Genomic DNA, 57,671 nt, shown 5'->3' with positions numbered 1-57,671 from the left:
GGCTGACCGAGAACGCGGCCAATCGCACCATGGACCTTGTCGAGGAAAGCACGCCGTTGATGAGCGCTCTTAGCTCGGAAGCGAGTGCGCTGAGTACCGATTGGGCGCGTTTCATGCGCCGTGAAGTCGGTGCCGAAGAGTTTCGTGAGCTGGCCCGACGCGTAGAAGGTTTTTTGACGCGTACCGAAACAGACACCCGTAAAGTGACGGCTCACCTCAATGACATTCTGCTCGCCCAGGATTTCCAGGACCTCACCGGTCAGGTGATCAAGCGCGTGACGCAATTGGTCACTGAAGTTGAAAGTAATTTGCTCAAACTGGTGTTGATGGCCAGTCAGGTCGATCGTTTTGCCGGGATCGAACATGACCCGCAACCGAGCCAGACAGAAAAAGATCAAGAAAAACATCTGTCCCAGGGTGAAGGTCCGCAGATTCATGCCGATAAGCGTGAAGACGTTGTATCCGGTCAGGATGATGTTGACGATCTGCTATCCAGCCTGGGCTTCTAGGTCGGTCGACGGTTAATTTTAGGGAGCACCCCAATGAGCTTCGGCGCCGATGAAGAAATCCTTCAGGATTTTCTGGTAGAGGCCGGCGAGATTCTCGAGCAATTGTCCGAGCAGCTGGTTGAGCTGGAAAGCCGACCTGATGATGCGGAATTGCTCAACGCAATTTTTCGCGGTTTTCACACTGTAAAAGGGGGCGCCGGCTTCCTCCAGCTCCATGAGCTGGTGGAGTGCTGCCACATCGCCGAGAACGTTTTCGACATCCTGCGCAAGGGTGAGCGTCGCGTCGACTCGGAATTGATGGACGTGGTTCTTGAGGCACTGGATGCCGTTAACGCGATGTTCACCCAGGTGCGTGAACGTACCGACGTGACAGCGGCCACACCGGAGTTGCTCGCCGCCCTGGCGCGTCTGGCTGAGCCCGCGTCCGCTGACGACAGTGCAGCGGCCGCAGCGACCAGCGTCGAAGCGGCGCCTGTCGAAGCCTCGGCTGACATTACCGACAACGAATTCGAACTGCTGCTGGACTCGCTCAACGCGGTCAAGGCGCAAGCGGCAGCCTCTGCCGCAGCGCCGGTGAGTACCGCGCCGGTTACGGCCTACGGTTCGAGCACCAGCGACGAAATCAGCGATGCCGAATTTGATTCGCTACTTGATCAGTTACACGGCAAAGGCAAGTTCGCTGCTGGCGCCGCTCCGGTGGCTGCGGTTGCCCCGGTGGCCAAACTAACAGCGCCTGCCAGCAATGAAATTACCGATGACGAATTCGAGGCGTTGCTTGACCAGTTGCACGGTAAAGGATCCTTCGCCGTTGACGCGCTGGAAGCTGTTGCACCGGCAGCCCCGGTAGCACCCGCAGCACCCGCAGCACCCGCTGCTGTCGCTGCACCTAAGCCCGCAGCCGGTGGCGATCAGATTTCCGATAACGAATTCGAAGACTTGCTCGACCAGTTACACGGTAAAGGCAAGTTCGAACCGGATGCGATAGCGGTTAGTGCTCCACCCGTGCCCGCGCCTGCCGCTGTTGCCGTGGTGAAAAAACCCGAGCCGGTTAAAGCCGTTGTAGCGCCCGCTGCCCCTGCAGCAGCTCCAGTTGCTGCCCCAGCCAAAGCTCAAGCCGAAAAACCGGCTGCGTCGGAAGCTGAAACCACCGTGCGGGTTGATACCGCACGCCTCGACGAAATCATGAACATGGTCGGCGAGTTGGTGCTGGTGCGTAACCGTCTGGTTCGCCTGGGTCTCAATAGCGGCGACGAAGCCATGTCCAAGGCGGTGTCGAACCTTGATGTGGTCACCGCTGACCTGCAGACCGCGGTAATGAAAACCCGCATGCAACCGATCAAAAAGGTCTTCGGGCGCTTCCCGCGTCTGGTTCGTGACCTTGCGCGTCAGTTGAAAAAAGAGATCAACCTGGAACTGGTGGGCGAAGAGACCGACCTGGATAAAAACCTGGTCGAGGCGCTTGCCGATCCGCTGGTCCACTTGGTGCGCAACGCGGTTGACCACGGTATCGAATCACCGGAAGAGCGCGAGGCGTCGGGCAAATCCCGTGGCGGCCGCGTGATTCTTTCGGCCGAACAGGAAGGCGATCACATCCTGCTGTCGATTTCCGATGACGGCAAAGGCATGGACCCGAACGTTTTGCGGGCCATCGCCGTGAAACGTGGCGTGATGGACAAGGACGCCGCCGACCGTTTGAGCGATACCGACTGCTACAACCTGATATTCGCCCCAGGATTCTCGACCAAAACCGAGATATCCGACGTGTCGGGACGTGGCGTGGGCATGGACGTGGTGAAAACCAAAATTGCGCAGCTTAATGGCTCGATCAATATTTACTCGACAAAAGGCCAAGGTTCGAAAATCGTCATCAAGGTGCCGTTGACCTTGGCGATCATGCCGACCCTGATGGTGATGCTGGGCAACCAGGCGTTTGCCTTCCCGCTGGTCAACGTCAACGAGATCTTCCACCTCGACCTGTCGCGAACCAACGTCGTCGACGGTCAGGAAGTGGTTATCGTGCGTGAAAAAGCCTTGCCGCTGTTCTACCTCAAGCGTTGGCTGGTGGCTTCCGCCAAGCATGAAGAGCAACGTGAAGGCCATGTGGTGATTCTGTCTGTAGGCACTCAGCGCATCGGCTTTGTCGTCGATCAGCTGGTGGGCCAGGAAGAAGTGGTTATCAAGCCGCTGGGCAAAATGCTGCAGGGAACGCCAGGTATGTCCGGCGCCACCATTACTGGTGACGGTCGAATTGCCTTGATTCTCGATGTACCGAGCATGCTCAAGCGCTACGCCGCACGGCGTATTTGATTCTGGGGTTGCGGGCCGCGCAAGTGGTCCGCGATACCCTATGGAGTGTTTATGGTAGTTAAAGTCCTGGTGGTGGACGATTCTGGTTTCTTCCGCCGCCGTGTCTCCGAAATTCTTTCCACGGACCCGAATATTCAGGTTGTCGGTACGGCCACTAATGGCAAGGAAGCAATCGAGCAAGCGTTGGCGCTCAAGCCTGACGTGATTACCATGGACTACGAGATGCCGATGATGGATGGCATCACGGCAGTGCGGCACATCATGCAGCGCATTCCGACGCCGGTGCTGATGTTCTCGTCGCTGACCCACGAAGGCGCCCGCGTCACCCTGGACGCGCTGGATGCCGGTGCGGTGGATTTCCTGCCGAAAAATTTTGAAGACATCTCGCGCAATCCCGAGAAGGTCAAGCAGATGCTGTGCGAAAAAATCCATTCGATTTCGCGCAGCAACAGTCGGTTTAGCGGCTATAGCTCTCCGGCCCCGCAGGCCACGGCTTCGGCTTCGGCTGCCGCGTCAACGACGCGCTCATCGTCTACGGCCAGCAGCGTCAGCAGTTCAGCGACTGTTGCCCGTGGCCTGCCGCCCCGGCCCGTAGCCGCTCACGCCGCTGCAACCCATCATTCGCCAGCACCCAAGCGCAAATCCTACAAACTGGTGGCCATCGGTACATCCACCGGCGGCCCGGTGGCGTTGCAGCGAGTACTCACGCAACTGCCCGCGAACTTCCCGGCACCGATTGTGTTGATTCAGCACATGCCGGCAGCGTTTACCAAAGCGTTTGCCGAGCGGTTGGACAAGCTGTGCCAGATCAGCGTCAAAGAAGCCGAGGACGGCGATATCCTGCGTCCGGGCCTGGCTTTACTGGCGCCCGGTGGCAAGCAAATGATGGTCGACGGTCGCGGTGCAGTGAAAATTCTGCCCGGTGACGAGCGCCTGAACTACAAGCCGTGTGTCGATATCACGTTCGGCTCTGCGGCCAAGTCTTATGGTGACAAGGTTTTGGCGGTGGTACTTACCGGCATGGGCGCTGACGGTCGTGAAGGCGCCCGTCTGCTCAAGCAGGGCGGTAGCCATATCTGGGCTCAGGACGAGGCGAGTTGCGTGATTTACGGCATGCCGATGGCCATCGTCAAAGCTGACCTGGCGGATGCGGTGTACAGCCTGGATGACATCGGCCGGCACCTGGTCGAGGCCTGCCTCTAATGGATGTATTGAGCCTTATCGGCATCATCCTCGCGTTTGTCGCCATCATTGGTGGCAACTTTCTCGAAGGCGGCAACCTGTCCGCGCTGCTCAATGGCCCCGCGGCGCTGATCGTAGTGGGCGGCACGCTGGCGGCATCGCTGTTGCAAGCGCCAATGAGTGCGTTCATGCGCGCCATTCAAATCGTCGGCTGGATCTTCTTTCCGCCACGCATCGATTTGCCTGGCGGTATTGACAGGGTCGTCAACTGGAGCCTGACCGCGCGCAAGGAGGGCTTGCTCGGGCTGGAGTCCATCGCCGACGCGGAGGTTGATAAGTACGCGCGCAAAGGCCTGCAACTGTTGGTCGATGGCGCCGAGCCGGAAGCGATCCGGAGCATTCTGGAAGTGGACTTCATTACCCAGGAAACCCGTGATATTCAAGCAGCAAAAGTGTTTGAAAGCATGGGCGGTTATGCGCCGACAATTGGCATCATCGGGGCAGTGATGGGACTGATCCATGTCATGGGTAACCTGGCTGATCCGAGCCAGTTAGGTAGCGGAATCGCGGTGGCGTTCGTTGCGACTATTTACGGTGTGGCTTCGGCCAACCTGATTTTGTTGCCAGTCGCCAACAAGCTGAAAGCTGTCGCTATTCGCCAATCGCGATACCGCGAAATGCTCCTTGAAGGCATTTTGTCTATCGCCGAGGGCGAAAATCCGCGTTCCATCGAGTTGAAGCTGCAAGGCTTCATGGAGTGAGGCACTAGCCATGGCCCGTCGTCGTCGAGTTGAAGAGCACGAAAATCATGAACGTTGGCTGGTGTCCTACGCGGACTTCATCACCTTGTTATTCGCATTTTTTGTGGTGATGTACTCGATTTCTTCGCTGAACGAGGGCAAATACAAAGTCCTTTCCCAGGCGTTGATAGGTGCGTTCAACGAGCCAGATCGCAGCCTCAAGCCAATCCCCATCGGCGATGAAAAGCCGCTGACGATCATGCCGTCGGAACCGTTGATCAAAGACAGTGAAGAGGTCGATGCGGGACTTGCCCAGTCCTCGATCACGCCGTTACAGGCCATTGCCAACCAAGTGAGCGATGCCTTCGGCGACTTGATCAAGTCCAACCAAATGACGGTTCGTGGTAACGAGCTGTGGATAGAAATCGAGCTTAACTCGAGCTTGTTGTTTGGCAGCGGCGATGCCATGCCCAGTGACGTGGCGTTTAATCTCATCGAAAAAGTCGCGAAGATCCTGAGCCCCTTCGATAACCCGGTGCATGTGGAAGGGTTCACCGATGATCAGCCGATCCGCACGGCGCAATACCCAACCAACTGGGAATTGTCCTCGGCGCGGGCGGCGAGCATCGTACGTATGCTGGCGATTGACGGGATTAACCCGGCGCGTATGGCGTCGGTGGGCTACGGCGAGTTTCAACCGGTATCGCCTAACACTACTGCCGAAGGTCGCGCCCATAACCGTCGCGTAGTGCTGGTGATTTCCCGAAACCTGGAAGTTCGACGTAGCCTCACCGGTTCGGGCCGTGCCAATGCCCAACCGGATGCGGCGTTGAGGCGTGCTGGCACACAAACTGCACCGACCCCTTTAACAAAGCCGGTGCGCACAAGCGCCGTCAATTCTCCGTCACCCGCCCTATAGCCAATCTCGGCAGTTCAACGCAATGCCGGGAGGAAAAAAGCACCATGAGAGTATGGGCAGTAGCCAATCAAAAAGGTGGCGTCGGTAAAACCACTTCTTCTATCGCTTTAGCCGGTTTACTGGCAGAGGCGGGCAAGCGTGTGGTTGTTGTTGACCTTGACCCCCATGGCTCCATGACCAGCTATTTTGGCCACAACCCCGACACCCTCGAGCACAGTGCTTACGATTTGTTTTTGCACAAGGGCGTGGTGCCTGAAGGCCTGCCGGGACAATTGCTGCTGCCAACCAGTGATCGACGAATTTCCTTGATGCCGTCGAGTACTGCGTTGGCGGTGCTGGAACGTCAGTCGCCCGGGCAGAGTGGCCTCGGCCTGGTGATCGCCAAAAGCCTGGCACAGCTGTGGCAGGATTTTGATTATGCGATCATCGACAGCCCGCCATTGCTGGGGGTGTTGATGGTGAATGCGTTGGCCGCCAGTCAGCAATTGGTGATCCCGGTGCAGACCGAGTTTCTCGCCGTCAAAGGCTTGGAGCGGATGGTCAACACGTTGGCGATGATCAATCGTTCGCGCAAAGTGGCACTGCCTTACACCATCGTTCCGACCTTGTTTGACCGCCGTACGCAGGCGTCCATGGGCACGTTGAAAGTCTTGCGCGACAGCTATCCGGAACATATCTGGAAAGCCTATGTGCCCATCGACACGCGGTTGCGTGACGCCAGCCGTGCGGGTGTGACGCCCTCTCAGTTCGACAACAAAAGCCGGGCAGTGCTGGCGTACCGCGCGCTGCTCAAAGACTTGCTGTCGCAACAACTTGTCGCGCAGGTCGCTTGAGGTGGTTATGGGCCAATGGTGGACAGATTCAAGTCGGGTGCCAGCGCAGCCGATAACCAGTAAAGGCAATATTTTCGGATTTGAGTCATGAATCGCCCCGTTGATATCGCAACACGGCCACAGATGGCGTTGCAGTCATATCTGGATGCGTTGCTGCAAGACGCCACGGAAGAACTGACGCTGGTTTCCAGCCTGGATGAGTTCCAGGCTGCGGTTCTGGAAGAGCAGGCGCGCGATGCGATAGTGCGCGTGCCGTTGGCAGTGGTGCCTGTGGCGGCGCCGGTTGTGGTTGTCGCTGAAGTGGCAATGCCCGCGCCGTTAGCGCTGGTGCCTAAGGTCATCGAAGCTGAACCTGTCGTCGAGCGCGCCGTAGCGTTGGTTGAACCCGTGGCCGAGGTGCACCTTCCCTCAGGACGTGGCACGCAACCACCGTTGGGCAAGGATGGACGACCTGCCTGGGCCGCGGAGCCATTCGAATGCCTGTTGTTCGATGTTGCCGGTTTGACCTTGGCGGTGCCGTTGGTGTGCCTGGGCTCTATCTATTCATTGGCCGGCACTGAGCTGACTCCGTTGTTTGGTCAACCTGACTGGTTTTTGGGCATCCTGCCAAGCCAGGCAGGCAACCTGAAAGTGCTCGACACGGCGCGCTGGGTCATGCCGGACCGTTACCGCGATGATTTCCGTCAGGGCTTGCAATACGTAATTTCGGTTCAAGGCTATGAGTGGGGGCTGGCTGTGCATCAGGTCAGCCGCTCGTTGCGCCTGGACCCCAACGAAATAAAATGGCGCAGCCAGCGCGGCCAGCGTCCCTGGTTAGCGGGCACAGTGATCGAACATATGTGCGCCTTGCTGGATGTTTCCGAGTTGGCCGAGCTGATAGCCAGTGGCGCGGTCAAGCAGATGAGCGTTATCAAATAATCATAAGGCGGCGCTCAGTGCCGTCTGTACAGCACACACTTGAGGGGTTAGGGGTATGAATAAGTCGTCAGCGCAAGGTTCCGAAGATCCTATCCTGCAGTGGGTTACCTTCAAACTGGACAACGAGTCGTACGGCATCAACGTGATGCAGGTTCAGGAAGTGCTGCGTTACACCGAAATCGCACCGGTACCGGGTGCGCCAAGCTATGTGCTGGGGATCATCAACCTGCGCGGTAACGTTGTGACGGTGATCGACACCCGCCAGCGTTTCGGCCTGAGCCCGGTTGAAGTCAGCGACAATACCCGCGTGGTGATCATCGAAGCCGATAAGCAGGTGGTCGGGATTTTGGTCGACAGCGTGGCTGAGGTGGTTTACCTGCGTCAGTCCGAAGTCGAAACCGCACCGAACGTGGGCAATGACGAGTCGGCCAAGTTTATCCAGGGCGTGTGCAACAAGAACGGCGAGCTGCTGATCCTTGTTGAGCTGGATAAAATGATGTCGGAAGAAGAATGGTCGGATCTGGAGAACATCTGATTGATTTTTGAGGCTGCGGTAATCTTTTTGAGCATCCTCTGGGTGCTCTCGTTGACTCTGTTTCTTTCGTATGCGAAGCGCCAGCGGCTGTTGCAGTCGCAGCAGGCCGAAGGCGATACGTTACGCGATCAGCGTATTCGTGAGTTGGCGAAACGATTGGATAACTACCAGAACGGCACGGTTCGTATGGGTGAAGACCTGCACGAACTTCGCGCGGTCGTCGCGCCGTTGCCGGATAAGTTGAGCCAACTGGAACAGCGCGATCCTTCGACGCTGTCTTTTGCACAAGCGGCTCGACTGGTGGGTATGGGGGCTAGCGTTGATGAACTGACCCAATCCTGTGGGTTGACCCAGGCGGAAGCGCAACTGATGAGCAAAATGCATGAGTCGCCGCGGCGGGGGTAGTGGAGGCCCTGCGGCCCTGCCGCAATCTGTAGGAACCAACTTGTTGGCGATTTCCATAGCACCGCAGTTGTTCCGAAGTACCGCATTGCCGGCCTCGCCAACAGGTTGGCCCCTACAGGTTCTCTGGGCATTTCGTTAGGCAAACCGCGCCGCCTGCTTCCCGAATGAATTCGGTACCACGGCTGGTACGCTCCCGAAATGCCTTTACGCGGTCGGCGTGATATCCCGCTCCACCGGCTCAGCATCGGGATCTTGTCCCACCGGGAATTTTCCTTTCAGGTGCCAGGCAAATGCGATGATTTCTGCGATTGTCTGGTACAGCGCCGCCGGAATGCTGTCGCCTAACTCCATGCGTGCCAGCAGTTTCACCAGCTCGGCGTTTTCATAGATGGGGACTTCATATTCCCGAGCAATGGCCAAGATCGCTTCGGCCAGTTGATCGTCGCCTTTGGCGGTGAGTGTCGGGGCGTGCTGGCCGTCGTAAGTCAGGGCGATGGCCTGGCGGGGTTGATGTGCAGGTTCAGTCATCAGGCGGTCTCGTCGATCCAACGTTGTTCCAAGGCGGTGCGCTGGCCTTGGGGTGGTGTGCCTCGATGGCAGGCGAGTTCGCTGACGTTAATTCCCGACGCCACCAGACGTTCACGTAAGTAACCCAGTTCGTTGGCGATCAACTCAGCGCTTTGCGGGCGCTCTGCCCACAGCTGGCTGGACAAGCTGCCGTGAAGCAACTGCGCCTGGACCTGCAAAGGCCCCAGCGGCTCCAGGTCGAACGCTAACTCCACCCGCCATAGCCTTTCTTTCGCCGGTTTGCTGGGGTTGTCGTGTTTGTCGGCGGTCTCGTTCTTATCCGGGGTGTCTTCACGCTGTACCTTGACCTGCAACGGCACAATGTCCTGCAGGTTGCGCATGGGGATTTCCAGTTGCCAGGTCGTCAACACGCCGCCGTCTGCGGTACTGCGTGTTTGCTCAAGTCCAGATAATTGGTGGCTTTGCAGGCGGGAAATCGCCGCAGCGGCGAGCTTTAATACGGTTTCCAGATCGTCAGCGTTTTCCGAGCCCAGGTGCCGCGACGGCAGCGGGAAGCTACTCGGATGAGTGCGTGCGGCTACCAACCCTAAGGTGCCAAGGGCATTGCGGATAATGCTCGGCATGACCCGTGCCATGGTATTGGCGATGGCAGCGCTGTCGTAATCGGTGTCGCCCGGGAGCTGCGGAAGAATCTGCGCGATCAGGCGTAATAAATTGGCCTTCAAATCCGGAGTTGAGGCGACGCTCTGACCGCCAAGCAGGTTGGCTTCAAGGAACGCGCCGCTACCACCCATGGCTTGGGCGAGCAATTTAGGGTCACTCAATTGCCGAAGGTCCGGCAGGTCTGCCAATAACTTATCGATACTTGCTTGTATAGCCGGTGGCAGATTTGGGTTTTGCTGCACGTTTTGCAACACCTTGAACAGCCCGTCCAAAGACCCTTGGCGACTTTGTTGGATGCTGAGTTGTTGCGCAACCGCCATTTGATCCAGTCGGGTGCTCACTTGCACCAGATTCAACGATTGTGGCCCTTGCACCTGGGCGTTCAGCTGACTGCCTACGGCAAGCGGTTCCGGGCTGTCCACTGTCAGGCTGGTGCCCGCCAGCACGGTGTTAAGCAGCGTGATGATGTTGCGAAACAGTGCGGGCTGACCCGGGGTTTGAGGCAGTGCCTGGCTGCTCAGCACCGTGGCTTGCAGTAAGGTGCCGACCGGCACTTGTTTGGTGTCGATGCTTAGCAGGCTGGCAACGGCGGCACTCAAGCTTTGTTGCACGGTAATGGCGAGACTGGTTGGCGTCGTTTGCGATACCAGTAAACTGGCACCCACCGGCAATGGCTGTTGAGCCGTGGCCTGGATCAGGGTTTGGCCGCCGCTGCCAAGGTTTAGCCGCAACAGCAACTGAAAAGCCTGATCGATCTGTTTTGTTGTGACCACTTCGGCCGTCACGGTTTCGCCCGCGGCCAATAATCCGGCGGCTGGTTGCAGTAACTTCAGGACGTCGCTCGGCGAAACGCCGGCCTTGAGCAGCGCGGCGACGGGGGGGAGCGATGGAACGCTGCTGATGTCGCCAGTCATGGGGGTTACAACCTGTCGAAATTGCCCTCTTGGAAGTAGGACATGACATGTATAATGCCGCCCCGTCTATGAGGGCGCGGATAAATGTTCGTGGCCCATCCTTTCGAGTGGGTTGTGGTGTCAAGTGTCATCAGTATAACGGCCGTTGTTTTGCCGACTTGAACCGCTTAGCGCTTGATTTTGAAGCGCTTGAGTCAGCTCTTCATTGTGATCTTCACCCCAAAGACAAGGCCAACCATGCCCAGTCCTCTTCTAGAAGCCGTGGCGCTTGCTTGCGAGCGTGACTGGCGGATGCTCTTTGAAAACCTTGAACTGCGTCTGTCCCCCGGTGACATGCTGCAAATCAGCGGCCCGAACGGCAGTGGCAAAACCAGCCTGCTGCGTTTGTTGGCCGGTCTGATGCAACCGACTGCCGGAGAAGTGAGGCTCAACGGCCTGCCCCTGGCCACGCAACGGGCCGAGCTGGGGCGTACGCTGCTGTGGATTGGCCACGCGGCCGGGATCAAAGACCTGCTGACCGCCGAGGAAAACCTGACCTGGCTTTGCGCCTTGCACCGTCCTGCCGAGCGCGCCGACATTTGGCGTGCATTGGAGTCGGTGGGTCTGCGCGGTTTCGAAGACGTACCGTGCCACACGTTGTCTGCCGGCCAGCAACGGCGCGTTGCCCTGGCACGGCTTTACCTCGACAGCCCACCGCTGTGGATTCTCGACGAGCCATTTACCGCGCTGGACAAACAAGGCGTCGCGCAACTCGAACAGCACTTGGCCGCCCATTGCGAGGGCGGCGGGATGATCGTCCTGACCACTCACCACGCGTTGGGCCACCTGCCTGGCGGTTATCGAGACATTGACCTGGGGCAATGGGCGGTATGAGTCATGTGTTTACCCTGATGGTGGCCCGAGAAGCGCGTTTGTTATTTCGTCGTCCGGCGGAATTGGCCAACCCACTGGTTTTTTTCGCGATCGTGATCGCTTTGTTCCCGCTGGCCGTCGGCCCGGAGACTCAATTGTTGCAAACCTTGTCTCCGGGATTAGTCTGGGTGGCGGCGCTATTGTCCGTGCTGCTCTCGCTGGACGGGCTGTTTCGCAGTGATTTTGAGGACGGCTCGCTGGAACAGTGGGTCCTTTCGTCGCACCCCCTGGCTCTTCTTGTTTCGGCCAAGGTGCTGGCACACTGGATGTTTTCTGGACTGGCATTAGTATTACTGGCGCCGTTGCTTGCGCTGATGCTGGGTTTGCCCAGCGCGTGCTTGCCGGTATTGTTGCTATCGCTGCTGTTGGGCACACCGGTGTTAAGCCTGCTGGGGGCGGTGGGGGCGGCGTTGACCGTGGGCTTGAAACGCGGTGGGTTGTTGTTGGCATTGTTGATTCTGCCGTTGTACATCCCGGTCTTGATCCTTGGCAGCGGCGCGTTACAGGCGGCGCTGCAAGGCATGCCCGCTACCGGTTACTTGCTGTGGCTTGGCAGCCTGACCGCTTTGGCGGTAACCCTGACACCTTTTGCGATAGCGGCTGGCCTGAAAATAAGTGTCGGCGAATAATTGAGGTTGGATCATCGCGACCTGAAGGGCGATGATCGATAAAGACCCTGAAAGTATTGTGATGAAAGGCAGCGTGATGAAAAGCAGTATCAGTTGGACCTGGTTTCATAAGCTGGGCTCACCTAAATGGTTTTACAGTATCAGCGGGCGCATGCTGCCCTGGCTGAGCATCGCCGCCGTGTTGTTGATCGGCATAGGTCTGGTATGGGGGCTGGCCTTCGCGCCGCCGGATTACCAGCAGGGCAACAGCTTCCGGATCATTTACATCCATGTTCCGGCGGCCATGGTCGCGCAGTCCTGCTACGTCATGTTGGCGGTGGCAGGGGTGGTGGGTTTGGTCTGGAAAATGAAAATAGCCGATATCGCGTTGCAATGCGCGGCGCCAGTCGGTGCATGGATGACCGCCTTGGCGCTGGTCACCGGCGCTATTTGGGGTAAGCCGACCTGGGGTTCATGGTGGGTCTGGGATGCGCGCCTGACCTCGATGCTTATTCTGCTGTTTCTCTACTTCGGCCTGATTGCCCTGGGCCACGCCATTACTAATCGTGACAGTGCCGCGAAAGCCTGTGCGGTACTGGCCATCGTCGGCGTGGTCAACATTCCGATCATCAAGTATTCAGTGGAGTGGTGGAGCACTCTGCACCAGGGCGCGACCTTCAGCCTCACGAAAAAACCGGACATGCCTGCCGAGATGTGGCTGCCTCTGCTGTTTACGGTAGTGGGCTTTTACTGTTTCTTCGGTGCTGTGGCGTTACTGCGCATGCGCCTTGAAGTGCTCAAGCGCGAAGCCCGTAGTAGCTGGGTCAAGGACGAAGTGCTAAAAAGCCTGAATCCGGTATCAGAGAAAGGGGTCGTACAGTGAGTTTCGACTCGTTCAGCGATTTTCTGGCCATGGGGCATCACGCCCTGTACGTCTGGTCGGCGTACGGCATTTGCCTGTCGGTCCTGGCGCTTAACGTGGCGCTGCCATTAATGGCCCGTCGACGTTACCTGCAACAAGAGGCGCGACGTTTGCGCTGGGAGAATCAGAAGTGAATCCGCTGCGTAAAAAGCGTCTGTTGGTCATCGTTGGAATACTGGCGGGGGTCGGCATCGCCGTGACCCTGGCCTTGAGCGCCTTGCGGGAGAACATAAACCTGTTCTATACGCCGACTCAGATCGCTAACGGCGAAGCCCCGGTCGACGCGCGTATTCGCGCCGGCGGCATGGTCGAGAAGGGGTCGTTGCAGCGGTCCGGCGATTCTCTGGACGTCAGGTTCATCGTCACCGATTTCAACAAGTCAGTCACCATCACTTATCGCGGCATTCTTCCGGACCTGTTCCGCGAAGGGCAGGGCATCGTTGCCCTGGGCAAGTTGAATGCTGACGGTGTGGTGGTCGCCGATGAAGTGCTGGCCAAGCATGATGAAAAATACATGCCGCCTGAAGTCAAAAAAGCGCTGCAGGACAGCGGCCAATCGGCACCCGTGTCGGCGTCGACGAACTCCATTCCATCCAAACAGGGCTGACCCATGATTCCCGAACTCGGCCATCTGGCCATGATTCTGGCGCTGTGCTTTGCCGTCGTGCAGGCCAGCGTGCCCTTGATCGGCGCCTGGCGCGGGGACCGCTTGTGGATGAGCCTGGCCCAGCCGGCTGCATGGGGACAATTTGCCTTTCTGGTGTTTTCCTTTGGATGCCTGACTTACTCGTTCATGGCCGATGACTTTTCGGTGGGGTACGTCGCTAATAACTCCAACAGCGCCTTGCCGTGGTACTTCAAATTCAGTGCTGTGTGGGGCGCGCACGAAGGATCATTGCTGCTGTGGGCATTGATTCTCGGCGGCTGGACGTTCGCGGTGTCGATCTTCTCGCGACAACTGCCGCAGGTGATGTTGGCGCGTGTATTGGCGGTCATGGGCATGATCAGCGTCGGCTTCCTGCTGTTCCTGATCCTTACCTCCAACCCGTTTTCGCGGCTCCTGCCGCAAATCCCGGCAGACGGTCACGACCTCAACCCGTTGTTGCAGGACATTGGCCTGATCGTGCATCCGCCGATGTTGTACATGGGCTATGTCGGATTTTCAGTAGCCTTCGCGTTTGCCATTGCGGCGTTGCTCGGCGGACGTCTGGATGCGGCATGGGCGCGCTGGTCGCGGCCATGGACGATTATTGCCTGGGCGTTCCTGGGTGTCGGTATCACGCTAGGCTCCTGGTGGGCTTACTACGAACTGGGCTGGGGCGGCTGGTGGTTCTGGGACCCGGTGGAAAATGCCTCGTTCATGCCATGGTTGGTGGGCACCGCGTTAATTCACTCGCTGGCGGTCACGGAAAAACGCGGTGTGTTCAAAAGCTGGACGGTGTTGTTGGCGATTGCCGCCTTCTCGCTGAGCTTGTTGGGCACTTTTCTGGTTCGTTCCGGGGTGCTCACCTCGGTGCACGCGTTCGCATCTGACCCCGCCCGTGGCGTGTTTATTCTGATTTTCCTGCTGATCGTGGTCGGTGGATCACTGACCTTGTTCGCCTTCCGCGCGCCAGTGGTCAAAAGCCATGTAGGGTTCTCATTGTGGTCGCGTGAAACGTTACTGCTGGGTAATAACCTGATCCTGGTGGTCGCCGCGTCGATGATTCTGCTGGGCACCTTGTACCCGCTGGCAGTGGACGCATTGAGCGGGGCGAAGATGTCGGTGGGCCCGCCGTACTTCAACGCGTTGTTCGTACCGTTGATGGGGTTGCTGATGGCGGTGATGGCCATCGGCGTATTGGTCCGCTGGAAAGACACCCCGGTGAAATGGCTGGCGGGCATGTTGGCGCCGGTATTGGTCGGCAGCGCGGTAATGGCGGGACTCGCTGCTTTCGTGCTGCACGATACGCAATGGGGTTCGCTGGCGGTCTTCATGCTGGCTGCGTGGGTCTTGCTGGCCGGTGTGCGTGACATCCTGGACAAGACTCGTCACAAAGGTTTGATCAAAGGCGTACGTGGCTTGACCCACAGTTACTGGGGCATGCAAGTCGCCCACGTTGGCATCGCGGTGTGCGCGTTAGGCGTGGTGCTTTCCAGTTCAAACAGCGCGCAGCGGGATTTACGGATGGCGCCGGGTGACGAGTTGTACTTGGGCGGTTATGTGTTCCAGTTCGAGGGCGCCAAACATATTCAAGGGCCGAACTTCACAGCTGACCAAGGCACTATTCGGGTGCTGGAAGGCGGTAAACAAGTGGCGCTGCTGCATCCGGAAAAACGCTTGTATACCGTGCAGCAATCAATGATGACCGAAGCGGGTATCGATGCCGGTTTTGGCCGTGACCTGTACGTCGCCCTTGGCGAACCGCTGGAAAACGGCGCATGGGCTGTACGCCTGCACGTCAAGCCGTTTGTGCGCTGGATCTGGTTCGGCGGGTTATTCACCGGGTTGGGTGGTGTGCTGGCTGCCACGGATCGTCGTTACCGAGTCAAAGTCAAAAGCAAAGTGCGTGAAGCGCTGGGATTGGGAGCCACGGCATGAAGCGTTGGATTCTGTTAGTGCCGTTGCTGTTGTTTCTGGGAATGGCGGGTTTTCTCTATCGCGGCCTGTACCTTGACCCTGCGGAGCTGCCATCGGCAATGATCGGCAAGCAATTCCCGGCATTCTCCTTGCCGTCGGTGCAAGGCGGCAAACCGCTTACCCAGGCCGATTTGCTGGGTAAACCGGCCTTGGTCAATGTATGGGGCACCTGGTGCATCTCTTGCCGGGTTGAGCATCCGGTGTTGACCAGGCTGGCGCAGCAAGGCGTGGTGATCTATGGCATCAACTACAAGGACGTCAACGTCGATGCGCTGAAATGGCTGAAGGACTTTCAGAACCCTTATCAAATCAACATCAACGATGAAGCGGGTGGTCTCGGTCTGAACCTGGGCGTGTACGGTGCGCCGGAAACCTTCCTGATCGACAGCAAAGGCGTGATTCGTTACAAGCACGTCGGAGTGATCGATGACGTGGTATGGCGCGAGCAACTGGCCGGCTTGTATCAAGGTCTGGTGGATGAGGCCAAGCCATGAAGCGTTGGTTCGTGGCTGCGGTTTTAAGTGTGGGCCTGGCCGGGGTCGCGCAGGCCGCCATTGATTCTTACGAGTTCCGGGACGAGGCCGAGCGGGCACGCTACGCCGAGCTGACCCGGGAGCTGCGTTGCCCGAAATGTCAGAACCAGGACATCGCCGATTCCAACGCGCCAATTGCGGCCGACCTGCGCAAAGAGATCTATCGGATGTTGGGCGAAGGCCAGAGCAATCAGCAAATCATCGATTTCATGGTCGATCGCTATGGTGATTTTGTGCGGTATAAGCCGGCACTCAACTCCGGTACATGGTTGCTGTGGTTCGGCCCTGCTGGCTTGCTGCTAGGCGGCGTGTTGGTGATTGGCATCATGGTTACACGCCGACGCGGCCAGCGTGCCGAGAATGCAGACGTTCTTTCCGACGAGGAGCGTCAGCGCCTCGCCCACCTGTTGGATAAACCCCACGAATGATTGATTTCTGGCTAGCTGCCGGCCTGCTGTTGCTGGTGGCCCTGAGTTTCTTGTTAATCCCTGTTTTGCGTGGTCGCCGCGCTCAAAGCGAAGAGGACCGTACCGCACTCAACGTTGCCCTGTATCAGGAGCGTGTGGCCGAGCTGGAGGGTCAGCAGGAAGAGGGTGTGCTCTCTGCAGCCCAGATGAATTCCGGCCGTGCCGAAGCAGCGCGTGAGCTGCTGGCTGACACGGAAGGCGCCGATGTGCCACGCACTGCGCGTCTGGGCAAGTCGTGGCCACTCTTGGCAGCGGTGATGGTGCCGGTGCTGGGCATGGCGATGTATCTGCATTACGGCGCCAGCGATAAGGTCGAACTGAGCCGTGAATTCGCTCAGGCTCCTACGTCGTTGGATGAAATATCCAAACGTCTTGAACGTGCGGTGAAAGCCCAGCCGGATTCGGCGGAAGGTTTGTACTTCCTGGCCCGCGCTTACATGGCCCAGGACCGGCCAGCAGATGCGGCGAGTATGTTTGAGCGCTCGGTTGCGTTGGCCGGTCGTCAGCCAGAATTGCTTGGACAATGGGCCCAGGCGCTGTATTTCGCGGGTAACAAGCAGTTTTCACCGCAGGTTCAGGCGTTGACCAGCGAGGCACTTCTTGCCGACCCTAAAGAAGTCACCAGCCTCGGTCTGCTGGGCATTGCTGCCTTCGAAAGCGAGCGCTATCAACAAGCCATGGATTACTGGAACCGCTTGCTGGCGGTGTTGCCGGCCGATGACCCATCCCGCTCGGCATTGGAAGGCGGAATTGCCCGTGCTGCCGACAAGCTGGGCAGTGGCGCTCAACTAGCGGCCGCACCCGTGGCCCCGATCAAAGCAGCAGAAAAGCCCGCAGTTGAGAGCAAGCTGCCGGCACTGCTCAAGGTTCGGGTGGACCTCGCGGCAGCGCTCAAGGCTAACGTCCAGCCTGGCGACAGCGTATTCATTTTCGCCCGCGCCACATCCGGTCCGCCGATGCCGCTGGCGGTCAAGCGCCTGACCGTGGCTGATCTGCCCGCTGAGGTCGAGCTGGCCGACGCCGATGCGATGATGCCACAACTGAAACTGTCGAACTTTCCTGAAGTCCAACTGGTTGCGCGCATATCCCGCGCCGGCCAAGCCACGACGGGTGAATGGATTGGCCGTAGCGCACCGCTGGCCAGCAGCACCACCGCCATGCAAGCGCTGACGATCGATAGCCCTGACCACTAGATAGCCGGACCCTTAAAAAGAGAAGACCATGAGCGCCGTCGCACGCATTACCTTGTTGAGTCTGGTGTTGGTCTTGAGTGCTTGTGCGGTGCAACCACCGGCGCCGCAAAGCAGCGAACCGATTCCACCGCAGCCGGGCACGTCTACACCGAGTAAACCGTACAAAGCGCCGCAGCCAACGCCGCAACATCCGGCACCGGCCGGGCCACAGACCTCTGCACACTTCGCCCCGCCACCGGGTGGCAACTGCCACTGGGATTCGAAGCTTGGGGTGTACGTGCTGGAAGACCAAACCGACACCTTCTACCGCCAGCGCACTTATTACCGCTGGAGCGATGGCTGGAGTTGGTCAACAGCGCGTAATGGGCCATGGCAAGGTACAGACGCGACTGGCGTGCCGCCAGGGTTGAGTCGGCAGTTTGGGCAGTAGGACCACATAAATACGGCGACCCAAGGTCGCCGTTTTTATTCTTACATGATTATCAGATGTTTCCTACGCGGTCTTTGCTTTACTTACTTATTTACACAGTTCAAATTCCAGCTTCTGTTTTTCGTGTCGACAAATGTCGATCATTAAATGTGTGGAGGATGTGCATGAAACAATGGGCGTTGATGGGTTTTCTAATGGTTTTTGCTTGTTATGCTGCGGCTGAAACATGTGACTATACAGCGCCAGCCCTTGTTAATATTCAATATCAAGAAGGCCCCTTCACTCCCGTTTATTTTTCAAACTATCAGTTTAACTTGCCCGCTAAGCCAGAAGCACTGTTGAGTGGGGAAGGCTTTGTCGCCAGTTTTGGGAGGCATGGATACATAGGCCTGCACCCTTTAGCAGCGCGGCCGTGGGGTGATCAGACGGGCAGGTTTGAATCCTTATCCTCTGTGGCCGACGACTATCGCTTGATATATGGCTTGTTGTCTAGCAAAGGCCTCAATGGCGAAGAGCAGAAGGAGTTGCGGCGCCAACGTTCGCTTTTGAAAATGGACTGCACTTCTGTGGTTAAACATTACTTGATAAACGGATCGGTTGAAGTGGTTTGGCAAGCAAGTAAATCAGAAGGCGAATTCGATTCGATATTTATATTAGGTGCCAAGAATGCCGAGCTTATAACCGTGCGCCTACCCGTAGAGGAAGTTCGGCGTGTGATTTTCAGTATCAAAAGGAGGAGATAGTTTCAATATTGATAACGTGGTATGGACCGCAAGCGCAACAGTGGTCAATGAATGAGGCGTTATTGAAGGTTGTGGTGAAGATGGTCGATGAAATGCATGTGTGTACGAGCGCGATGCATTTCGTGCCTCGCCCACTGGGGCGGTCCGGGACTCTTTCTCAGTTAGCCAAGTCCTACGTCAAAACACAGCTTCTGCAGTGAAAGATAATTGAAAGGTATATCTTAGTTGCGCCAGAACCACGATTCTTAGCTATAACACGGAAGTATTTTTGGCATCTCAAGGGCTATAGTTCTTTAGGTGGATGGCGACCGGGATGGTTGGTCGCCATGGTTCCGTATTGCCAAGCCTACTTACCCGAATAAATCTGGTCGAATATCCCACCGTCACCAAAGTGGGTCTTCTGCACGGTACGCCAGTCACCAAACGTCTTCTCTACCGATAGAAACTCTACTTTAGGGAAGCGATCAGCATATTTCGCCAGCACGGCTGGATCACGCGGGCGCAGGTAGTTGGCGGCGGCGATTTCCTGGCCTTCGGGAGACCACAGGTATTTCAGGTATTCCTCGGCGGCGGCGCGGGTGCCTTTCTTGTCGACGACTTTATCCACCACGCTCACCGGCGGCTCGGCTTCGGCGGACACGCTTGGGTAGATCACTTCGAACTGATCGCGGCCGAACTCCTTGGCTATCATTTCTGCTTCGTTTTCGAAGGTTACCAATACATCGCCAATCTGGTTGGTCATGAACGTTGTGGTAGCGCCGCGACCGCCCGTATCGAGTACCGGGACATTGGCAAACAATTTGCCGACGAATTGTTTAGCAGCGGCTTCGTCGCCGCCGTTTTCCAAGCTATAGCCCCATGCCGATAGGTAGGTATAGCGGCCATTGCCTGATGTTTTCGGGTTAGGCACGATCACCTGCACGCCATCCTTGACCAGATCGTTCCAATCCTTCAACGCCTTGGGGTTGCCCTTGCGCACAATGAACACTGTTGCCGAGGTAAACGGCGCGCTGTGGTTGGGCAAGCGGGTGACCCAGTTCTCCGGGATCAGCTTGCCATTGTCGGCCAAGGCGTTGATGTCAGTGGCCATGTTCATGGTGATTACGTCGGCCGGCAGGCCATCGATCACTGAGCGTGCCTGTTTGCTTGAGCCACCGAAGGACATCTGCAAGGTGATGTTCTCGTTGTGCTCGGCTTGCCAGTGTTTCTGGAAGGCGCTGTTGTAATCTTTATAGAAGTCACGCATCACGTCATAGGAGACATTGAGCAGGGCGGGGGCAGCCTGGGCCGCGCTGGCGAAGGCCAGGCCGACGGCCAATAGTGAGGCGCCAAAGAGTGTCTTCACGATGAATTCCTTGTTCGAATTGAGGTAAGGCTTAGTTAATGTGCCCGGCGGCATGCCCAACCGACAGTAGCGCGCGACTATAGCCGGGTGCAGCGGGGCATTTAAATACTTAAAAGGGATTTGCTTATGCCTGTTCCTCCGTTTTAGAGAACAGCGCGTTACCGCAACGGGCGCAGAACGACGCCTCGTTTTCATGGTTTGTCTTGGCGCACACCGGGCACTCATGTTCGAGCTGTCCTGCGCGCATGGCATTGGCCAGCTCTGCGGTAAAAATACCGGTAGGCACAGCGATGATTGAATAACCCATGATCATCAACAGTGAGGCCAGCATTTGTCCCACTGGCGTCTTCGGCACGATGTCACCAAAGCCCACGGTGGTCAGCGTAACGATGGCCCAATAGATGCCCACCGGGATGCTGGTATAACCATTTTCGGGTCCTTCAATCACATACATCACCGTGCCGAACACGATCACCAGGGTGGAGACGGTGGCGAGAAACACGATGATTTTTTGCTTGCTGCCGCGCAGTGCTGATAGTAGGAAATTGGCTTGCTTGAGGTAGGGAATGAGCTTGAGCACTCGGAATATTCGCAGCATCCGGATTATCCGGATGATCATCAAATATTGTGCATCAGAGTAATACAGAGCAAGAATTCCCGGCACAATCGCCAGCAGGTCCACCAGTCCGTAAAAGCTGAAGGCGTAGCGCATCGGTTTTGGCGAACAGTACAAGCGCAGGGCATACTCGACAGCAAATACGATGGTGAAGCCCCATTCGATGTAAGCGAACAAGTCCGTGTAGTGGCGGTGAATGGTGTCGATACTGTCGATAATTACAATGAAAAGGCTGGCCAGGATGATCAATAACAGAGCGGTGTCGAAGCGCCGGCCTGCTACGGTATCAGTCTGGAAAATGATGATGCGCAGCTGTTCCCGCCAGCCAGTGTTGCTGTCCATGAGTGCTATCCGAAGTAAATTTCCAGAGAGCGTGGAGCTTTCAGCTCACCAGCGCAACCCGTGATCGAGCGTTGACTGGCGCAACAGGCGGGCGCTGGCCTGCACTAGCCAGCACGCGAGCACAAACGGAGCGGTCAGCGGCGGCAGGCCGAACCCGGAAAATCCGGGTTGCAACACAATTGCCAGAGCGATGGCGAACAACGGCAGCCAAGGTTTTTTACGCTGCTGACTGAATGCCAGGCCGGCCAACGCCGGGTTGTAACTGGCAAGCCCGAACAGCGCGCTGGACGGTTCGTTTTGTAATAGGGCGACCAGAATTCCACTGGCGCAACCGATAAAAGCCCAGCACGCAGCCCGGCGATCCGCGATCAGCAGACCGGCACCTATCAGCAACCCGGCCAAGGGTTGATCGAGCAAAAAGACTTGTCCCAACCCTTGAGGCAAGGCGTGCAGCAATGGGCTGCTTAACCTTTCAGGAGCGATGTTGTGTGGCGCAGCGAACGCCAGCAGTAGCCAACTGAGCAGTATGAACGGCGCGGTGTAGGCTTTCAGGCACTGCGGGTTTGGTGTGCACCTGAGCCAGCGGTGGGTGAGCATCGCACTCAAGCCGCCACTGGCAATGATCAGCGGCGGCAACAATGGCGACCACGGAAGTTGATGGCTCAGCAGCACGCCCAGCAGCACACCGTTGTAACTGTAGAGTCCGGCCTGACGCTCGGCTTTGTCATAGCCCCGCTGTTGAGCTGTTAGCAAACCCGCCAAAGCCCCCAACAACGCACCGCCGAGCAACCCGGGAGCGGTCAGTAAAATCGCCAGCAGGCACAGCAGGCCGCAAAAAGGGTGGCGCTGTAGCAACACTTGGCTGAAACCGTTGAGGATGGCTTCGGCCCAATCCGGACAAGAGGTTTGATTCATAGGGTTTGTGCCCAATTATTTTTATAGTTGTATACAATCTTAGATTAAAGTGAAGTCTATTCAAGCCGGGAGGTGTCGGTCAAATTATTTTTAGAACAGTTTTGAAGAGGACACATGCATTTGCAATCCTCAGTCGGAGCTAACGTGTTGGCGAGGCAGGCAATGCGGTTCGTCCAAGTGATCTGTGGTGCTGCTGATATCGCCCACGAGTTGGCTCCTACAGATCCAGCTCACACCCTTTAAGCACCAACCGAATAATGGTTTGCGCAGCGGCTTCGTAGTCGCTGTCTTCGAGCTTGGCTTTGCCCGTTACTGTCGAGATTTGCCAGTCGAAATCGGCGTAGGTCTGGGTTGCGGCCCAGATGGTGAACATCAGATGGTGCGGGTCGAGAGGGGCGATTTGGCCGCTGTCGATCCAGGCCTGGACACAGTCGATGTTGTGCTTCGCCTGCTGGTTAAGCTGGCCGACTTGCTCCAGAGTCAAGTGCGGGGCACCGTGCATGATCTCGCTGGCAAACACCTTCGAGGCGAACGGAAGGTCCCGGGAGATGCGAATTTTCGAGCGAATGTAACCGCTCAATACTTCAGCCGGCACGCCGTCGCGATTGAACGGCGTCGAAGCCTGCAAAATCGGCTCGATAATGCTTTCGAGCACCTCGCGGTAGAGGTTCGCTTTGGACTTGAAGTAGTAATAGACATTCGGCTTGGGCAGCCCGGCCTTGGCCGCGATGTCGCTGGTTTTGCTGGCTGCGAAGCCCTTGTCGGCAAACTCTTCACTGGCTGCGCTAAGGATCAGTGCTTTGTTTCGCTCGCGGATGCTGCTCATAAACCAGAGAATTCCTTGCCAATGCTGGCGGTTGCTCATGGTAGCACCCGCTTTGCGGCAGGCTCAAGAATGCCCTGCACAGCCCGGCATTCATGATGCGCAACGCTTGAGCTGTCACCCAGCTGAACAATATCAACACTTCATCCTCGGCATCGAGCGACGCTGCTAGAGTTCTACGTAGTGATTGGGCCATTGGCCATTCCCGATGTCCGCGCAGCCTGGGGTTTGTACTACGCTGCGGGATCCGCTGTTGATCTGGTGTGGGTGAGAACGCATTGATAGAAAGCAGGCGGCATAAATTCGGTCTGATAGTCGGTGTGGTCGTGTTGCTGCTGGTGGCCATCGGGGTGTGGTTTTTTCTGTTTTCTTCCAAACCCAAGCCAAAACCTCCGGCCGCGGGCGAGCCGGTAACGGCGGTTGCGGTCAAGCTGCAGGATGTACCGGTGTACATCGACGCCCTGGGCACAGTGACCCCCACCTTTAGCGTTACCGTGGTTTCCCAAGTCAACGGCATTCTCAGTACCGTGGAGTTCAAGGAAGGCCAGCATGTCAGTCGTGGCCAAGTCATCGCGCGCATTGACGACCGCACGCTCAAGGCGCAGTTGGCTCAAGCCAAGGGCGTGCTGGTCCACGATCAGGCGGTCTTGAGCAACGCTCAGCGCGACCTGGCGCGTTATCGGGATCTTATCAAAATCGGTTCCACCAGCCAGCAAACGCTGGATACCCAAGCGTCCCTGGTCCAACAGCAGCAGGGCACAGTCGCCTCCGACCTCGGCAGTGTGCAGAACCTTGAAGTGCAGGTGAGTTACTGCACCATCACCTCGCCCATCAACGGAATAGTCGGTTTGCGCCTGGTCGATCCCGGCAACTACGTGATCGGCGGCAGCACCACCGGGATCGCCGTGATCACCCAAATGAACCCTGCAACCGTGGTGTTTTCGGTTCCCGAAGATGATCTCGGCGTTATCAATCAGTCCCTGAGTCGCGGCGCGGTCACGGTGCTGGCGTACGACCGTAACAAGAATGCATTACTGGCCACCGGCTCGGTATTGGCGCTGGATAACCAAGTGGATGTCAGCACCGGCACAATCAAGCTCAAAGCGCAGTTCGATGACTCCGGTAACAAGCTGTTCCCCAACCAATTCGTCAACGCTCGGCTTCAAGCCGATACCCTGACCCAGACGCCGGTGGTGCCGACCATGGCGATTCAGCACGGCGGTAAAGGTGACTTTGTGTTGGTGGTCGCGGGCAATAAAGCCAGCTTGCGCACAATCAAAGCCGGCCCGAGCATGGGCGATGTCACCGCGATTCTGGATAACGGGCTGAAAAGCGGAGAGCAAGTCATCACTGAAGGCGCGGATAAACTGGACGATGGTTCGCCAGTAAAAGTCGTGGCTCAGTGAGGCGCGCCCAGCCATGAATATTTCCCGGCCCTTTATTGAACGTCCGGTGGCCACCACCCTGATCATGGTTGCAGTGTTGCTGGTGGGTTTGTTGGGCTATCACCTACTGTCTGTGTCGGCGTTGCCCGAGGTGGATTACCCGACGATTCAGGTGTTCACCCAATACCCCGGCGCCAGTCCGGAAGTGATCAGTTCATCCATCACGGCGCCACTGGAACGCCAACTGGGTGAAATGCCGGGGCTAAAATCGATGAACTCGACCAGCTCCGATGGCGCGTCAGTCGTCACCCTGCAATTCGACCTGTCGCTTTCCCTGGACGTCGCCGAGCAGGAAGTGCAGGCCGCGATCAATGCGGCGGGTACGTTCCTGCCGGCCAATCTGCCGTACCCTCCGGTGTATAGCAAAGTTAACCCGGCTGACGCGCCGGTATTGACCTTGTCCTTGACCTCGGATGTCTTGCCGCTGACCAAGATCGAAGACTTGGCCGACACCCGGCTTGCGCAGAAAATCTCGCAAATCACCGGGGTCGGGCTGGTGACCATCAGCGGCGGCCAGCGGCCTGCGGTGCGGATCGAAACCAATACCTCGGCGTTGAATAATCTCGGCTTGTCCCTGGACGATTTACGTACCGTGTTGGGCAACGCTAACGTCAATCAGGCCAAGGGCAATATCGACGGTAAATTCCAGGCGTACTCCATTGGCAGTAACGATCAATTGCAGTCCGCCGATGACTACCGCGACCTGGTGATTGGCTACAAAAACGGCGCGCCCATTCGCCTGGCACAGATCGCCAAATCGATTCAAGGCGCGGAGAACCCGCGTCAGGCGGCCTGGACCAATACCACGCCCTCGATTTTGCTGAACATCCAGCGCCAGCCCGGCGCCAACGTCATCGACGTGGTTGACCGGGTGCAACAACTGCTGCCGAAATTGCGTGCCAGCCTGCCCGCCACGCTCAAGGTCGCCGTACTGACCGACCGCACCCAGACCATTCGCGCCTCGGTCACCGATGTTCAATACGAGTTGGGCGTGGCGGTGTTGCTGGTGGTGTTGGTGATCTTCCTGTTCCTGCGCAATGTGCCTGCCACGATTATTCCCGCGTTAACCGTGCCGCTAACCCTGATCGGGACCTTGGCCGTGGCCTACGCGCTGGGCTTTTCCCTGAACAACCTGACCTTGATGGCGCTGACCATCGCCATCGGTTTTGTCGTCGACGACGCCATCGTCATGATCGAAAACATTACCCGCTACATCGAGGCCGGCGACACGCCCCTCGACGCTGCGTTGAAAGGTTCCGAGCAAATCGGCTTCACGATTATTTCGCTGTCGATTGCACTGATTGCAGTGATGATTCCGCTGTTATTCATGGGCGATGTGGTGGGTCGGCTGTTCCGCGAGTTCGCCATGACCGTGGCGGTAACCATTGTCATTTCAGCACTGATTTCCCTGACGCTGACGCCCATGCTCTGTGCGCGGATGCTCAAGGCGCATAAGGGTGAGCGGCGCGTCGACTTTTTTGACCGAATCAACGGCTACTACGTGCGCGGCCTGGATTGGGTGTTGACCCATCGCACGCTGACCCTGATTTCCATTGTGCTGACCGCGCTGTTGACCGTGCTGATTATCGTGATCATGCCCAAGGGCTTTTTCCCCGAACAGGACACGGGGTTGATTCAGGGCATATCACAGACGTCGCCGACCATTTCCTTTCAGCAGATGGTGATCGAACAGCAGCACTTGGCAGAGCGGGTATTGAAGGATCCGGCGGTCGCCAGTCTGTCGTCGTTTGTCGGTATCGATCAGACTAATCCGACCATCAACCAGGGGAATTTTCTGATCAACCTCAAGGACCGAGGTCAGCGCGACAGTAGCGCAGCGGTCATTCGTCGGTTGTCGGATGCGAATGCCGATGACTCCGGCATTCGTTTGTACCTGCATGCGGTGCAGGATTTAACCCTGGATGCCACGGTTTCCACCACCAGCTACCGCCTCGGCCTGCAAGCGACGGATCCGAATGTGCTGGAATTGTGGACGGGCAAACTGCTGGCGGCAATCAAGCAAGACCCAATCTTTACCGACGTGCAAAGCCAGGCCATGCAGTTTGGCAACCAGATTCAGTTGAACTTCGACCGCGCCACCGCTTCACGCCTGGGCGTGACCCCGCAGGCCATCGACGACGTACTGTACGACGCGTTTGGTCAACGTCAGGTGTCGACTATTTACACCCAGCTCAACCAATATCATGTGGTTATGGCCACCGACCATCCGCCGCGTAATCTGGCCGATCTGCTGACCGGTTTATACGTGACTACCGCCAGTGGCGGCGTCGCGCCGCTGTCGAGCATGGCCACGCAAAAGGTCCTGCGCACACCAATCACCATTAACCGTCAGGGACAATTCCCATACGCCGACGTCTCGTTCAACCTGGCGCCGGGCCAGACCCTGGGCACGGCGCTGACCCGGCTTAAGGCCATCGAAGCGCAGGTCGGCCTGCCGCTGAATGTGCAGGCCTCACTGGAAGGCGCGGCGGCCACTTTTGAATCGTCATTGTCGAATCAGGTGTATCTGGTGGCGGCGGCGATTATCGTGGTGTACCTGATGTTGGGCATTCTTTACGAAAGTTTCGTGCACCCGGTGACGATTCTTTCGACGCTATTGTCAGCGGCGCTGGGTGCGCTGCTGGCGTTGCTGATAACCGGCACGCAGTTCGACATCATCGGACTGATCGGCATTGTCTTGCTGATCGGCATCGTGATGAAGAACGGCATCATGATGGTCGACTTTGCCCTTGAACTGGAGCGCGAGGGCGGGTTAGGACCGGTGCAAGCCATTCGGCAGGCCGCCGAGCTGCGGTTCCGGCCGATTTTAATGACCAGCATGGCCTCGCTGTTCGGCGCGGTGCCGCTGGCGTTGGGCAGTGGCATCGGCTCTGAACTGCGCCACCCATTGGGTATCGCGATCATTGGCGGGCTGTTGCTGAGCCAGTTGCTGACATTGTTTTCGACACCGGTGATCTTTCTCGCCATGCACGGATTGGAGCGTCGTTTCAGCAAGCGGCGCGACCCTGGCGACCAGCCCGGTCATGATGTGCCGGCCAGCGCAAAATGAACCTCAGCGCGCCGTTTATCCACAGGCCGATTGCGACCACCTTGCTGGCGACAGGCGTGGCGCTTTTCGGCCTGTTGGCCTTCATGTTGTTGCCGGTGGCGCCGTTGCCGGAGGTGGATTTCCCCTCGATCAGCGTGCGTGCTTCATTGCCCGGTGCCGACCCTGCCACCGTGGCAAGTTCCGTGGCGACGCCATTGGAACGCGAGTTCGGGCAAATCGCCGGGGTCACGCAGATGACCTCCATCAGCACCCTTGGCTCCACGCGCATCACCTTGCAGTTCGATCTGAATCGCAATATCGACGGTGCCGCGCGGGATGTTCAGGCGGCAATCAACGCCGCGCGCACCAACCTGCCCAGTGATCTGGCAGGCAATCCGACGTACCGCAAGGTGAATCCGGCCGATGCGCCGATTCTGATCATCAGCCTGACCTCTGAAACCGCCACGCCGGGGCAAATGTACGACGCGGCTTCTACGTTGCTGGAGCAGAAACTGCTGCAAACCACCGGCATCGGCGACGTCACGGTGGGCGGTGGCGCGCTGCCGGCCGTGCGCATCGAACTCAACCCGGATCGGCTCAATCATTACGGCGTCAGCCTTGAACAAGTGCGCGCAGTAATTGCCGCGTCCAACGCTAACCAACCCAAGGGTTCGGTGGCGGTGGCCAATCAATCGTTTGGTATCAATGCCAACGACATGCTTTACGACATGCGCGAATACGAGCCGCTGGTGGTCAAGCAAAGTAACGGCGATCTGGTGCACATTTCCGATCTCGGCTATGTGCGCGAAGACGTGGAAGACTTGCGCAATTTCGGCCTGTCCAACGGCAAACCGGCGGTGTTATTGGTGGTGTTCAAGCAGCCAGGCGCCAACGTGATCGATGCGGTGGACGCGGTAAAAGCCGAGCTGCCCTTTCTGCAAAATTCGATTCCGGCGACCATCAAGCTGAACCTGCTGATGGACCGCACCACGACCATTCGTGCGTCATTGCACGACGTCGAGCTGTCGTTGCTGGCGTCGATACTGCTGGTCACCTTGGTCACGTTTGCGTTCTTTCGTGACTGGCGCAGCACCGTGATCCCGGCGGTGGTGGTGCCGCTGTCGCTGCTGGGCACCTTTGGCGCGATGTATTTCCTCGGCTACAGCCTGAACAACCTGTCGTTGATGGCGCTGACCATCTCCACCGGTTTTGTGGTCGACGATGCCATTGTTGTGGTCGAGAACATCATGCGTCATTTGGAGAAGGGCGAAACGCGCATCCAGGCAGCGTTGTCCGGGGCGCGGGAAGTCGGCTTCACGGTGCTGACCATCAGCGTGTCGCTGGTGGCGGTGTTTATCCCGCTGTTGCTGATGGGCGGTATCGTAGGGCGTTTGTTTCGTGAGTTTTCCATCTCGCTGTCCATTGCTATCGTGATTTCGATGCTGGTGTCGCTGACCGTTACCCCGATGCTGGCCAGCGTGTTGCTGAAGCCGTCATTGGAAAACAAGAGCCACAGCGAGCATCCCGATTCCTGGTTTCACCGCTTCTATGACCGCACCCTGGGCTGGGTCATCGAGCATTCGCTGCTGATGGGCATGCTGACAATCGTGGTAATTGTTCTTGCGGGCGTGCTGTACGTGCTGGTGCCCAAGGGCTTTTTTCCCCAGGAAGATACCGGGCGCCTGCAGGGCAGCATTGTTGCACCGCAAAGTATTTCGTACGCGGCCATGCAAAAAGCCTTTAGCGAGATCAACGAGAAAGTGACCCACAACCCGAACGTCGCCACGGTGGGTGGTTTTGTCGGTGGCGGTGGCGGTGGTGGCGGGGCGATCAACAGCGCGCAAATGTTCATTACCCTTAAGCCGCTGGGCGAGCGCAAGGACGGTGCGGATCAGGTTATTGCGCAGGTTCGCCGCACGTTGGGCAGCATGCCTGGCACCCGGCTGTATTTGCAGTCGGCGCAAGACATCACGGTCGGTGGCCGACAGAGCGGCGCGCAGTACCAGTACACGCTGACGGCGGACGACCAAGACACGCTGGACGTCTGGGTGCCGAAAGTGGTGGCGGCGCTGCACACCTTGCCGCAGCTCACGGACCTCACTACTGATCAACAGGACAACAGCCTGCTGGCCAATCTGAAGATCAATCGCGACGCGGCGTCCCGGCTCGGGGTCAGTATTTCGGCGGTGGATCAAACCCTGTACGACGCCTTTGGTCAGCGTCAGGTCTCGACCATTTACCGCGCGGCCAATCAGTATCACGTGGTGATGGAAGTCGCGCCGCCGTACTGGGACAACCCTGACGCGCTGAAATCGATTTATGTGCCGGTGGGCACTGTTGCTGCCAGCAAAGGCAAGGGCACAAGCCCGCTGCCAGTATTGTCGGCGGCCGCCACGCCACCGTTGGTGCAACTGTCAGCGATTGCCGGTTACAGTACGGAGCGCACGGCCATTTCCATCAGCCACCAAGGCACGTTTCCGGCGGTGACCGCCTCGTTCAACCTCGCGCCGGGGGTGTCCATCGGTCAGGCCACGGCCTTGGTGGACGACGCTGTGGCTCAGTTGCGCATGCCCGCCAGCGTGGTCGGCCAGTTCGCGGGCACCGCTCAGGTGTTTCAAAGTTCAGTGGCCAGCGAGCCGTTGTTGATCGTTGCGGCCCTGCTGTCGGTGTACATCGTGCTGGGGATCCTCTACGAAAACGCCATGCACCCGCTGACCATCCTATCGACCTTGCCTTCGGCCGGGGTCGGTGCGTTGATCGCGTTATTGCTGACCGGCACCGAGTTGTCGATCATTGCACTGGTGGGGGTGATTCTGTTGATCGGAATTGTGAAGAAAAACGCGATCATGATGGTCGACTTTGCAATCACTGACAGAAAAGAACACGGCAGCAGCGCCCAGGACGCGATTCGTCGCGCCTGCCTGATTCGTTTCAGGCCGATCATGATGACCACCATGGCGGCGATTCTTGGGGCGTTGCCGCTGGTACTGGGCAGCGGTTATGGCTCGGAGTTGCGGCGGCCGCTGGGTATTTCAATCATTGGTGGGTTGCTCTTCAGCCAGGTGCTGACGCTGTACACCACACCGGTTATTTATCTGTGGCTCGATCGGGCGTCACAGCGCCTGGGTCGGGGCAAACAGGAGGCATAAATGCTTGTCTTCATCTGTCGTTTTGCACTGCCGTTGTCGCTGGCGATCAGCGTGACGCTCAGCGGTTGTATGGTCGGGCCGGATTATCAGAAACCTGCCATGGAACTGCCGACCTCGTTCAAGGAAGGCGCGCAGTGGCAACGCGCTGCGGCCAATCCGCAAGGCGCACTGGACAGCCAATGGTGGCTGCAATACCACGATCCCGTGTTGAATGATTTGATGGTGCGTTCGGCCAAGGCTAACCAGTCGATCATTGCCGCTGACGCTGCTTATCGGCAGGCCCAAGGGCAAGTCGCATCAAGCCGCGCCGGGTTGTGGCCGACCTTGACTGCCGGCTTGTCGGGGTCTCGGGGTGCTTCAGGTGGTTCCGGCAATGGCTCGGTTTCCGATTCTTCAGGCACTGGCTCCACGACCAGTTCTGGCAGTGTTTCACAGAGCGTCAGTGCGACGTTGACCGCGAGTTGGGAACCAGATTTATGGGGCGAGGTGCGCCGTGGAATCGAGTCGAGCAGAGCCTTGGCGCAATCCTCGGATGCGCTGTTGGCGGGCGTGCGGTTGTCCATTGGTGCCAGCATCGCCAGCGATTATTTTGGACTGCGACAGCTCGACATCGACGTCGGACTTCTGCGTCAGCAGCAGGATATCAACCAACGCTTGTTGGACATGATTCAGGCCGATTACGTGCAGGGGACCGCAACCAACGATCAGTTGCTGGTCGCCCAGGACCAGCTGACTACAGTGGTTGCGGCGTTGCAGACTTCACTGCGGTCGCGAGAGCAGTTCGAGCACGCTCTGGCGGTGTTGGTGGGTGCCGCACCGGCTGATTTTGGTATCGCGCCGCTGGCGGATTTCAATTTCGTGCTGCCAGAGCCACCGCTGGTTGTGCCGTCGAGCTTGTTGCAGCGACGCCCGGATGTGGTGTCCGCTGAACGTTCTGCGGCGGCCGCGAATGCGCGGATTGGCTTGGCCGAGGCGGCGTTCTATCCCAATATCGATCTGAGCGCCGAAGTAGGCTACCGCAGCAGCGCGTTGGGCGGATTGTTCTCAGTGCCCAACCGCATCTGGACCCTCGGCCCGTCGCTGGCGCAAACCCTGTTTGACGCGGGCGCACGGGAGGCGGCGGTGAACATCGCGCAAGCCAACTACGACCAGGTCGCGGCTAACTACAAAGGCACGGTGCTCAGCGCATTGCAAAACGTCGAGGACAACCTATCGGCGATCAATCACCTGCAGCAACAAGCCACGGCCTATCAGCAGATTTACCAACGCAACCAACAACTGTTCGGCAGCCAGGAGGCGCAACGGCGGGCGGGCGTGGTGAGCCAACAGGCGGTGCTGACTCAGCAGGTGCTGCTGCTGCAAGCCGAACAGAGCTTGCGTGACACCCAGGGATTGTTGAGCCAAAGCGGCGTGGCGCTGGTGCAAAGCCTGGGAGGCGGGTGGCAGGAGTCGGTTGCGTCGGCGAAGTCCCTGTAGCCAACGTGCCGGCGCTGAATATGGATCAATCCAGCGATCCACTACTCAGAAAGGGCGCTGTATCGACTTCGTAGGACGTTCCGCCACGTCTCCGACGCCGCGCTGTCGCGCAGCAAACACAGAAGAAGGCTGCGATAGGCCGGGGTCGCGGGCGACCGGCACCCCTTCAGCGGTATCACAAAGGCGACCGGTCCCCGGTCGAATCGCAGCCTTCGGCAGCTCCTACAGATTATCTTTTAAGTAAGCATTGTTTGATAAGAGCCAACGTGTTGGCGAAGCGTTTGATGCGGTGTTACAGGTAAGCCGCCTCGCCAACAAATTGTCTCCTACAGAAGCATACTGAGGAAATTGGGCGAACCCGAGTTTCTATCAAAACATGACTTTAACCAGCAAACTCGCGGTGTTCTGGTTGGTATCGAAATCCTTGCTGTTTTCGATCCCGTATTTGTTGCTCCAGTAGTCGTACTCGATACCCACGTACAACTGCTTCTCGCCCAGGTTCATGGCTTTGCCCAGGTCGTATTTGATCTGTGGGTTGAAATGCAGGTTGGCGTGGTAGGTGCCCTGGGCGTTTTTGTCGTTGTCGACCACCCAGTCCATGTACCCGTCGATCAAGATGTCTGAGCCGCGTACCGGAATGGTGTAGGACCAGACCGGGGTGATCTGCCACACGTTATTCCCTGGACGGCTGCCGTCAGGATGACGCTGAAAGAAGTTCAGCTGGAAGTAGTCGAAGCCTGGGATTGCCAGATCGAAACCCGGTCCAATCAGGTACGACTCGACATCGCCTTTGCCAAACTCGTAGGTCATTGCCAGCAATACATCCTTGATCGGACCGAACTCGAATTTCTGTCCAAATATTTTACCCAGCGACAGGCGCGGGGTGAACTCACCGTACATGCCGTAAGTACCTACTTGGCTGTCAGGCTTGCCGTTGTACAGCGTGTTATCGACAAATAGAAAGTTGTCGCCGTATTTCCAACCGTCAGCGTGTTCGAAGGTAAAAGTCTGTTGGGTTTCCGGATTGACGGCGAAATTCTGGCCCCACAAATACGTCAGGCTGTTGCTCTGCCATTGCAACAGATCACCGGCCAGTGTCTGGCCTGCCGCTAACAGGCTGGCGACGGTGATCAGACTGCTGGCAATCAGGCGAGGAAAAGTACGAGACATGCGTGGTGCTCCCAGGTTTTGAGTGATTTTTTTTATTTTGGTATGGCTATTTGGGCGTGGCTTCGCCATGGCCGATGGACATGAAACTGTCCATCGGCCGTGTGCGGTTTTCGGCGGTTAAAGCGTGTGGAGATTAGTGCGGGTGCGCACGCTGGTTCATGGCGTCGCGTTCAGCGCCGCCAAGGATGTTGAACAGCAGGTTCAACAACAGTGCGCTCAGGGTCGCAAGGGCAATGCCGCTGTGGGTGATGGGCCCCATCCAAACCGGCAGTTGAGCGAAAAAGTCCGGGCGCACCACGGGGATCAGGCCCATGCCGATGCTGACGGCAACCAATAGCTGGTTGCGCCGGTCGGCGATGTCGGCCTCTTGAAGAATCTTGATACCCGTCGCTGCCACCATGCCGAACATCGCAATGGCTGCGCCGCCCAGCACCGCGGGCGGAATCGACGCCACCAGAAGCGCGGCTTTGGGCAACAGGCTCAAGCTTATCAAGAAGCCGCCGGCAACCACCGTGACGTAGCGGCAACGCACACCGGTCATCTGCACCAGACCGATATTTTGCGCGAACGAGGAATGAGTGAAGGTATTAAGAAAACCGGCAAGAAACGAGGCCGCCGCATCGCACATCAAGCCGCGTCGCAGCATGCCGGGGGTGACTTCACGGTCAGTGATCTTACCCAGCGCGAGGAACATGCCGGTGGACTCGACAAAGATAATCACCACCACCAGGCACATGGAAAGGATCGGTGCGAGGTGGAAGGTTGGCATGCCGAAATGCAGCGGCGTGACCACGCGGACCCACGGCGCCTGGGCCAGGCCGCTGAGGTCGACCATGCCGATCACGCCTGACAGCACGTAGCCCAGCGCCATGCCAATCAGCACCGAGATATTGACCCAGAAGCCGCGCATGAAGCGGTTGATCAGCAGGATGGTCGCCAGCACTAATGCCGCGACTGCAAGGTACACGGGGTCGCCGAAACTGACCGCTTTACTGCCGCCCCCCGCCCAGTTTACGGCGACCGGAAACAGCGACAGGCCAATGGACGTAATGACGGTGCCGGTGACCAGTGGCGGAAAGAACCGAACGATTTTTGACATGAAGGGTGCAACCAGCATGCCGAAAAAACCCGCTGCGATGGTTGCGCCGAAGATTCCGGTCAAGCCGACACCGGGCATTCCCGCCATCGCGACCATACTGCCGACGGCAGCGAAACTGGCGCCCATCATGATTGGCATGCGAATGCCCAGCGGCCCAATGCCCAGCGACTGCACCACCGTAGCGATGCCAGCAACCAGCAGGTCAGCGTTGATCAAAAAGGCGATCTCTTCACGGGACAGGCCAGCAGCCTGGCCGATAATCAGCGGCACCGCCACGGCACCGCCGTACATCAGTAAGACGTGTTGCAAACCCACCAGAATCATTTGCAGCAGTGGCAAAGGCTGTCGTGGCGGCGCGGCGGGAATGCGCGCGTGAGTTGACTCGGACATGCAACACCTCGAATTTTGTTTTTATTGTGGTTGGAGCGATGACGCTAATGACAATGCATCCCTGTAGGAGCCAACTTGTTGGCGATACGTATTAAGCGGCGCATCAGATCCAGCGCCTCGCCAACAAGTTGGCTCCTGCAGGTTTATCAGTTCGTTCTCGCCCCTTGGTCAATCCATGTGCCGATCAGGTCGCGTTCCTGTTGTGTCATTTGCGTGATGTTGCCCAACGGCATGACTTGCGACACCACGGCTTGAGCCTGAATGCGCGGAGCCATCTGCTGAATCTGTTGTGCGGTGTCGAACATCACCCCGGCCGGCGCTGCACTGAACAGTGGACTGGTCGGAGTGGCTGAGTGGCATACCGCGCAACGCTCTTTGATCACGTTGTGCACCGTGTTGAAATCCGGACCGGCTGTCTGGGTGACAGCAGCAGGAGCACCCTCGGTTGGCGCTGCGGCAGGTACGGCTTTATGCCCACCCAACGCTGTTTCCGGCAGCGGCTGGTATTCGATTTTGGCCGGGCCGGCTACTTCCGGACCTTTCGACACTTGCGCTGGACCCGTGACGTAGGCCAGGCAAATCATTCCCAATGCCGCAACCGGCAGCGTCCAGGCATATTTATGGCTGTTGTGCCGGGTATTGAAATAGTGACGCACCAACACTGCCAGCACCGCGATTCCGGCGAGGATCAACCAGTTGTACTGGCTGCCATAGGTGCTCGGAAAATGGTTGCTGATCATGATGAACAGCACGGGCAAGGTGAAGTAGTTGTTGTGCCGTGAGCGCAGCAAGCCTTTGGCGGGCAAGCTTGGGTCAGGCGTGCGGTTCTCAGCGATGGCCGCAACCAATGCCCGTTGTGCCGGCATGATGATGCGGAACACGTTGCCTACCATGATCGTGCCGATAATGGCGCCAACATGCAGGTAGGCGCCGCGTCCGCTGAAGATTCGGCTGAAACCGAACGCGGCAGCAATCAGCAGCACGAACAATACCAAGCCGAGTAGGGCAGGGCGTTTGCCCAGGGCCGAATCACATAGCGCTTCGTAAATGAACCAGCCCGCGATCAGCGAGCCGATGCCGATGGCCACGCCCTCAAGGCCTGAAAGACCGCTGCCAGGCGCCAATAAATACAATGTTGGGTTGGCGTAAAACACCACGCACAGCAGCGCAATCCCGGACATCCAGGTGAAATACGCTTCCCATTTGAACCAGTGCAGGTTGTCCGGCATGGTCGGTGGCGCGAGCTTGTATTTTTCCAGGTGGTAAATACCGCCACCATGGATCGCCCACAAATCGCCCGCCAGACCGTCACGCGGGTTAACCCGGTTGAGGTTGTTTTCCAGCCAGACAAAATAGAACGAAGCGCCAATCCAGGCCACGCCGGTAATCATATGAATCCAGCGTACGCTGAGATTCAGCCATTCCATCAGATGTGCTTCCACGGTATCTACCTCTGAATCTTGCCAACCACCACTACGGGTGTTCAGGCCTTTCTTATGGGTGGGCGAGGATCAACTTCTGACCCTCCTCGAAAAAATGCTCGTCGCAGTTGTTGCCTGTTCCACTGCGATCAACCACCAGGAAGTCATCCCGCTTTTCGATCGTCAGCACCGGGTGGTGCCAAACGCCGCGATGGTAATTAATGCCCTGCCTGCCATTACTGACAAAGGCGCGGACCAACTCTGATTCAGGCGCATCGCCAAGTGGCGCGACCACGATCAGAAAAGGGTTGCCGAGCAGCGGTATAAACGCCTGACTGCCCAACGGATGGCGCTCCAACATGCACACGGTCAACGGCATCGGCAGCGCTTCTGCGCGGAAGATACTCATGATCGCTTTATCGTCTGGTGTGGCGGTTTGCACTTCTGCCAGCCGATGGAAACGCATGGTCGAACCGTTATTGATCATGAAGTGATCGCTGCCATCGGTTTCGATGACGTCACCGAAAGGGGCGAACGCTTCTTTGCTCAGGGGCTCGATCACTAAAGTGCGCATGGTGGTTCCTGTCTTAGAGTCGAAATTTTCATTTGTAGGAGCGCGCAGAATGGTTACGCATTCTATTTCGCTACTTTACCCAACACCCGAAGACGACTCACACCACCATCCGGAAATACGTTCAGGCGAATATGAGTGATCGGCCCCAAGGCTTTAATCTGTTCGGCGAAGCTGTGTTCAGCATGCATTTCCAGTTTCTGCGCTGGCAACAGTTCACGCCAGAACAGGCTTTGGGTTTCAATTTGACTGTCGGTGCCGCCTTTGACAAACGCGCCCTGAATCGAGCACGTATCCGGGTAATTACCCTTGAAATGCAGGGTATCCACCACGACTCCTTCGATCTCGCCGGCATGGCCCAGGGCGATGATCACCCAATCGTTACCCGGCGTACGACGACGTGCGGTTTCCCAGCCGTCGCCCATGTTCACGCCACGGCCCGGGTTGAGGATGTTGCTCATGCGGCCGAAGTGTTCATCGGAACACGCCAGCGCGCGACCGCCATTCAATGCGGCTGCGAGGTCGATCTGTTCGTTGTCGCCCACGGTTGACCAGTCGCGGAAGGGCACGCCATACACACGCAGACGCGCTACACCGCCGTCCGGGTAGATGTTGAAGCGCAAATGGCTGTACGCCTGGTCATTGCTGATGGCGTGGTAGTGGTGGCTGTCGCCTTTCAACTCGACGGCGGACAGCACTTCGGTCCACTGGGTGTTTTGGTCCGGTTCGCCGGAGGTCAGGAAGCACGCTTCCAGCGACGCCGATGGCGGGTAGTTTCCAGTGAAGAACGAGGTGTCGATGTCCACACCCTTGATCGAGCCTGGCACGCCGAGGCGGATGATCGCGGTGTCGTAACCTTCAAAGCGTTTGCGACGCGATTCCCAGCCGTCCATCCACTTGCCGTTGTCGTCGAACACGCCTTCCTTCCACACCGCAGGGGTGGGCTGGAACAGGCGGTTGGCGTCGGCGAACCAGTCATCAGTGACCGAGACGACGGTGGTGCCCAAACGGGCGTCGGCCAGGTTGACGAACTTCTCGAACGGTGCGGCGTAAGCTTTCATTGATCTTGTCTGCCTTTTTTAGAATTGGCGTGGGATAGGCGCGGTCAGAGGGCTTGCAATCGGAACATCGCGATCTTGTTGATCTCGGCCAGCGCGCAGGCGAACTCAGTCTCGACCGAGTTGTGAATGCGCGTTTCGAACGCGGCGAGAATCTGATGCCGGTCGCTGCCTTTCACCGCCATGATGAAGGGGAACGCGAACTTGGCTTTGTAGGCGTCGTTCAGCTCGGTGAAGCGTTGAAACTCTTCGGCCGAGCACTGGTGGATACCGGCGCCAGCTTGTTCATGGGTGCTGGCTTCGGTCAGTTGGCCTTGCACGGCGGCTTTGCCGGCGAGGTCCGGGTGAGCGTTGATCAGGGCCAGTTGCCGGGAATGATCAGCGCTCAACAGAATGTCGCTCATACGTGAATGCAGGGTTTCAATCTGATCCAGGTCTGCGTCCCGGCCGAGGTCGAAGGCCGTTTCGGCGACCCACGGCGAATGCTCGTAGACGTCGGCGAAGGCGGCAACGAACTCATGGCGACTCAGGCTTGAAGGTGTCAGGGTCTGGAAGCGGCTCATTTCGGCTGCCCTCCTTTTGCACGCTCTGTCGCCCGAAACGGATGTTCAGCGTGCCAATGGCGGGCGATGTCTACTCGACGGCTGAACCAGACCTGCTCGTGGCTTTTGGCATATTCGAGGAAACGCTTGAGCGCGCCCAGGCGTGCGGGGCGACCGATCAAGCGGCAGTGCAAGCCAATCGAAAGCATTTTTGGCGCCTCGGCCCCTTCGGCGTACAGCACGTCGAAGGCGTCCTTGAGGTACTGGAAAAACTGATCGCCGTTGTTGAAGCCCTGGGCCTGGGTGAAGCGCATGTCGTTGGTGTCGAGGGTGTACGGAATCACCAAATGCGGCTTGCCGGTGGGATTATTGGGTTCCCAGTAGGGCAGATCGTCGTCGTAAGTGTCGGAATCGTAGAGAAAACCGCCTTCTTCCATCACCAGCCGTCGCGTATTCGGCCCGGTGCGACCGGTGTACCAGCCCAGTGGGCGCTCGCCGGTAATGTCGGTGAGGATACGAATCGCCTCAAGCATGTGCTCGCGCTCTTGGCCTTCGTCCATATACTGATAGTCGATCCAGCGATAGCCGTGGCTGCAGATCTCATGACCGGCCTCGACCATGGCCCGTATCACCTCTGGATGACGCTGGGCGGCCATGGCCACGGCAAACACCGTCAGCGGGATATCAAATTGCTTGAACAGCTTGAGCACGCGCCATACACCTGCGCGGCTGCCATATTCGTAGAGCGATTCCATGCTCATGTTGCGCTCACCCTGCAATGGCTGGGCAGAAACCATTTCCGAAAGGAAAGCTTCCGACTCTTTATCGCCATGCAGAATATTGCGCTCGCCGCCTTCTTCGTAATTCAGCACGAACGACAGCGCGACACGGGCGTTCCCCGGCCAATGGGGGTGGGGTGGGTTATTGCCGTAACCGATCAGGTCCCGTGGATAGTCAGCACTCACTGCGCTCTTCCTTCTGTACGTGTCATCAGTGGCAGTGGTTGCCGGGTCAATCCAGGCTGGCACCACTGCGATGGACCGATTGTATACAACTTTGTGATCACTTTGTAAGCCTGTTTTTTCGCCTTTTTCAGAATATTTTGCCTGCAAGAAACTTGCCCGATTGATCAGGTTCTAGCCATGAGATGCCTATGTAGCTTGAATAAAGGCCAAAATGGCGACCCCGTGTTAGTCCGGACAAAATCGTGTTTATAATTGTGTACAAGTTTTGTAAAAAGTGTCTTAATTGCCTGCCGCCGTCCTCTCGGGTGCACTGAAAAGGAGCGGCATCAACTCTTCAACACACCGCGCAAGGCAGACATGCAATGGGACGACTGACGACGCACGTACTGGATGCCGCACACGGCTGTCCCGGCAGCTCCATCAAAATCGAACTGTACCGGGTTGACGGTGACCGTCTGGAGCATCTTGCCAGCGCCACAACCAACAGCGACGGTCGTTGCGATGCACCGTTGCTACAAGGTGACGATTACCGCACCGGGGTTTATCAGTTGCAGTTCCATGCCGGTGACTATTACCGGGCCCGAGGTACCGAGTTGCCCGACCAAGCCTTTCTCGACGTTGTTATCTTGAGGTTTGGAATAGACGCGGAGCAGGACCACTACCACGTGCCGTTATTGATCTCGCCATACAGCTATTCGACCTATCGCGGCAGTTAAACGCGTTCGGCCAACCCGCTTCATTTCCTCTTGCCCGCCCACACTGCGGGCTTTTTTTGTTCTGGATTACCCCTTAGGTTGAGAGTGGTATCTATGTAGTCATTGCGCCAGAAGCGGCTTGTGCACACTCAGGGATAAACCAAGCCCGGAGTGAACCATGACTGCAAAGACGCTAACCCCCGCCAATCTGCTAACCACGCAAGTCGCTGAAATTCCTACCAATGATGCCCTGTTGTACCGCCGACTCGTATCGTTTGGTAGCTTGCTGCCTGCACCCTTTACGGTATTGAACCAGGAAAAAATCGCATTGTGTGGCCTGCGTATTCAGACGTGGATCGGAGAGGAGGGCGAGCGCAGCAAGCCTTTGGCCCAGTACCGACAAAGCCATGCTGCTTTGCACGCCTCGGCGTTGGCCATGCAAGGCATTGTCGAGACGTTAGGCACGGGTGACGCACAACGAATCACGGAACACACAGCCAAGCTGATCGAGTACCGCGAACAGTCTCTGCTCAGCGAAGCACAGCTTCAGGCCTATGAAGGCGCCATCAGCGCGACTGACCTGACCTTGCTCCAGCAAGCGTTGGCCATGCTTGATTCTTCGATTGGCCCGGTTCATGTGGCTGAACTGTGCCTGGCAACGGCCGATTCGGTTCAGGCCCTGAACGGGATATTGCTGTTCACCACACAACAGGCGCTGGACGTTGCGGACAGCGACGAATCGGTGCTGCTGTTCATGCCGGGAAAAGATGGCGGCTTGCAGAAATTCTCGAGTCTGCAAACCCTCAAAGACTCTGTTTTGTTCACCTTGCAATCGGGTCTGGACACGCCATTTTGGCGGCACGTAGCCGCGTCGGCGCGGGCCGGATTAATGGATGACGCCACGTCCGGTTCGCTGCAGTTGACCCTACGCGCCACGACGGTTCCCGTCATGACTCACAGCGTGTATGCGCAGGTCGAATGCCTTGCCGCCGTCACCCGCGCAGCCAAGGCCGGGCAACTTTTTTTTGACGACGCCACTGACGAAAGTGCAACCCTGGAACGCGTTCATCTGGAATGGGCGGACAATCTTCATGTCCATCGTAACGAAGCTCGGGATCGAGCGACCGAGCACCTTGCCGAACAGCAGCGCACGGTTGAATTGCTGAATCAGATGCCGTCCTGGTTATTGAGCGCGGCAGAAACCGTTCGCCGGGAATACGCTGAACAGTTACGCCAATACCACGCCGCGGCAGGCGCGCTGGAGAAGCAACTGGACGCGGCGCTGCCGTCTTTCGAAGCATTCACTGGGCAACAACTGGCCGCGCGGATAAAGGTGGATCTGAGCATTGATGTGGACGCCGATCAGCTGTTCGTTGATCTACCGAAAAGCGTGGCTCGGGAACTGGATATCGATCAACAGTACGGCTCGCTTCGCCACGGTAAATGGATCCCCAGTGTTGAACGGGTGCGACAGTCACTGGCCGAACTGGCGCGACATAACCTTGATCCCAACGATGATGAGATGACGGCGCGGCTCACCTTTGCTCGAATTAATGTTGCGGATACAACGTTGGCCGCCGCGCCTGACCTGACCGTTGATTATCTGGCTGGAATTATTCCGGCGATGGATATCGCCGGTCAGTACCGAACGCTGCTGCGCAAAGTGTTTCAAACGCAGTCTGTGCAATCAGCACCTATTGCTCGAGAGGTCTTGATCAAACCCTATGAGCAAGAAATGTTACTGGAGGGGTTTGCGGCGCTGCACAGCAAGCAGTTGAGCGTTCACGCTTACAAAGTGCTCCAGTGGGCGGTGCAGGCGCACTCTAATGCGCACTTGCGCACCCATCAGTTGCAGATGAGTTGGATCGTTCTGAATCCCGGCCATGCGGTCAACGGTGACAGTAATGGCGCAACGCTCTCTGGACTGTGCGTTATCCATCACGAGCCCACCGCGACCACGTTGGTATATTTGCCCCGAGCGCCCGACGGCATTTCCTTGATAGAAGCGCATGGCTTGCCAGCGGCCAAAGAACGTTTGATTAACCGACTCAACGCCCATCCATCACTGGTTGAATACCTGGCTTCGCGTACGGACGACGAAACCCGCCACGCAGCCGACAAAACCTATATCGAAGCATCGCTGGCACGTAAGTTCGATGGTTTTATCGCCTTTGTCCCTGCGGTTTTTTTGCACATGGCACAGCAACAGTTAGAAGCCCGCGCCTATCTGATTTACGCACGAACCAAACGTGATGCACGAAGCAATAGCGATATTCACCGTGAACGGGATCTGCGCAAAGACCTGACCTACAGAGCATATTTCAGGGCGCTACTGTCTTTTCTGCCTGGGCTTGGCACGTTGTTCAGTTTGCAGGATGGCTGGCACGATGGCCACGCTGCCGCGTCGGCTTTTAGCGGCGGCAAGAAGGAAGAGGGCGAGTTGTTAGTCGCCAGTGCCTCTTTTTGTGTCTTGGATATCCTGTTGTCGGCGGTGCCTGGCGTGGCGACTGTCGCGGTTTTTGCCAAAATTGCACGGCGCACCACCCGGCTGCGGCAGATGACGACGGTGGCAAAAAGGCTGCCTTCGTCTACTCGCAAACGTTACGTCTTGCCAGCTTTCAAAGGCTTCGAAGCCGACGTCTCACTGCTGGATGCGCGTAGGCAGTACGGGATGGATGCTGGCACCTTTTTCAAGGACGGGAAGCTGTGGATCAAACGAAATGGCAGTGTTTATCAGGTCTACCGGCGCAAAGGGGAGCAAACCCTGCGTCTGCATAAAGTCCCAGGCAAAGGCTATGAGCCGCCGGTACGTCTCGATGCGCAGGGGGATTGGGTCTATCACACCGATGTTGGCCTCAAGGGCGGCGTGAAATCGAGTATTGCCGAAACCTTGATCAGCGAAGCCCATACTGACGCCAGCTTCACCCGCAAGCAGGCGCGAGAGCTGCTCGATCAGTTCGAATTTCCGTCTGATCAACAGCGACGCCTTGAGCTGGATCTGGCAGTCCATTATCAAAGCCATCGGTCAATGCCGGACTGGGCCGAAGCCTATCGGCGCCAACCTGCAGGGCAACCGGTGCCGGTCACAGGCAAGCGCAAACAACCGCCGGTGCCCGATAGCGAAACAGATCGTCAGCCTGCACAGCCCGTCGCCGGGCCGAGCCGTGCCAGTGTGATCGTATGGAAATCGTCGCCGGACAGCTGGAAAAACTGGGGCAGGAATATGGACGAGTTTGCTGTTCTGGAACCTACCCATAGTCAGCCGCCGATCTATCTGAAACCGGGAATGCCGGAGCGGGAAATGATTGCCATGGGTGGCAAGTATTACGAAGTCCTGCCAGCGGGTACCACGCGAAATCCCACCATTGTCTTTCTGCGCAATCCGGAACAGGGTGTTTCCAGTGGCAGTTTCACAGAGCTGAGCGAAACGATCAGTGCCGACCGGTTTGGTCAGCCGGTCATGAGTGCTTACAAGGATGGCAAGTGGACGGTGCACGGCACCCTGTTCTCGAAGAAAATCCAGTATTTGATCGCGGATATTCGTCCTTCGTTGTCGCCGATATCCCAAAGAGTGCTGGCGGAGAAACTCTATCAATTGGCCGACGATGGGGTTTCGCTGACCGCCACCCGATTGATGAATATAAAAGCGACGCTTAACGCTTGGCGCAAAGGGCACCCAGCGCCTTTGCCGAAGCTTAACGACCCGCTAACCATGCTTGACGGCGCAGTGCCTGCAAATTCTGGTTCCAATTACCAGGCAATCAACATCAGCTACGAAAGTTCGCTGGAGTCATTCTTCCGTCTGGATTTTCAAGCCGGTGATGTTTTCAAGGTCGGCCGGTTACGGCGTGTAGGACCAGACGCAGTAACCGGGCAAGAATTGGCGGACATACTGGCGCGACAGTTAAGCAGCAGTGGCTACGAAATGCTGCCCGACGGAAACCTGATGCATTTCACGCCTACCTTGATATTTCGTCGACCCGGATGCGATCAACTGTACATGCTGAGCGTGCGGCGGGTGCATTCGTCGCAGATTATTGGCGACCAGTTGCCGTCATCGTTCGGTTTTCCAATGTCTGACGTATGGATTGACAGCTTCCTGATGCGTTATGCGGGCACGGCCATCGCGTCAAGTATCACGGCTGCGCGAGCCGAGGGAAACCTGATCAGATTGGTGGGCGGTGCAAACGTGCCCCGGACTTTGGGACATCGCACGCAATTGTTCGTGGTGCGGCTCGCGGACAATATTTGATCGCGACCAACCCCTAACCCTAAGCGCTAAAGCAGGCGCGGCCTGAAACAGGATGAAAGCAGATCAGCCTGCTTTCACCCGGTGAAAGGTCTCGTTAGAGGAACACGAACTTGGCGACGAAAATCACGCACAGCGCATACAGGCTGATTGAAATTTCCTTGTGCTTGCCGGTGCCGACTTTGAGTACAACGTAGGTAATAAAACCCAACGCGATGCCGTCAGCGACCGAGAAGGTCAGCGGCATCATTATCACCGTAACAATGGCCGGAATGCTGTCGGTGGCTTCGTCCCAATTGATGTGCGCCATACCGCCCATCATCAGCATCGCCACGTAGATCAGCGCACCGGCGGTGGCGTAGGCGGGGATCATTCCGGCCAGGGGCGCGAAAAACATCGCCACGATAAACAGCACGCCGACGGTGACCGCTGTGAGTCCGGTACGTCCGCCAGCGGCAACACCTGCCGCGCTTTCGACATAGCTGGTGACGGGTGGTACACCAACCAGGGCGCCGAACACGCTGGAGGCGCTGTCAGCTTTCATTGCCTTCGACAGGTTTTCTATCTTGCCATCTGGCTTTACCAATCCGGCGCGCTGAGCGACACCCATCAAGGTGCCGGCGGTGTCGAACATGTGCACGAAGAGAAAGGCCAGCACCACGCTGATCATACTGACGTTGAACACACCCTTGACGTCCATCGCCAACCAGGTTGGCGCCAGGCTCGGCGGGGTGGAGAAAATGCCGCTGTACTGCACCAGTCCCAGACCCCAGCCCGCCAGCGTCACCGCAATGATACTGATCAGGATCGCGCCGAAAACCCGGTGGTAGCTGAGTACAGCAATCATCAGAAAGCAGATAGCGGCCAGCAACGGCCCCGGTTCCCGCAGCGAACCGAGCTTGATCAACGTAGCGGGGCTGGCCACCACGATCCCTGCGGTCTTCAGGCCGATGATGCCGAGAAACAATCCGACCCCCGCGCCCATGGCGAAACGCAAGCTGACCGGGATGCTGTTAAGCAGCCATTCGCGGATGCGCGACAGGGTCAAGAACATGAAGATCAAGCCGGAAATGAACACCGCACCGAGGGCGGTTTGCCAGCTGTAGCCCATGGTGCCGACCACGGTGTAAGTAAAAAACGCGTTCAAGCCCATGCCGGGGGCGAGTCCGACGGGCCAGTTGGCGTACAGACCCATCAACAGGCAGCCCAGCGCAGCGGCAATACAGGTGGCGACGAACGCTGCCCCGTGATCAATGCCTGCATCGGCCATGATGTTAGGGTTGACGAAAATGATGTACGCCATGGTGATGAACGTCGTCAGGCCCGCCAACAATTCGGTTCTGACGGTCGTGCCATGCAGGCTCAGTTTGAACACACGTTCAAGCAGGCCGGTGCGTGGCGGCGTTAGATCCAGCGTCGTTGCTTCGGATTTAGGGCTTTCCACAGTGGGTATTCCTCGGGTCTTTTATTGTTTTTCCCACACCTGTCGCGGTGCGGTGAGGCAGTGCATCTGGACCGATGGTTTTTTTGACCATTAAGTCAGGAAAGTGCACGAAGCCGATTATGCTTTTGTATACAAAAAAAGCAAATAATGTTTTATCTGTTGTGGGATAAAAATTTAAGATTGTATGCATAACGCGGTTAATACAACCGTGGCTATTCACAACCCATGCACTGTGTACAATGTGTTGGTACTTTTCTGTGACTTCCCCTCGAGTGCCCATGAACGAACAGTTGCAGCCCCTCAAAAAACAGCCGAAGACCGCCAAGGCTGGTCGCACTGGAACCCAGGACGATATCGTTTACGCGCATATCTTCGAGGCGATACTCGAACAGCGTCTCGCGCCAGGTACGAAACTGAGTGAGGAAGCGCTGGGGGAAATATTCGGGGTCAGCCGCACGATCATTCGTCGCGCGCTGTCACGTTTGGCCCACGAAGGGGTTGTGCTGTTGCGGCCCAACCGTGGCGCGGTGGTTGCCAGCCCGAGTGTCGAGGAAGCCCGCCAGGTATTCTTTGCCCGGCGCATGGTTGAAAAAGCCATCACCGAGTTAGCCGTTGAGCACGCAACGCCAGAGCAACTTGCCGAACTGCGGCAGATGGTCAGCGACGAGCGCGACAGTTTTTCACGTGGGGACCGTGGTGCCGGGATTCGTTTGTCAGGCGAGTTTCACTTGAAGCTGGCAGTGGCGGCAAAGAATGCACCGCTGATCAGCTTTCAGCGCAGCCTGGTGTCGCAGACATCGTTGATCATCGCCCAGTACGAAAGCGGCAACCGCTCGCATTGCTCCTACGATGAACACAATCAACTGATCGATGCCATTGAAGCCCGTGATGCCGGGCTGGCGGTGAACCTGATGATGCATCACATGGACCACATCGACAGCAAACTCAACCTCGACGAAGACAGCGCCTCCGACGACCTGCATGCCGTGTTCTCGCACCTGATGCTGACGAAGAAAAAGCCAGGCCGTAGCCAGGCGGTTTAGCCCCGGGAATCACTACCCCTACAGGAGCCAACTTGTTGGCGAAGCGGCCTGTGAATGGCCCCACAAAGCTCACCAACAAGTTGGCTCCTACAGGCGATTTATTGGTCTCTGGAATCGCGCTTGTGCACCAGCTGCCCAGCCGAGTAGGTCTCCAGCACCGTGCGGTCATCGCCCAACGTGGTCAAGACAAACAACTTTTCTTCGATGTTGTGCGCTTGTTTCAAGCGGTAGGACAGGATCGGGGTGGCGTTGTAATCGAGTACCAGAAAGTCCGCCTCAGTCCCGGCGTGCAACGTGCCAATCTTGTCTTCCAGGCGTAGCGCCCGGGCTCCCCCCAACGTTGCCAGATACAGCGACTTGAATGGACTCAGTTTGGTGCCTTGAAGCTGCATCACCTTGTACGCTTCATTCAGCGTGTGCAGCAGGGAAAAGCTGGTGCCGGCACCGACATCGGTGCCCAAGCCAATATTCAGTTTGTGTTTCTCCGCCATGGGCAGGTTGAACAAACCGCTGCCGAGGAACAGGTTCGACGTCGGGCAGAAGGCGACCGCTGATCCGGTCTCGGCCAAACGCGCACATTCGTCGTCACACAGGTGCACGCCATGGGCTAATACCGAGCGTTCGCCGAGCAATTTGAAATGGTCGTACACGTCCAGATAATTGCTGCGTTCGGGAAACAGCGCTTTGACCCATTCGATCTCTTGCAGGTTCTCGCTGATGTGGGTCTGCATGTACACGTCCGGGTATTCGCCGAGCAACTGCCCGGCCAACGCCAGCTGTTGCGGGGTACTGGTCGGCGCGAAGCGTGGCGTCACGGCGTAGTGCAAACGGCCTTTGCCGTGCCAGCGTTCGATCAGCGCCTTGCTGTCGACGTAGCTGGATTCGGCGGTGTCAATGAGGTAATCCGGCGCATTGCGGTCCATCATCACCTTGCCGGCAATCATCCGCAGGTTCAGCTTCTCTGCGGCGCTGAAAAAAGCTTCAACCGAGGCCTTGTGCACACTGCCGAACACCAACGCGGTGGTGGTGCCGTTGCGCAGTAATTCCTTGATGAAAATGTCTGACACTTGCGCCGAATGGGCAGGGTCGGCGAACTGCTGTTCGCACGGGAAAACGTAAGTGTTCAGCCAATCCAGCAATTGCTCACCGTACGAGCCAACCATCCCGGTTTGCGGCAAATGGATGTGCGTATCGATGAAGCCAGGGGTGATCAGCGCGTCAGGGTAATGGGTCACCTCAACATCGCTGGCCAAGGTGCCCAGCAAATCGGTGGCGTGGCCAAGGGCGACAATTTTGCCGTCCTCAACCACCAGCAAGCCGTCGGGAAAATACTCGTAGGAGGCCTCGATCACCACTTCGGCTGGATCAGCAATGCTGTGCAGGATCGCGGCGCGGTAGGCTTTCTTGCGGGGGCTCTCAACGGTCGGGGCAACGGCGCTGGCAGAAACGGAAGTCATAACGTTCTCATTGTTGTGCCTGGCTGCGGCGGGATACCGGCAGCAAGTGGGCAATTGGGGCTGCGTCGGCGCTGTGTTGGCCGAAGTTGGCGTTGTAGGTGGCGATCACTTCAGCGGCGATAGACACGGCGATTTCCACGGGCAATTTGCCTTTGACCTCAGCCAGCCCCATGGGGCAGCGAATGCGCTGCAACAAGGTTGCGTCAAAACCGCGCTCGCGCAGACGGTGCTCGAATTTGACCCGTTTGGTCTTCGAGCCGATCAAGCCGAAATAGGTAAAATCGTTACGCTTGAGCAGCGCCGCCGTCAGTTCCAAATCCAGTTGATGGTTATGGGTCATGACAATGCAGTAGCTGCCTTTGGGTAAATTCTCGATTTCATCCACAGGCTCTTCGTTGACGATGCGCAGCACGCCTTCGGGAATCTGCACGGGAAATTCATTTTCCCGGGAGTCGATCCAACGCACCCGGCACGGCAAACTCGCCAGCAGCGGCACCAATGCGCGTCCTACATGGCCTGCGCCGAACACCGCGATCTGCGCCTGTGGTTGACCCATGGGTTCGAACAGCAACACGTTCACTCCGCCGCAGCATTGACCGAGGCTCGCACCGAGGCTAAAACGCTCCAGGCGCGTATTCTGATTGCCACTGGCGAGCATTTCCCGGGCGATCTCCATGGCCTTGAATTCCAGATGGCCGCCGCCGATGGTCTCGAAGATTCGCTCGGCGCTGACCACCATCTTCGACCCTGCATTTCGCGGCGTCGAACCACGCTCGTCGATGATGGTGACCAACACGCACGGCTCGCCCTGTTTCTGCAAGTCGGCGAGGGCACTGATCCAGTTATCCATGTTCTTCTCCTGATTATTTCAACGCCGCCAAACAATCATCTGCGGTGCTACACATTCACCCGGGTGTGATTCAGACCAGTTCCCGTGCCACCAGTGCATCCTGAACCGAGGCATTCAACTTTCTCATCTGCTCACAGCCCCAAAGCACCCGTTCCGGAGTCGCGGGGGCATCGATTTTCGGCTGATGGCGATAATCGGCGACGCTGGCCACGGCGTCTTTGATTGCGCACCAGGCTGCAATCCCAAGCATGAACGGCGGCTCTCCCACTGCTTTGGAATGGAACACCGTGTCTTCCGGATTCTTGCGGTTTTCGACCAGCTTCACCCGCAGATCCAATGGCATATCGCTGACCGCCGGGACCTTATAGCTGGCCGGACCGTTGGTCATCAGTTTGCCTTTGGCGTTCCACACCAGTTCTTCCATGGTCAACCAACCCATGCCCTGAATGAATCCGCCTTCCACCTGGCCGATGTCGATCGCCGGGTTCAGCGAGGCGCCGACATCATGGAGGATGTCAGTGCGGAGCATTTTGTACTCGCCGGTCAAGGTGTCGATAACCACCTCGACACATGCCGCGCCATAGGCAAAATAATAGAACGGGTGGCCGCGCGCCTGGGTGCGGTCGTAGTAGATTTTCGGGGTTTTGTAGTAGCCGGTACTCGACAGCGAAACCTGGCCGACCCACGCCTGCATCGCCAGGGCTTCGAACGATATGACTAACTCGCCAACCCGCACATGACCGTTGCGAAACTCCACCTGGTCTTCGCTGACCTTGTACTGCTTCGCCGCAAATTCCACCAGGCGCTGCTTGAGGATTTCAGCCGCGTTCTGCGCTGCCTTGCCATTCAGGTCGGCCCCGCTGGAAGCGGCGGTCGGCGAGGTGTTCGGCACTTTATCGGTGTTGGTCGCGGTGATTTGAATACGGTCGATGTCCACCTGAAACACTTCAGCCACCACCTGGGCGACTTTGATGTTAAGGCCTTGGCCCATCTCGGTGCCGCCGTGGTTCAGGTGGATGCTGCCGTCGGTGTAGATGTGGATCAGCGCACCGGCCTGATTGAGAAAGCTGGCGGTGAAGGAAATACCAAATTTCACCGGGGTCAGCGCCAGGCCTTTTTTCAATACCGGGCTGTTGGCGTTGTACGCGCGAATCGACTTACGGCGCTCGGCGTACTGGCTGCTGGCTTCCAGGTCGGCGGTCATTTCCTCGAGCATGTTGTGCTCGACGGTTTGGTAGTAGTGAGTGACGTTGCGCTCGGTTTTGCCGTAGTAATTGACCTTGCGCACGTCCAGCGGATCTTTGCCCAGGTAGCGGGCGATGCTGTCCATCACCTCTTCAATGGCGACCATGCCTTGTGGTCCGCCGAAGCCGCGATAGGCCGTATTCGACGCGGTGTTGGTCTTGCAGCGATGGCCGTTGATGGTGGCATCGCCCAGGTAATACGAGTTGTCGGCGTGGAACATCGCCCGGTCGACGATGGAGTTGGACAAGTCCGGTGAGCACCCGCAGTTGCCGGCCAACTCCAGGCGAATCCCGTGCAACCGTCCGCTGTTATCAAAACCGACGTCGTACTCGATATAGAAGGGGTGACGCTTGCCGGTCATCAACATGTCTTCGACCCGTGGCAGACGCATTTTGGTCGGCTGCCCGGTCAACAAAGCGATCACTGCGCACAGGCACGCCGGGCTGGCCGCCTGGGTTTCCTTGCCGCCGAAACCGCCGCCCATGCGGCGCATATCCACCACAATCCTGTTCATCGACACGCCGAGCACTTCGGCCACCAGTTTCTGCACTTCGGTGGGGTTTTGCGTCGAGCAATAGACGATCATGCCGCCGTCTTCGGTGGGCATGACTGACGAGATCTGGGTTTCCAGATAAAAGTGTTCCTGGCCGCCGATGTGCAAATTACCCTGCAAACGATGTTCAGCAGTGTCCAGGGCGGTGACTGAGTCGCCGCGTTTGTGGGTGTGGCTGTCGAGAACAAAATGCTTTTTGCGGAACGCTTCGACCACGTCCAGCACTGGCTCCAAATCTTCATATTCGATGATCGCGGCCATCGCCGCCTTGCGCGCGGTTTCCAGGTCCCGTGCGGCGACTGCCATAACCGGCTGGCCGACGAATTCAACTTTATCGATGGCCAATAACGGGTCGCCGGGCAACAGCGGTCCGATGTCCTTGAGGCCGGGAATGTCCTCATGGGTGATGGCAATACGCACACCTTCGAAGGCATAGCAGGGCGAGGTGTCGATGCTGATGATTCGCGCATGCGCCCGGTCGGACATCCTTGCATACACATGCAGCTGATTAGGAAACTCCAGGCGGTCATCGATGTACACCGCTTCGCCCGACACATGCTTGTCGGCGCTGTCGTGCTTGACGCTACGGCCGACGCCGGTCTTCAAATCCTGCTGAAACAGCGCCACCATTTCGGCCTGGGTTTTTTCCGGGGCATGATTAGACATAGGAGGTCACCCGCGTTTCGATGTGAGGTGTTTGCAGTTCAATGAAATACTTGCGCAGCAGGTTTTGCGCGCTCAACAGGCGGTATTCCTTGCTGGCGCGGAAGTCGGAGAGCGGCGTGAAGTCATCAGCCAAGGCCGCGCAGGCGCGCTCGACGGTGGCAGAGGTCCAAGGCGCGCCGATCAACGCTTGTTCGCACGCTGTGGCACGTTTGGGAATCGCCGCCATGCCGCCGAACGCAACGCGGGCTTCGACGATGGCGCCGTTTTCTACCTGCAAACGGAACGCGGCACACACCGCAGAAATGTCGTCATCCAAGCGTTTCGAGACTTTGTAGGCACGAAACACCTGCCGGGCGTTGGCCTTGGGCACGATGATTTTTTCAATGAATTCGCTGTCCTGACGCGCGGTTACTCGATAATCGATAAAGTAATCTTCCAACGCCAACGTGCGCCGGGTCTGGCCTTTGCACAGTACGATTTGCGCGCCGAGAGCGATCAGCAGCGGCGGCGAATCACCAATTGGCGAAGCGTTGCCGATATTGCCACCGAGAGTGCCCTGATTACGGATCTGCAACGAAGCGAAGCGCTGCAGCAGCTCGCCGAAGTCCGGGTATTCAGCGCTTAACGCGGCATAACAGTCCGTGAGCGAGGTCGCCGCGCCAATCTCCAGACGGTCCTCGAAGTGTTCAACGCGCTTCATCTCTTCGATGTTGCCGACATAGATCATTACCGGCAACGAGCGGTGGAACTGAGTGACTTCCAGGGCCAGGTCGGTACCGCCTGCCAGCAACCGCGCCTGGGGATACGAATCATACAGTTCGGCCAGGTCGTTCACCGTAAGCGGCACCAGACAACGCTTGTCGCCGCTGTTGAGCTCACCGGTTTCCTTCGGTGCAATAGCGCGCAGTTGGGCAATGGTCCCCGCTTGGCGCTGATCAAATTGGTCCGGCTGGCGTTCGCCACAGGCCTGTTCGGCGGCGGCCAGAATCGGCCGATAACCGGTGCATCGGCATAGATTGCCGGCAAGTGCTTCGTGAGCTTGATGACTGTTGGCTTCGCTGCTGTTTTTCTGCAATGCGAACAGCGACATAACAAAACCGGGGGTGCAGAACCCGCATTGCGACCCATGGCAATCAACCATGGCTTTTTGCACGCTGTGCAGTTGGCCTTGATGCTTGAGGTCTTCAACGCTGATCAGTTGCTTGCCGTGCAGCGAAGCGACGAAGGTCAGGCACGAATTCAAGCTGCGATAACGCAAGTGTTCAACGCCGTTGCTATCAGGATTCAATTCACCGACTACCACCGTGCAGGCGCCACAGTCGCCACTGGCGCAGCCTTCTTTAGTGCCGGGTTTGCTCACATGCTCGCGGAGATAGTTGAGCACGGTCAGGTTCGGGTCCAAGGCATGCTCGGTTCGCAGCTCTTGGTTGAGTAAGAATTGAATCACGGGTGGTCCTCTCTGCACTTTTTATAATCAGACACATGGTGCTGAATCTATCAGTTCTGACTTAATGGTCAATAAATTTCTGACCTATGAGTCAGGAAAACCGATTTTCCCCCTGTCTGCCGATTAACGGTAGTGCAACGTCAGCGCTAAACTAAGAACGGCTACACAAATATTGCTTATTTCGTGCCAGATTCAAGCCGTATGGCTCTGCGCCATGCGATACACTGCGCGGCTTGTAAAATTGAGCTGAAGTTGAAGGATAACCATGACGTTCAAGGCGCCCGACAGCCTCGCCGAGCAAATCGCTCACCACCTCGCTGAGCGCATCATCCGTGGCGAACTCAAGCCAGGGGAACGCATTCAGGAGCAGAAGGTGACAACCTCGCTGAACGTGAGCCGTGGCTCCGTGCGCGAAGCGCTGCTGATTCTTGAACGCCGCCACTTGATTGTCATCCTGCCGCGCCGTGGCGCCCAGGTCACCGAACTCAACGCGCACAATATTCAAAGCCTCTGCACCTTGATGAGTGAGCTGTACATTCTGCTCGCCATCGCCGTGGCCAATCGTTGGGAATCCCCGGCCGATCTTGCGCCCTTCGTGCAGATCCAACAGCGCCTGAAACTCAGCTATGAACGCCAGGACGTAAAACTCTTCGTCGAAGACAGCTTCAATGTCATGCGCGCGGCTTTTCCATTCGCCAACAATCTGTACCTGCAAGAAACCGTTGAAAACCTGCAACCGTCCATGAGCCGCAACTATTACTTGGCACTGGATCAGCGCAAGGCGGAGATGAGCGAGTACCTGAGCCTCTTCGGCCAATTGCTCGAAGCGGTGGTGGCGCGGGACCCAGTGTTGATTCGCGAAGTCCTGGGCAGTTACGGCGAGCGCAGCTGCAAACTGGTCTTGTCCGCGCTGCCGGCTCACTGACCCGTGCGTCTCAAATGCATCAAGCTGGCCGGGTTCAAGTCGTTCGTCGACCCGACCACGGTCAATTTCCCCAGCAACATGGCCGCCGTCGTCGGCCCCAATGGCTGTGGCAAGTCCAATATCATCGACGCCGTGCGTTGGGTGATGGGCGAAAGCTCGGCGAAAAACCTGCGCGGCGAATCGATGACCGATGTCATCTTCAATGGCTCTACCACGCGCAAACCGGTGAGCCAGGCCAGCATCGAACTGGTGTTCGACAACTCCGACGGCACCTTGCTCGGCGAATACGCCAGCTATGCCGAGATTTCCATTCGGCGCAAAGTCACCCGCGACAGCCAGACCAGTTATTACCTGAACGGCACCAAATGCCGTCGCCGCGACATCACTGACATCTTCCTCGGCACCGGCCTGGGTCCGCGCAGCTACTCGATCATCGAACAAGGGATGATCTCCAAGCTGATCGAGTCAAAGCCCGAAGACTTGCGTAATTTCATCGAAGAAGCGGCGGGCATCTCCAAGTACAAGGAGCGTCGCCGGGAAACTGAAAACCGCATTCGTCGCACCCATGAGAACCTCGCGCGGCTCACCGATCTGCGCGACGAGCTGGAACGCCAGCTCGATCGGCTGCACCGTCAGGCCCAGGCCGCCGAGAAGTATCAGGAATACAAAGGCGAAGAGCGGCAGCTCAAGGCGCAACTCTCAGCCCTGCGCTGGCAGGCGCTGAACGAGCAGGTTGGCCAGCGCGAAGCGCTGATCGGCACCCAGGAGATCGGCTTCGAAGCCTTGGTCGCCGAGCAGCGTAATGCCGATGCTGGCATCGAACGCCTGCGCGATGGGCACCATGATCTGTCCGAGCGCTTCAACCTGGTGCAAGGACGCTTCTATTCGGTGGGCGGCGACATTGCCCGGATCGAGCAAAGCATTCAGCACGGACAGCAACGCCTGCGCCAATTGCAGGACGATTTGCGCGAGTCCGAGCGTTCGCGTCTTGAAACCGAATCGCACCTGGGCCTGGACCGCACGCTGTTCATGACCTTGGGCGAAGAGCTGGAAATGCTCGAGCCCGAGCAGGAAATCACCAGCGCCGCCGCGGAAGAGTCTGCCGCCGCCCTGGAAGAATCAGAAACCACCATGCACAGCTGGCAGGAGAAGTGGGACGCCTTCAACCTGCAATCCGCCGAGCCGCGACGTCAGGCTGAAGTTCAGCAATCGCGCATCCAGCAGTTGGAAACCAGCATGGAGCGGCTGGGCGAACGGCAGCGGCGCTTAGGCGAAGAACGTCAGTTGCTCGCCGCCGACCCGGAAGACGCGGCGATAGTGCAGCTCAGCGAAGACCTCGCGACCCGGGAGATGACCCTTGAAGAACTGCACGCCAGTGAAGAGCAATTAGTGGAGGGTCTTGAACACCTTCGCAACGAGCTACAACACGCCAATCAAGGGCAGCAGCAGGCCCAAGGCGACTTGCAACGCTTGAACGGACGACTGGCCTCCCTGGAAGCTCTGCAGCAAGCGGCGCTCGACCCAGGCACCGGCACTGCCCAATGGCTGCGCGATCAGCAACTGTCCGAACGTCCGCGTTTGGCACAGGGCCTGCGGGTTGAGTCGGGCTGGGAGCTGGCGGTAGAAACCGTTCTTGGCGCCGACCTGCAGGCGGTGCTGGTGGACGACTTCGCCGGGTTGGATCTGGCCGGTTTTGAGCAGGGAGACTTGCGTCTCATCAGTCCCGCCAACGACGTGGCAGCGATTCCTGGCAGTTTGCTGGATAAGGTCGAAGCCTCGGTGGATTTGACCGCGTGGCTGGGTCAGGTGCAGCCAGTGGAACGGCTTAAGGATGCGCTGGCATTACGCGGGCAACTCGGGGCAGGGCAGAGCCTGATCAGTCGCGATGGTTTTTGGGTCGGTCGGCATTTTCTTCGTGTGCGCCGCGCCAGTGAAGCGGAAAGCGGCGTGCTGGCCCGTGGTCAGGAATTGAGCCGCCTGGGCCTTGAGCGCGATGAGCGTGAAGCCACCTTGGCCACCCTCGAAGAACAACTGCTGACCCTGCGCGAACATCAGGTGCGCCAAGAAGACGCCCGTGAGCATTTGCGTCGCCGCTTGCAGGAAGAAGCGCGTCAGCAAGGCGAGCTCAAGGCACAGCTGTCTGCCAGCAAAGCCAAGGTCGAACAGCTGACTTTGCGCCGTACGCGGCTCGATGAAGAGTTGACCGAGCTGGGTGAGCAGCGTGCCATTGAACACGAACAATTGGGTGAGTGCCGCCTGCACCTGCAGGACGCGCTGGACAGCATGGCCCTGGACACCGAGCAACGGGAACTGCTGCTGGCCCAGCGCGACAGCCTGCGCGAGCGCCTCGACCGTGTGCGCCAGGAAGCGCGGCAGCACAAAGATCACGCGCACCAACTGGCGGTCCGCCTGGGGTCACTCAAGGCACAGCACCATTCAACCCGACAGGCCCTTGAACGGCTGGAGTTGCAGTCCGAGCGCCTCAACGAAAAGCGCGAGCAATTGAGCCTCAATCTGGAGGAGGGTGAAGCCCCACTGGAAGAGCTGCGCCTCAAGCTTGAGGAACTGCTGGAAAAACGCATGGCGGTGGACGACGAGATGCGTCTGGCCAAGCTGGCGCTGGAAGACGCCGACCGCGAACTGCGCGACGTTGAAAAACGCCGCAGTCAGGCCGAACAGCAAGCGCAATTGGTGCGGGGCCAGTTAGAGCAACAGCGCATGGAATGGCAGTCGCTCACGGTGCGTCGCACGACCTTGCAGGACCAGTTGCAGGAAGACGGCTACGACTTGCACGGCGTGCTCGCCACGCTAACCTCTGAGACTAACGAAAAGGCCGCTGAAGAAGAGCTGGAACGCATTGCCGGACGGATTCAGCGCTTGGGTGCGATCAACCTTGCGGCCATCGACGAGTATCAGCAGCAATCCGAGCGCAAACGTTATCTGGATGCACAGAACGCCGATCTGGCTGAAGCGCTGGACACCCTGGAAAACGTCATTCGCAAGATCGACAAAGAAACGCGTAATCGTTTCAAAGAGACCTTCGATCAGATAAATGGTGGATTACAGGCTCTTTTCCCAAAAGTTTTCGGTGGCGGCAGCGCTTATTTGGAACTGACCGGCGAAGATCTACTCGATACAGGTGTGACAATCATGGCGCGTCCACCGGGCAAGAAGAACAGCACCATCCATTTGCTCTCCGGGGGCGAAAAAGCCTTGACCGCTTTGGCGTTGGTATTTGCCATCTTCAAGCTGAATCCAGCGCCATTTTGCATGCTCGACGAAGTTGACGCGCCGCTCGATGACGCTAACGTTGGACGTTACGCCCGTCTCGTGAAAGAAATGTCTGAGACGGTACAATTCATCTATATCACCCACAATAAGATTGCCATGGAAATGGCCGATCAATTGATGGGTGTGACCATGCATGAGCCTGGGTGTTCTCGTTTGGTGGCGGTAGACGTGGAGGAAGCGATGGCTCTGGTCGAAGGCTAGCAGGAGGGCTGATGGGCGCAAATGGATGGCAATTTGACAGCTAGTTGCACGCTTTACATCCGTTACAGTGACCAACCAGTTGCAACTGACGGTGTAAAGATGTCTTTGGTCGTGCTAGCTTAGTCAACACATTTCTAATGCGTGGGTAAAACGCCTGACAGAACATAGAGTTGGCGCCACGTTTTAAAGGGGTTTCGGCCCTTATTTTCAGCATTTTTTACTAGAGGCACTGGATTACATGGAAATCGGTCTGCGCGAGTGGCTGATCGTCATCGGCATTATTGTCATTGCCGGTATTCTTTTTGATGGCTGGCGCCGGATGCGCGGCGGCAAAGGAAAACTGAAATT

The 57,671-nt window shown here is 57.7% G+C and carries 47 protein-coding genes and 1 pseudogene (1 of these 48 running past the window's edge); 30 read left to right on the top strand and 18 right to left on the bottom strand.

Annotation, left to right across the window (positions count from 1 at the left end; translation table 11 throughout):
- The 9 genes from JWR17_RS13530 to JWR17_RS13490 all read left to right on the top strand — a co-directional run.
- A protein-coding gene (locus tag JWR17_RS13530) for a protein phosphatase CheZ (protein ID WP_299832241.1) crosses the window boundary here: on the top strand, positions 1–509 show its 3' portion. It extends 280 nt beyond the left edge of the window; 509 of the gene's 789 nt are visible here — the last part of the coding sequence; the start codon falls outside the window, past its left edge; it ends in the stop codon at positions 507–509.
- Positions 510–542: 33 nt separating this feature from the next.
- The gene (locus JWR17_RS13525) at positions 543–2,816 is read left to right on the top strand and encodes a chemotaxis protein CheA (RefSeq protein WP_299832239.1); all 2,274 of its coding nucleotides are present in this window, start codon (positions 543–545) and stop codon (positions 2,814–2,816) included.
- 51 nt (positions 2,817–2,867) lie between these two features.
- The gene (locus tag JWR17_RS13520; RefSeq protein WP_299832237.1) at positions 2,868–4,019 is read left to right on the top strand and encodes a chemotaxis response regulator protein-glutamate methylesterase; all 1,152 of its coding nucleotides are present in this window, start codon (positions 2,868–2,870) and stop codon (positions 4,017–4,019) included.
- Positions 4,019–4,759, top strand: coding sequence for a flagellar motor protein (locus JWR17_RS13515; protein ID WP_299832235.1), 741 nt, complete (start codon positions 4,019–4,021; stop codon positions 4,757–4,759). Before JWR17_RS13520 ends, JWR17_RS13515 begins: the two co-directional genes overlap by 1 nt.
- A gap of 10 nt (positions 4,760–4,769) precedes the next feature.
- The gene (gene motD, locus JWR17_RS13510; protein WP_299832233.1) at positions 4,770–5,657 is read left to right on the top strand and encodes a flagellar motor protein MotD; all 888 of its coding nucleotides are present in this window, start codon (positions 4,770–4,772) and stop codon (positions 5,655–5,657) included.
- 44 nt (positions 5,658–5,701) lie between these two features.
- Positions 5,702–6,490: a ParA family protein gene (locus JWR17_RS13505; RefSeq protein WP_299832232.1), complete on the top strand. Its 789-nt coding sequence runs from the start codon at positions 5,702–5,704 to the stop codon at positions 6,488–6,490.
- Between the two features lie 87 nt (positions 6,491–6,577).
- The gene (locus JWR17_RS13500) at positions 6,578–7,408 is read left to right on the top strand and encodes a CheW domain-containing protein (RefSeq protein WP_299832229.1); all 831 of its coding nucleotides are present in this window, start codon (positions 6,578–6,580) and stop codon (positions 7,406–7,408) included.
- A 55-nt stretch (positions 7,409–7,463) separates the two neighbouring features.
- A complete protein-coding gene (locus JWR17_RS13495) occupies positions 7,464–7,943 on the top strand; it encodes a chemotaxis protein CheW (RefSeq protein ID WP_297835485.1) in 480 nt (159 codons plus the stop codon).
- Positions 7,944–8,348 (top strand): DUF2802 domain-containing protein, encoded by a 405-nt coding sequence (locus JWR17_RS13490; RefSeq protein ID WP_299832227.1) that lies wholly within the window; start codon positions 7,944–7,946, stop codon positions 8,346–8,348.
- 204 nt (positions 8,349–8,552) lie between these two features.
- Here the strand turns inward: JWR17_RS13490 and JWR17_RS13485 are convergent, their stop codons facing one another.
- Both JWR17_RS13485 and JWR17_RS13480 read right to left on the bottom strand, forming a co-directional pair.
- Positions 8,553–8,876 (bottom strand): EscU/YscU/HrcU family type III secretion system export apparatus switch protein, encoded by a 324-nt coding sequence (locus JWR17_RS13485; RefSeq protein WP_299832225.1) that lies wholly within the window; start codon positions 8,874–8,876, stop codon positions 8,553–8,555.
- The gene (locus tag JWR17_RS13480; RefSeq protein WP_299832223.1) at positions 8,876–10,453 is read right to left on the bottom strand and encodes a flagellar hook-length control protein FliK; all 1,578 of its coding nucleotides are present in this window, start codon (positions 10,451–10,453) and stop codon (positions 8,876–8,878) included. Before JWR17_RS13480 ends, JWR17_RS13485 begins: the two co-directional genes overlap by 1 nt.
- A 237-nt stretch (positions 10,454–10,690) precedes the next feature.
- Between JWR17_RS13480 and ccmA the strand changes: the two genes are divergently transcribed.
- The 11 genes from ccmA to JWR17_RS13425 all read left to right on the top strand — a co-directional run bounded on the left by ccmA (position 10,691) and on the right by JWR17_RS13425 (position 18,881).
- Positions 10,691–11,326, top strand: a complete 636-nt coding sequence (gene ccmA / locus JWR17_RS13475) for a cytochrome c biogenesis heme-transporting ATPase CcmA (protein WP_299832221.1) — start codon at positions 10,691–10,693, stop codon at positions 11,324–11,326.
- Complete coding sequence (ccmB, locus tag JWR17_RS13470) at positions 11,323–11,994, top strand: heme exporter protein CcmB (RefSeq protein WP_297838581.1); 672 nt, start codon at positions 11,323–11,325, stop codon at positions 11,992–11,994. Before ccmA ends, ccmB begins: the two co-directional genes overlap by 4 nt.
- 76 nt (positions 11,995–12,070) lie before the next feature.
- Complete coding sequence (locus JWR17_RS13465) at positions 12,071–12,856, top strand: heme ABC transporter permease (protein WP_299832372.1); 786 nt, start codon at positions 12,071–12,073, stop codon at positions 12,854–12,856.
- A complete protein-coding gene (gene ccmD, locus JWR17_RS13460) occupies positions 12,853–13,029 on the top strand; it encodes a heme exporter protein CcmD (RefSeq protein WP_299832218.1) in 177 nt (58 codons plus the stop codon). The genes JWR17_RS13465 and ccmD overlap by 4 nt, the downstream gene beginning before the upstream one ends.
- Entirely contained in the window at positions 13,026–13,502 is a 477-nt protein-coding gene (gene ccmE / locus JWR17_RS13455; RefSeq protein ID WP_299832216.1) for a cytochrome c maturation protein CcmE, read from the top strand. Before ccmD ends, ccmE begins: the two co-directional genes overlap by 4 nt.
- A 3-nt stretch (positions 13,503–13,505) precedes the next feature.
- Positions 13,506–15,476 carry a heme lyase CcmF/NrfE family subunit gene (locus JWR17_RS13450; RefSeq protein ID WP_299832214.1) on the top strand — a complete coding sequence of 657 codons (1,971 nt, stop codon included), beginning with the start codon at positions 13,506–13,508 and terminating at the stop codon, positions 15,474–15,476.
- Entirely contained in the window at positions 15,473–16,009 is a 537-nt protein-coding gene (locus JWR17_RS13445; RefSeq protein WP_299832212.1) for a DsbE family thiol:disulfide interchange protein, read from the top strand. The genes JWR17_RS13450 and JWR17_RS13445 overlap by 4 nt, the downstream gene beginning before the upstream one ends.
- A complete protein-coding gene (locus tag JWR17_RS13440) occupies positions 16,006–16,476 on the top strand; it encodes a cytochrome c-type biogenesis protein (protein ID WP_299832210.1) in 471 nt (156 codons plus the stop codon). Before JWR17_RS13445 ends, JWR17_RS13440 begins: the two co-directional genes overlap by 4 nt.
- A complete protein-coding gene (gene ccmI, locus JWR17_RS13435; RefSeq protein ID WP_299832208.1) occupies positions 16,473–17,708 on the top strand; it encodes a c-type cytochrome biogenesis protein CcmI in 1,236 nt (411 codons plus the stop codon). Before JWR17_RS13440 ends, ccmI begins: the two co-directional genes overlap by 4 nt.
- A gap of 28 nt (positions 17,709–17,736) precedes the next feature.
- Positions 17,737–18,138 (top strand): hypothetical protein, encoded by a 402-nt coding sequence (locus JWR17_RS13430; protein ID WP_299832206.1) that lies wholly within the window; start codon positions 17,737–17,739, stop codon positions 18,136–18,138.
- Between the two features lie 164 nt (positions 18,139–18,302).
- Entirely contained in the window at positions 18,303–18,881 is a 579-nt protein-coding gene (locus JWR17_RS13425) for a hypothetical protein (RefSeq protein WP_299832204.1), read from the top strand.
- A 346-nt stretch (positions 18,882–19,227) separates the two neighbouring features.
- On the opposite strand, the gene JWR17_RS13420 is transcribed toward JWR17_RS13425, so the two are convergent.
- The 4 genes from JWR17_RS13420 to JWR17_RS13405 form a co-directional block, all read right to left on the bottom strand.
- Positions 19,228–20,226 (bottom strand): sulfate ABC transporter substrate-binding protein, encoded by a 999-nt coding sequence (locus tag JWR17_RS13420; RefSeq protein ID WP_299832202.1) that lies wholly within the window; start codon positions 20,224–20,226, stop codon positions 19,228–19,230.
- 124 nt (positions 20,227–20,350) lie between these two features.
- A complete protein-coding gene (locus JWR17_RS13415; protein WP_299832200.1) occupies positions 20,351–21,184 on the bottom strand; it encodes an ion transporter in 834 nt (277 codons plus the stop codon).
- A gap of 45 nt (positions 21,185–21,229) precedes the next feature.
- Complete coding sequence (locus tag JWR17_RS13410) at positions 21,230–22,099, bottom strand: urea transporter (protein WP_299832198.1); 870 nt, start codon at positions 22,097–22,099, stop codon at positions 21,230–21,232.
- 217 nt (positions 22,100–22,316) lie between these two features.
- Entirely contained in the window at positions 22,317–22,925 is a 609-nt protein-coding gene (locus JWR17_RS13405) for a TetR/AcrR family transcriptional regulator (protein WP_299832196.1), read from the bottom strand.
- 275 nt (positions 22,926–23,200) lie between these two features.
- Here JWR17_RS13405 and JWR17_RS13400 point away from each other — a divergent pair, with 275 nt between their 5' ends.
- The 4 genes from JWR17_RS13400 to JWR17_RS13385 are packed head-to-tail and all read left to right on the top strand — an operon-like array spanning position 23,201 to position 32,041.
- Complete coding sequence (locus tag JWR17_RS13400; protein WP_299832370.1) at positions 23,201–24,328, top strand: efflux RND transporter periplasmic adaptor subunit; 1,128 nt, start codon at positions 23,201–23,203, stop codon at positions 24,326–24,328.
- Between the two features lie 13 nt (positions 24,329–24,341).
- Positions 24,342–27,437, top strand: coding sequence for an efflux RND transporter permease subunit (locus JWR17_RS13395; protein ID WP_299832193.1), 3,096 nt, complete (start codon positions 24,342–24,344; stop codon positions 27,435–27,437).
- On the top strand, positions 27,434–30,565 hold the full coding sequence (locus JWR17_RS13390; RefSeq protein ID WP_299832191.1) for an efflux RND transporter permease subunit: 3,132 nt from the start codon (positions 27,434–27,436) through the stop codon (positions 30,563–30,565). Before JWR17_RS13395 ends, JWR17_RS13390 begins: the two co-directional genes overlap by 4 nt.
- Positions 30,566–32,041: an efflux transporter outer membrane subunit gene (locus tag JWR17_RS13385; protein WP_299832189.1), complete on the top strand. Its 1,476-nt coding sequence runs from the start codon at positions 30,566–30,568 to the stop codon at positions 32,039–32,041.
- A 369-nt stretch (positions 32,042–32,410) separates the two neighbouring features.
- Here the strand turns inward: JWR17_RS13385 and JWR17_RS13380 are convergent, their stop codons facing one another.
- The 7 genes from JWR17_RS13380 to puuE all read right to left on the bottom strand — a co-directional run bounded on the left by JWR17_RS13380 (position 32,411) and on the right by puuE (position 39,257).
- Positions 32,411–33,211 carry an outer membrane protein OmpK gene (locus JWR17_RS13380; protein WP_299832188.1) on the bottom strand — a complete coding sequence of 267 codons (801 nt, stop codon included), beginning with the start codon at positions 33,209–33,211 and terminating at the stop codon, positions 32,411–32,413.
- A 133-nt stretch (positions 33,212–33,344) separates the two neighbouring features.
- Positions 33,345–34,700: a nucleobase:cation symporter-2 family protein gene (locus JWR17_RS13375; RefSeq protein ID WP_299832186.1), complete on the bottom strand. Its 1,356-nt coding sequence runs from the start codon at positions 34,698–34,700 to the stop codon at positions 33,345–33,347.
- Between the two features lie 146 nt (positions 34,701–34,846).
- Positions 34,847–36,142 (bottom strand): urate hydroxylase PuuD, encoded by a 1,296-nt coding sequence (locus JWR17_RS13370; RefSeq protein WP_299832184.1) that lies wholly within the window; start codon positions 36,140–36,142, stop codon positions 34,847–34,849.
- A 52-nt stretch (positions 36,143–36,194) separates the two neighbouring features.
- On the bottom strand, positions 36,195–36,695 hold the full coding sequence (locus JWR17_RS13365; protein WP_299832182.1) for an ureidoglycolate lyase: 501 nt from the start codon (positions 36,693–36,695) through the stop codon (positions 36,195–36,197).
- Positions 36,696–36,757: 62 nt separating this feature from the next.
- A complete protein-coding gene (alc, locus tag JWR17_RS13360) occupies positions 36,758–37,753 on the bottom strand; it encodes an allantoicase (protein ID WP_299832180.1) in 996 nt (331 codons plus the stop codon).
- 44 nt (positions 37,754–37,797) lie between these two features.
- On the bottom strand, positions 37,798–38,313 hold the full coding sequence (uraD, locus tag JWR17_RS13355) for a 2-oxo-4-hydroxy-4-carboxy-5-ureidoimidazoline decarboxylase (protein WP_299832179.1): 516 nt from the start codon (positions 38,311–38,313) through the stop codon (positions 37,798–37,800).
- Positions 38,310–39,257 (bottom strand): allantoinase PuuE, encoded by a 948-nt coding sequence (puuE, locus tag JWR17_RS13350; protein WP_299832178.1) that lies wholly within the window; start codon positions 39,255–39,257, stop codon positions 38,310–38,312. The genes uraD and puuE overlap by 4 nt, the downstream gene beginning before the upstream one ends.
- 362 nt (positions 39,258–39,619) lie before the next feature.
- On the opposite strand from puuE, the gene uraH reads away from it, so the two are divergent.
- Both uraH and JWR17_RS13340 read left to right on the top strand, forming a co-directional pair.
- On the top strand, positions 39,620–39,973 hold the full coding sequence (uraH, locus tag JWR17_RS13345; RefSeq protein WP_299832176.1) for a hydroxyisourate hydrolase: 354 nt from the start codon (positions 39,620–39,622) through the stop codon (positions 39,971–39,973).
- Positions 39,974–40,130: 157 nt separating this feature from the next.
- Complete coding sequence (locus tag JWR17_RS13340; protein WP_299832175.1) at positions 40,131–44,204, top strand: DUF6543 domain-containing protein; 4,074 nt, start codon at positions 40,131–40,133, stop codon at positions 44,202–44,204.
- A 94-nt stretch (positions 44,205–44,298) separates the two neighbouring features.
- Here the strand turns inward: JWR17_RS13340 and JWR17_RS13335 are convergent, their stop codons facing one another.
- Positions 44,299–45,645 (bottom strand): NCS2 family permease, encoded by a 1,347-nt coding sequence (locus JWR17_RS13335; RefSeq protein WP_299832173.1) that lies wholly within the window; start codon positions 45,643–45,645, stop codon positions 44,299–44,301.
- A gap of 278 nt (positions 45,646–45,923) precedes the next feature.
- Between JWR17_RS13335 and JWR17_RS13330 the strand changes: the two genes are divergently transcribed.
- On the top strand, positions 45,924–46,688 hold the full coding sequence (locus JWR17_RS13330) for a GntR family transcriptional regulator (RefSeq protein WP_299832171.1): 765 nt from the start codon (positions 45,924–45,926) through the stop codon (positions 46,686–46,688).
- Between the two features lie 98 nt (positions 46,689–46,786).
- Here the strand turns inward: JWR17_RS13330 and guaD are convergent, their stop codons facing one another.
- From guaD to xdhA, 4 genes are all read right to left on the bottom strand, one after another.
- On the bottom strand, positions 46,787–48,145 hold the full coding sequence (guaD, locus tag JWR17_RS13325; RefSeq protein ID WP_299832169.1) for a guanine deaminase: 1,359 nt from the start codon (positions 48,143–48,145) through the stop codon (positions 46,787–46,789).
- A 7-nt stretch (positions 48,146–48,152) separates the two neighbouring features.
- A complete protein-coding gene (xdhC, locus tag JWR17_RS13320; protein WP_299832168.1) occupies positions 48,153–48,995 on the bottom strand; it encodes a xanthine dehydrogenase accessory protein XdhC in 843 nt (280 codons plus the stop codon).
- A gap of 70 nt (positions 48,996–49,065) precedes the next feature.
- Positions 49,066–51,459: a xanthine dehydrogenase molybdopterin binding subunit gene (gene xdhB, locus JWR17_RS13315; RefSeq protein ID WP_299832166.1), complete on the bottom strand. Its 2,394-nt coding sequence runs from the start codon at positions 51,457–51,459 to the stop codon at positions 49,066–49,068.
- A complete protein-coding gene (gene xdhA / locus JWR17_RS13310; RefSeq protein WP_299832164.1) occupies positions 51,452–52,906 on the bottom strand; it encodes a xanthine dehydrogenase small subunit in 1,455 nt (484 codons plus the stop codon). Before xdhA ends, xdhB begins: the two co-directional genes overlap by 8 nt.
- Positions 52,907–53,171: 265 nt before the next feature.
- Here xdhA and JWR17_RS13305 point away from each other — a divergent pair, with 265 nt between their 5' ends.
- The 3 genes and pseudogenes from JWR17_RS13305 to zipA form a co-directional block, all read left to right on the top strand.
- Positions 53,172–53,831, top strand: coding sequence for a GntR family transcriptional regulator (locus tag JWR17_RS13305; protein ID WP_299832162.1), 660 nt, complete (start codon positions 53,172–53,174; stop codon positions 53,829–53,831).
- Positions 53,832–53,834: 3 nt separating this feature from the next.
- On the top strand, positions 53,835–57,323 hold the full coding sequence (gene smc, locus JWR17_RS13300) for a chromosome segregation protein SMC (RefSeq protein ID WP_299832160.1): 3,489 nt from the start codon (positions 53,835–53,837) through the stop codon (positions 57,321–57,323).
- Between the two features lie 238 nt (positions 57,324–57,561).
- Positions 57,562–57,671, top strand: a pseudogene (zipA, locus tag JWR17_RS13295) (cell division protein ZipA); the annotation flags it as partial.

The organism is Pseudomonas sp., from assembly GCF_028293835.1.
Classification (GTDB): domain Bacteria; phylum Pseudomonadota; class Gammaproteobacteria; order Pseudomonadales; family Pseudomonadaceae; genus Aquipseudomonas.
This window is presented reverse-complemented; position numbering and strand designations above follow the sequence as displayed.

Coding starts and splice junctions, on each gene's coding strand:
- JWR17_RS13520 (WP_299832237.1), top strand. CDS start 2,868: ATGGTAGTTAAAGTCCTGGTGGTGGACGATTCTGGTTTCTTCCGCCGC.
- xdhB (WP_299832166.1), bottom strand. CDS start 51,459: ATGTCTAATCATGCCCCGGAAAAAACCCAGGCCGAAATGGTGGCGCTG.
- JWR17_RS13515 (WP_299832235.1), top strand. CDS start 4,019: ATGGATGTATTGAGCCTTATCGGCATCATCCTCGCGTTTGTCGCCATC.
- JWR17_RS13450 (WP_299832214.1), top strand. CDS start 13,506: ATGATTCCCGAACTCGGCCATCTGGCCATGATTCTGGCGCTGTGCTTT.
- guaD (WP_299832169.1), bottom strand. CDS start 48,145: ATGACTTCCGTTTCTGCCAGCGCCGTTGCCCCGACCGTTGAGAGCCCC.
- JWR17_RS13305 (WP_299832162.1), top strand. CDS start 53,172: ATGACGTTCAAGGCGCCCGACAGCCTCGCCGAGCAAATCGCTCACCAC.
- ccmA (WP_299832221.1), top strand. CDS start 10,691: ATGCCCAGTCCTCTTCTAGAAGCCGTGGCGCTTGCTTGCGAGCGTGAC.
- JWR17_RS13485 (WP_299832225.1), bottom strand. CDS start 8,876: ATGACTGAACCTGCACATCAACCCCGCCAGGCCATCGCCCTGACTTAC.
- JWR17_RS13425 (WP_299832204.1), top strand. CDS start 18,303: ATGAAACAATGGGCGTTGATGGGTTTTCTAATGGTTTTTGCTTGTTAT.
- JWR17_RS13380 (WP_299832188.1), bottom strand. CDS start 33,211: ATGTCTCGTACTTTTCCTCGCCTGATTGCCAGCAGTCTGATCACCGTC.
- JWR17_RS13340 (WP_299832175.1), top strand. CDS start 40,131: ATGACTGCAAAGACGCTAACCCCCGCCAATCTGCTAACCACGCAAGTC.
- ccmI (WP_299832208.1), top strand. CDS start 16,473: ATGATTGATTTCTGGCTAGCTGCCGGCCTGCTGTTGCTGGTGGCCCTG.
- JWR17_RS13480 (WP_299832223.1), bottom strand. CDS start 10,453: ATGACTGGCGACATCAGCAGCGTTCCATCGCTCCCCCCCGTCGCCGCG.
- JWR17_RS13365 (WP_299832182.1), bottom strand. CDS start 36,695: ATGCGCACTTTAGTGATCGAGCCCCTGAGCAAAGAAGCGTTCGCCCCT.
- xdhC (WP_299832168.1), bottom strand. CDS start 48,995: ATGGATAACTGGATCAGTGCCCTCGCCGACTTGCAGAAACAGGGCGAG.
- uraH (WP_299832176.1), top strand. CDS start 39,620: ATGGGACGACTGACGACGCACGTACTGGATGCCGCACACGGCTGTCCC.
- JWR17_RS13430 (WP_299832206.1), top strand. CDS start 17,737: ATGAGCGCCGTCGCACGCATTACCTTGTTGAGTCTGGTGTTGGTCTTG.
- JWR17_RS13445 (WP_299832212.1), top strand. CDS start 15,473: ATGAAGCGTTGGATTCTGTTAGTGCCGTTGCTGTTGTTTCTGGGAATG.
- JWR17_RS13410 (WP_299832198.1), bottom strand. CDS start 22,099: ATGAATCAAACCTCTTGTCCGGATTGGGCCGAAGCCATCCTCAACGGT.
- JWR17_RS13375 (WP_299832186.1), bottom strand. CDS start 34,700: ATGTCCGAGTCAACTCACGCGCGCATTCCCGCCGCGCCGCCACGACAG.
- JWR17_RS13495 (WP_297835485.1), top strand. CDS start 7,464: ATGAATAAGTCGTCAGCGCAAGGTTCCGAAGATCCTATCCTGCAGTGG.
- JWR17_RS13385 (WP_299832189.1), top strand. CDS start 30,566: ATGCTTGTCTTCATCTGTCGTTTTGCACTGCCGTTGTCGCTGGCGATC.
- JWR17_RS13500 (WP_299832229.1), top strand. CDS start 6,578: ATGAATCGCCCCGTTGATATCGCAACACGGCCACAGATGGCGTTGCAG.
- JWR17_RS13465 (WP_299832372.1), top strand. CDS start 12,071: ATGAAAAGCAGTATCAGTTGGACCTGGTTTCATAAGCTGGGCTCACCT.
- JWR17_RS13415 (WP_299832200.1), bottom strand. CDS start 21,184: ATGGACAGCAACACTGGCTGGCGGGAACAGCTGCGCATCATCATTTTC.
- JWR17_RS13330 (WP_299832171.1), top strand. CDS start 45,924: ATGAACGAACAGTTGCAGCCCCTCAAAAAACAGCCGAAGACCGCCAAG.
- JWR17_RS13395 (WP_299832193.1), top strand. CDS start 24,342: ATGAATATTTCCCGGCCCTTTATTGAACGTCCGGTGGCCACCACCCTG.
- alc (WP_299832180.1), bottom strand. CDS start 37,753: ATGAAAGCTTACGCCGCACCGTTCGAGAAGTTCGTCAACCTGGCCGAC.
- JWR17_RS13440 (WP_299832210.1), top strand. CDS start 16,006: ATGAAGCGTTGGTTCGTGGCTGCGGTTTTAAGTGTGGGCCTGGCCGGG.
- JWR17_RS13390 (WP_299832191.1), top strand. CDS start 27,434: ATGAACCTCAGCGCGCCGTTTATCCACAGGCCGATTGCGACCACCTTG.
- JWR17_RS13505 (WP_299832232.1), top strand. CDS start 5,702: ATGAGAGTATGGGCAGTAGCCAATCAAAAAGGTGGCGTCGGTAAAACC.
- JWR17_RS13405 (WP_299832196.1), bottom strand. CDS start 22,925: ATGAGCAGCATCCGCGAGCGAAACAAAGCACTGATCCTTAGCGCAGCC.
- ccmB (WP_297838581.1), top strand. CDS start 11,323: ATGAGTCATGTGTTTACCCTGATGGTGGCCCGAGAAGCGCGTTTGTTA.
- JWR17_RS13525 (WP_299832239.1), top strand. CDS start 543: ATGAGCTTCGGCGCCGATGAAGAAATCCTTCAGGATTTTCTGGTAGAG.
- motD (WP_299832233.1), top strand. CDS start 4,770: ATGGCCCGTCGTCGTCGAGTTGAAGAGCACGAAAATCATGAACGTTGG.
- uraD (WP_299832179.1), bottom strand. CDS start 38,313: ATGAGCCGCTTCCAGACCCTGACACCTTCAAGCCTGAGTCGCCATGAG.